57 protein-coding genes and 1 tRNA gene (1 of these 58 cut by a window edge) are annotated in these 55265 nt (G+C 62.1%); 19 read left to right on the top strand and 39 right to left on the bottom strand.

Annotation, left to right across the window (positions count from 1 at the left end):
- A protein-coding gene (locus ATY75_RS35430; RefSeq protein ID WP_065092179.1) for a methyl-accepting chemotaxis protein crosses the window boundary here: on the bottom strand, positions 1-67 show its beginning. The gene continues 1040 nt to the left of window position 1, outside the view; only the first 67 of its 1107 coding nucleotides appear in the window; the start codon lies at positions 65-67; its stop codon lies beyond the left edge, outside the window.
- Positions 68-148: 81 nt separating this feature from the next.
- Positions 149-340, bottom strand: coding sequence for a hypothetical protein (locus tag ATY75_RS05675; RefSeq protein WP_088936771.1), 192 nt, complete (start codon positions 338-340; stop codon positions 149-151).
- Between the two features lie 65 nt (positions 341-405).
- Between ATY75_RS05675 and ATY75_RS05670 the strand changes: the two genes are divergently transcribed.
- Both ATY75_RS05670 and ATY75_RS05665 read left to right on the top strand, forming a co-directional pair.
- Entirely contained in the window at positions 406-1344 is a 939-nt protein-coding gene (locus tag ATY75_RS05670) for a DMT family transporter (protein WP_088936770.1), read from the top strand.
- 244 nt (positions 1345-1588) lie between these two features.
- Positions 1589-2461, top strand: coding sequence for a hypothetical protein (locus tag ATY75_RS05665; protein WP_088936769.1), 873 nt, complete (start codon positions 1589-1591; stop codon positions 2459-2461).
- Here ATY75_RS05665 and ATY75_RS34505 read toward each other — a convergent pair whose 3' ends face one another.
- The 6 genes from ATY75_RS34505 to ATY75_RS05640 all read right to left on the bottom strand — a co-directional run bounded on the left by ATY75_RS34505 (position 2462) and on the right by ATY75_RS05640 (position 9881).
- A complete protein-coding gene (locus tag ATY75_RS34505) occupies positions 2462-2614 on the bottom strand; it encodes a hypothetical protein (RefSeq protein ID WP_190241316.1) in 153 nt (50 codons plus the stop codon). It abuts the gene before it with no gap.
- 36 nt (positions 2615-2650) lie between these two features.
- Entirely contained in the window at positions 2651-2842 is a 192-nt protein-coding gene (locus tag ATY75_RS05660; RefSeq protein WP_003569328.1) for a hypothetical protein, read from the bottom strand.
- Between the two features lie 132 nt (positions 2843-2974).
- On the bottom strand, positions 2975-3874 hold the full coding sequence (locus ATY75_RS05655; RefSeq protein WP_088936768.1) for a uracil-DNA glycosylase: 900 nt from the start codon (positions 3872-3874) through the stop codon (positions 2975-2977).
- A 69-nt stretch (positions 3875-3943) separates the two neighbouring features.
- A complete protein-coding gene (locus ATY75_RS05650) occupies positions 3944-5236 on the bottom strand; it encodes an Hsp70 family protein (RefSeq protein ID WP_088936767.1) in 1293 nt (430 codons plus the stop codon).
- 221 nt (positions 5237-5457) lie between these two features.
- On the bottom strand, positions 5458-8577 hold the full coding sequence (locus tag ATY75_RS05645) for an efflux RND transporter permease subunit (RefSeq protein ID WP_088936766.1): 3120 nt from the start codon (positions 8575-8577) through the stop codon (positions 5458-5460).
- Entirely contained in the window at positions 8574-9881 is a 1308-nt protein-coding gene (locus tag ATY75_RS05640) for an efflux RND transporter periplasmic adaptor subunit (RefSeq protein ID WP_088936765.1), read from the bottom strand. The genes ATY75_RS05645 and ATY75_RS05640 overlap by 4 nt, the downstream gene beginning before the upstream one ends.
- Positions 9882-10172: 291 nt before the next feature.
- Between ATY75_RS05640 and ATY75_RS05635 the strand changes: the two genes are divergently transcribed.
- Positions 10173-11045: an aminoglycoside phosphotransferase family protein gene (locus ATY75_RS05635; RefSeq protein WP_088936764.1), complete on the top strand. Its 873-nt coding sequence runs from the start codon at positions 10173-10175 to the stop codon at positions 11043-11045.
- An 8-nt stretch (positions 11046-11053) separates the two neighbouring features.
- Here ATY75_RS05635 and ATY75_RS05630 read toward each other — a convergent pair whose 3' ends face one another.
- Entirely contained in the window at positions 11054-11842 is a 789-nt protein-coding gene (locus ATY75_RS05630) for an SDR family oxidoreductase (protein ID WP_088936763.1), read from the bottom strand.
- Between the two features lie 248 nt (positions 11843-12090).
- On the opposite strand from ATY75_RS05630, the gene ATY75_RS05625 reads away from it, so the two are divergent.
- The 3 genes from ATY75_RS05625 to ATY75_RS05615 all read left to right on the top strand — a co-directional run bounded on the left by ATY75_RS05625 (position 12091) and on the right by ATY75_RS05615 (position 15151).
- Positions 12091-13755 (top strand): electron transfer flavoprotein-ubiquinone oxidoreductase, encoded by a 1665-nt coding sequence (locus tag ATY75_RS05625; protein WP_088936762.1) that lies wholly within the window; start codon positions 12091-12093, stop codon positions 13753-13755.
- 160 nt (positions 13756-13915) lie between these two features.
- Complete coding sequence (locus tag ATY75_RS05620) at positions 13916-14419, top strand: hypothetical protein (protein ID WP_143535266.1); 504 nt, start codon at positions 13916-13918, stop codon at positions 14417-14419.
- Between the two features lie 117 nt (positions 14420-14536).
- Positions 14537-15151: a L,D-transpeptidase gene (locus ATY75_RS05615; protein WP_064837781.1), complete on the top strand. Its 615-nt coding sequence runs from the start codon at positions 14537-14539 to the stop codon at positions 15149-15151.
- Between the two features lie 83 nt (positions 15152-15234).
- On the opposite strand, the gene ATY75_RS05610 is transcribed toward ATY75_RS05615, so the two are convergent.
- Positions 15235-16140: a DMT family transporter gene (locus tag ATY75_RS05610; RefSeq protein ID WP_088936760.1), complete on the bottom strand. Its 906-nt coding sequence runs from the start codon at positions 16138-16140 to the stop codon at positions 15235-15237.
- Positions 16141-16235: 95 nt separating this feature from the next.
- Between ATY75_RS05610 and ATY75_RS05605 the strand changes: the two genes are divergently transcribed.
- Positions 16236-16757 (top strand): Lrp/AsnC family transcriptional regulator, encoded by a 522-nt coding sequence (locus tag ATY75_RS05605; protein ID WP_172599144.1) that lies wholly within the window; start codon positions 16236-16238, stop codon positions 16755-16757.
- A 216-nt stretch (positions 16758-16973) separates the two neighbouring features.
- Here the strand turns inward: ATY75_RS05605 and mgtE are convergent, their stop codons facing one another.
- Positions 16974-18347, bottom strand: coding sequence for a magnesium transporter (gene mgtE, locus ATY75_RS05600; RefSeq protein WP_088936758.1), 1374 nt, complete (start codon positions 18345-18347; stop codon positions 16974-16976).
- 260 nt (positions 18348-18607) lie between these two features.
- A complete protein-coding gene (locus tag ATY75_RS05595; protein ID WP_088936757.1) occupies positions 18608-19834 on the bottom strand; it encodes an MFS transporter in 1227 nt (408 codons plus the stop codon).
- A gap of 300 nt (positions 19835-20134) precedes the next feature.
- On the opposite strand from ATY75_RS05595, the gene ATY75_RS05590 reads away from it, so the two are divergent.
- Positions 20135-21079: a diacylglycerol kinase family protein gene (locus ATY75_RS05590; protein WP_088936756.1), complete on the top strand. Its 945-nt coding sequence runs from the start codon at positions 20135-20137 to the stop codon at positions 21077-21079.
- 11 nt (positions 21080-21090) lie between these two features.
- Here the strand turns inward: ATY75_RS05590 and ATY75_RS05585 are convergent, their stop codons facing one another.
- Positions 21091-22443, bottom strand: a complete 1353-nt coding sequence (locus ATY75_RS05585; RefSeq protein WP_088936755.1) for a glutamine synthetase family protein — start codon at positions 22441-22443, stop codon at positions 21091-21093.
- 80 nt (positions 22444-22523) lie between these two features.
- Here ATY75_RS05585 and ATY75_RS05580 point away from each other — a divergent pair, with 80 nt between their 5' ends.
- Complete coding sequence (locus ATY75_RS05580; protein WP_088936754.1) at positions 22524-23891, top strand: aspartate aminotransferase family protein; 1368 nt, start codon at positions 22524-22526, stop codon at positions 23889-23891.
- Between the two features lie 95 nt (positions 23892-23986).
- On the opposite strand, the gene ATY75_RS05575 is transcribed toward ATY75_RS05580, so the two are convergent.
- The 6 genes from ATY75_RS05575 to ATY75_RS05550 all read right to left on the bottom strand — a co-directional run bounded on the left by ATY75_RS05575 (position 23987) and on the right by ATY75_RS05550 (position 30293).
- Positions 23987-24268, bottom strand: a complete 282-nt coding sequence (locus ATY75_RS05575; RefSeq protein WP_280950580.1) for a type II toxin-antitoxin system RelE/ParE family toxin — start codon at positions 24266-24268, stop codon at positions 23987-23989.
- 25 nt (positions 24269-24293) lie between these two features.
- Positions 24294-24545, bottom strand: coding sequence for a type II toxin-antitoxin system ParD family antitoxin (locus ATY75_RS05570; RefSeq protein WP_088936752.1), 252 nt, complete (start codon positions 24543-24545; stop codon positions 24294-24296).
- 107 nt (positions 24546-24652) lie between these two features.
- The gene (locus ATY75_RS05565) at positions 24653-26134 is read right to left on the bottom strand and encodes a glycosyltransferase family 39 protein (RefSeq protein WP_088936751.1); all 1482 of its coding nucleotides are present in this window, start codon (positions 26132-26134) and stop codon (positions 24653-24655) included.
- A complete protein-coding gene (locus ATY75_RS05560) occupies positions 26135-27631 on the bottom strand; it encodes a glycosyltransferase family 39 protein (protein WP_088936750.1) in 1497 nt (498 codons plus the stop codon).
- Between the two features lie 13 nt (positions 27632-27644).
- Positions 27645-28661, bottom strand: coding sequence for a glycosyltransferase family 2 protein (locus tag ATY75_RS05555; protein WP_064837802.1), 1017 nt, complete (start codon positions 28659-28661; stop codon positions 27645-27647).
- Between the two features lie 138 nt (positions 28662-28799).
- Entirely contained in the window at positions 28800-30293 is a 1494-nt protein-coding gene (locus ATY75_RS05550) for a glycosyltransferase family 39 protein (RefSeq protein WP_088936749.1), read from the bottom strand.
- 180 nt (positions 30294-30473) lie between these two features.
- On the opposite strand from ATY75_RS05550, the gene ATY75_RS05545 reads away from it, so the two are divergent.
- A complete protein-coding gene (locus ATY75_RS05545; RefSeq protein WP_088936748.1) occupies positions 30474-31436 on the top strand; it encodes a lysylphosphatidylglycerol synthase domain-containing protein in 963 nt (320 codons plus the stop codon).
- Here the strand turns inward: ATY75_RS05545 and ATY75_RS05540 are convergent.
- The 4 genes from ATY75_RS05540 to ATY75_RS05525 are packed head-to-tail and all read right to left on the bottom strand — an operon-like array spanning position 31404 to position 33743.
- Positions 31404-32645 (bottom strand): RNA polymerase sigma factor, encoded by a 1242-nt coding sequence (locus ATY75_RS05540; RefSeq protein WP_088936747.1) that lies wholly within the window; start codon positions 32643-32645, stop codon positions 31404-31406. The genes ATY75_RS05545 and ATY75_RS05540 overlap by 33 nt on opposite strands.
- A gap of 9 nt (positions 32646-32654) precedes the next feature.
- Positions 32655-33014, bottom strand: coding sequence for a YciI family protein (locus ATY75_RS05535; protein ID WP_088936746.1), 360 nt, complete (start codon positions 33012-33014; stop codon positions 32655-32657).
- Between the two features lie 2 nt (positions 33015-33016).
- A complete protein-coding gene (locus ATY75_RS05530; RefSeq protein WP_088936745.1) occupies positions 33017-33376 on the bottom strand; it encodes a YciI family protein in 360 nt (119 codons plus the stop codon).
- Positions 33377-33389: 13 nt separating this feature from the next.
- Positions 33390-33743, bottom strand: a complete 354-nt coding sequence (locus tag ATY75_RS05525; protein WP_064837818.1) for a YciI family protein — start codon at positions 33741-33743, stop codon at positions 33390-33392.
- Between the two features lie 156 nt (positions 33744-33899).
- Between ATY75_RS05525 and ATY75_RS05520 the strand changes: the two genes are divergently transcribed.
- Positions 33900-34115, top strand: coding sequence for a hypothetical protein (locus ATY75_RS05520; RefSeq protein WP_064837820.1), 216 nt, complete (start codon positions 33900-33902; stop codon positions 34113-34115).
- 9 nt (positions 34116-34124) lie between these two features.
- Here the strand turns inward: ATY75_RS05520 and ATY75_RS05515 are convergent, their stop codons facing one another.
- The 4 genes from ATY75_RS05515 to ATY75_RS33775 form a co-directional block, all read right to left on the bottom strand.
- Entirely contained in the window at positions 34125-35627 is a 1503-nt protein-coding gene (locus ATY75_RS05515) for an AMP nucleosidase (RefSeq protein WP_088936744.1), read from the bottom strand.
- 88 nt (positions 35628-35715) lie between these two features.
- Positions 35716-35895 carry a hypothetical protein gene (locus ATY75_RS05510; protein WP_049733843.1) on the bottom strand — a complete coding sequence of 60 codons (180 nt, stop codon included), beginning with the start codon at positions 35893-35895 and terminating at the stop codon, positions 35716-35718.
- 268 nt (positions 35896-36163) lie between these two features.
- A complete protein-coding gene (locus ATY75_RS05505; RefSeq protein ID WP_088936743.1) occupies positions 36164-36502 on the bottom strand; it encodes a DUF2147 domain-containing protein in 339 nt (112 codons plus the stop codon).
- A gap of 35 nt (positions 36503-36537) precedes the next feature.
- Positions 36538-36720, bottom strand: coding sequence for a hypothetical protein (locus tag ATY75_RS33775; RefSeq protein ID WP_143535265.1), 183 nt, complete (start codon positions 36718-36720; stop codon positions 36538-36540).
- Between the two features lie 294 nt (positions 36721-37014).
- On the opposite strand from ATY75_RS33775, the gene ATY75_RS05500 reads away from it, so the two are divergent.
- Complete coding sequence (locus tag ATY75_RS05500; RefSeq protein ID WP_003569238.1) at positions 37015-37281, top strand: sel1 repeat family protein; 267 nt, start codon at positions 37015-37017, stop codon at positions 37279-37281.
- Between the two features lie 170 nt (positions 37282-37451).
- On the opposite strand, the gene ATY75_RS05495 is transcribed toward ATY75_RS05500, so the two are convergent.
- Both ATY75_RS05495 and ATY75_RS05490 read right to left on the bottom strand, forming a co-directional pair.
- Positions 37452-38564 (bottom strand): pyridoxal phosphate-dependent aminotransferase, encoded by a 1113-nt coding sequence (locus tag ATY75_RS05495; protein ID WP_088936742.1) that lies wholly within the window; start codon positions 38562-38564, stop codon positions 37452-37454.
- Positions 38565-38667: 103 nt separating this feature from the next.
- Complete coding sequence (locus tag ATY75_RS05490) at positions 38668-39069, bottom strand: hypothetical protein (protein WP_064837827.1); 402 nt, start codon at positions 39067-39069, stop codon at positions 38668-38670.
- A 304-nt stretch (positions 39070-39373) separates the two neighbouring features.
- On the opposite strand from ATY75_RS05490, the gene ATY75_RS05485 reads away from it, so the two are divergent.
- Positions 39374-39820, top strand: coding sequence for a host attachment family protein (locus ATY75_RS05485; protein ID WP_064837830.1), 447 nt, complete (start codon positions 39374-39376; stop codon positions 39818-39820).
- A gap of 120 nt (positions 39821-39940) precedes the next feature.
- Here the strand turns inward: ATY75_RS05485 and ATY75_RS05480 are convergent, their stop codons facing one another.
- Positions 39941-40807 carry a LysR family transcriptional regulator gene (locus ATY75_RS05480; RefSeq protein WP_088936741.1) on the bottom strand — a complete coding sequence of 289 codons (867 nt, stop codon included), beginning with the start codon at positions 40805-40807 and terminating at the stop codon, positions 39941-39943.
- Between the two features lie 91 nt (positions 40808-40898).
- On the opposite strand from ATY75_RS05480, the gene ATY75_RS34990 reads away from it, so the two are divergent.
- Positions 40899-41150 carry a hypothetical protein gene (locus ATY75_RS34990; protein WP_088936785.1) on the top strand — a complete coding sequence of 84 codons (252 nt, stop codon included), beginning with the start codon at positions 40899-40901 and terminating at the stop codon, positions 41148-41150.
- Here ATY75_RS34990 and ATY75_RS05470 read toward each other — a convergent pair.
- Positions 41101-41433, bottom strand: a complete 333-nt coding sequence (locus ATY75_RS05470; RefSeq protein WP_064837834.1) for a hypothetical protein — start codon at positions 41431-41433, stop codon at positions 41101-41103. The two genes, ATY75_RS34990 and ATY75_RS05470, sit on opposite strands and share 50 nt — an antisense overlap.
- A gap of 344 nt (positions 41434-41777) precedes the next feature.
- On the opposite strand from ATY75_RS05470, the gene ATY75_RS05465 reads away from it, so the two are divergent.
- Both ATY75_RS05465 and ATY75_RS05460 read left to right on the top strand, forming a co-directional pair.
- Positions 41778-42218 (top strand): glyoxalase superfamily protein, encoded by a 441-nt coding sequence (locus ATY75_RS05465; RefSeq protein ID WP_088936740.1) that lies wholly within the window; start codon positions 41778-41780, stop codon positions 42216-42218.
- 83 nt (positions 42219-42301) lie between these two features.
- Positions 42302-43666: an MATE family efflux transporter gene (locus tag ATY75_RS05460; protein WP_088936739.1), complete on the top strand. Its 1365-nt coding sequence runs from the start codon at positions 42302-42304 to the stop codon at positions 43664-43666.
- 84 nt (positions 43667-43750) lie between these two features.
- Here the strand turns inward: ATY75_RS05460 and ATY75_RS34500 are convergent, their stop codons facing one another.
- The 8 genes from ATY75_RS34500 to ATY75_RS05425 all read right to left on the bottom strand — a co-directional run bounded on the left by ATY75_RS34500 (position 43751) and on the right by ATY75_RS05425 (position 52169).
- The gene (locus ATY75_RS34500) at positions 43751-43912 is read right to left on the bottom strand and encodes a hypothetical protein (protein ID WP_003587616.1); all 162 of its coding nucleotides are present in this window, start codon (positions 43910-43912) and stop codon (positions 43751-43753) included.
- Between the two features lie 101 nt (positions 43913-44013).
- Positions 44014-44850: a helix-turn-helix domain-containing protein gene (locus ATY75_RS05455; RefSeq protein ID WP_064837841.1), complete on the bottom strand. Its 837-nt coding sequence runs from the start codon at positions 44848-44850 to the stop codon at positions 44014-44016.
- A 68-nt stretch (positions 44851-44918) separates the two neighbouring features.
- A complete protein-coding gene (locus tag ATY75_RS05450; RefSeq protein WP_088936738.1) occupies positions 44919-45143 on the bottom strand; it encodes a DUF1127 domain-containing protein in 225 nt (74 codons plus the stop codon).
- 88 nt (positions 45144-45231) lie between these two features.
- A complete protein-coding gene (gene iolB, locus ATY75_RS05445) occupies positions 45232-46029 on the bottom strand; it encodes a 5-deoxy-glucuronate isomerase (RefSeq protein ID WP_088936737.1) in 798 nt (265 codons plus the stop codon).
- A gap of 196 nt (positions 46030-46225) precedes the next feature.
- Positions 46226-47143, bottom strand: coding sequence for a myo-inosose-2 dehydratase (iolE, locus tag ATY75_RS05440; RefSeq protein WP_088936736.1), 918 nt, complete (start codon positions 47141-47143; stop codon positions 46226-46228).
- Between the two features lie 66 nt (positions 47144-47209).
- A complete protein-coding gene (gene iolD / locus ATY75_RS05435; protein ID WP_088936735.1) occupies positions 47210-49060 on the bottom strand; it encodes a 3D-(3,5/4)-trihydroxycyclohexane-1,2-dione acylhydrolase (decyclizing) in 1851 nt (616 codons plus the stop codon).
- A 205-nt stretch (positions 49061-49265) separates the two neighbouring features.
- Entirely contained in the window at positions 49266-51200 is a 1935-nt protein-coding gene (gene iolC, locus ATY75_RS05430) for a 5-dehydro-2-deoxygluconokinase (protein WP_088936734.1), read from the bottom strand.
- Between the two features lie 93 nt (positions 51201-51293).
- Entirely contained in the window at positions 51294-52169 is an 876-nt protein-coding gene (locus ATY75_RS05425) for a MurR/RpiR family transcriptional regulator (RefSeq protein WP_064837855.1), read from the bottom strand.
- Positions 52170-52375: 206 nt separating this feature from the next.
- Between ATY75_RS05425 and ATY75_RS05420 the strand changes: the two genes are divergently transcribed.
- The 3 genes from ATY75_RS05420 (at position 52376) to ATY75_RS05410 (ending at position 55134) form a co-directional block, all read left to right on the top strand.
- The gene (locus ATY75_RS05420; protein WP_088936733.1) at positions 52376-53491 is read left to right on the top strand and encodes a Gfo/Idh/MocA family oxidoreductase; all 1116 of its coding nucleotides are present in this window, start codon (positions 52376-52378) and stop codon (positions 53489-53491) included.
- 86 nt (positions 53492-53577) lie between these two features.
- A complete protein-coding gene (locus ATY75_RS05415; protein WP_088936732.1) occupies positions 53578-54795 on the top strand; it encodes an FAD-dependent oxidoreductase in 1218 nt (405 codons plus the stop codon).
- A gap of 248 nt (positions 54796-55043) precedes the next feature.
- A tRNA-Ser gene (locus ATY75_RS05410) sits at positions 55044-55134 on the top strand.
- Positions 55135-55265 lie beyond the last annotated feature (131 nt).

Below are 55265 nucleotides of genomic sequence, written 5' to 3'. Positions count from 1 at the left end.
CGACGCGCATCGAGCGCGGTGTCGCATTCTGCGACTGGGCAATGGTTTCGGCGCTAAGCGGCTTCATCAAATGATCCTGGAAGGGGCGGGCAATCGTTTGCAGGTCGAATAATTCGAGATCTGCAAAAACGATGCGTGCCTATGGTTTTCAATTGGTTAACACCGACCGGTCGGAGGTGAACATTTTGGTGCGAAAGGGCTGAAGAGAGGAAAAATTCGATGCGTGGGCGCGTATCGCCTCTCCGTCGGCCTGCGGTCGAAGGTGATTTTGCGATTCTGCCTCGCTGCTTGCGAATTTTTCGCCAATCCGGATTTTCTTCGCTACGATGCCGAACGTCATCCTTTGCGTTCCCGAGTCGAACGCGTCTTCCCGTTCCCGTTAAGTCGGTACCAAGAGCCAGGATCATGCACGCGGTTCTCAAAAACCCGATGAGAGGCATTGCGCTGAAGGTCTCGTCGGTCGTGGTCTTCCTGGCCATGCAGACCTTCATCAAGCTGGCGGGATCGGACATCCCGCCGGGGCAGGTCACTTTCTGCAGGTCCTTCTTCGCGCTCTTTCCGATCATGGCCTATCTCGCCTATATCGGGCAGCTGCGTGCCGCCTTCTACACCGCCAATCCGGTCGGCCATCTGAAGCGCGGCACGATCGGCATCATGTCGATGGCGTTCGGTTTCTACGGCCTGCTGCATCTGCCGCTGCCGGAGGCGATCGCGCTCGGCTATGCGCTGCCGCTCGTCGCCGTTATCTTCGCCGCGGTTTTTCTCGGCGAGACCGTGCGCATCTATCGCTGGAGCGCCGTCCTGGTCGGCATCGTCGGCGTCGCCATCGTCTCCTGGCCGAAACTCACTCTGTTCCGCAACGGCGGCATGGAAGCCGAACAGGCCGTCGGCGCGCTCGCAGTGCTCATCTCGGCCGTTCTCGGCGGCATGGCGATGATCCAGGTGCGCCGTCTCGTCGAGGAGGAGAAGACGGCGACGATCGTGCTCTATTTCTCGCTCACCGCTTCGGTCTTCTCGCTGGTTTCCCTGCCGTTCGGCTGGCTCGCCCTTGCATGGCCGTCGGCGCTTTATCTGGTCGCGGCCGGCTTTTGCGGCGGCGTCGCGCAGATCCTGCTGACGGAAAGCTACCGCCATGCCGACGTCTCCACCATCGCGCCGTTCGAATATACCTCGATCCTGCTCGGCGGCATCGTCGCCTATTTAGTCTTCGGCGACGTGCCGAGCGCGACCATGCTGATCGGCACCCTCATCGTCATCTCCGCCGGCATCTTCATCATCTATCGCGAGCATCAGCTGGGCATCGAGCAGCGGGAGGCGCGCAAAGCCACGACGCCGCCAGCCTGATACCGGCAAGCTGCTGATATGAAAGGCTTTAAGGCGATGGCTGCAGTAATTCGAAAATTGCGCGCGGAGGACGAAAAGAATGGTGAATTCTTGGGATACCGTTGCTTCTTGGAATATGTTTGTTGAAGGTGAGAGACTATCATTTATTCGAAGCTGTGCATGTCTGAATGGCGCTGATGCCGGAAGAAGCGCTCGGTGACGCTGCTCCGATCGTCGGCCGGCGAGGGAGGTGGAGAAAAGCGCAATGGCATTGACGGCGGAGCAATTGGCGGGGAACTGTTCCTTTCTGCTGAGCGTCCGCTTTTTAGCTGGGCAGATGCGCGGCATGTTCGATGCCGGCCCGCGCCTGGCGCGATTGCTCGCCTCGCATCAACGCTGGCTTCTGACCCAGACTGCCTATGCCCTCAACCTGGAATTTGATCCGCGCGACCCGACCTCGGGTTTCACCGCCGTCCGGCTGACCGGGCGCATCACCGCGCATAAGGTGGCGAGCCGCAACACCGTGCTCGCCTTCATCGAAGAACTATATACCTACCGTTTCATCATCCACACCCCCGGCGACGAGCGGCGGCGGCCGCGTCATTTCGAGCCGGCCGACGTCAGCCATCAGGCGATGTTTGCCTGGATTCATTCCAATCTCGGCGCGCTCGATCTGCTTGACGGCGGTCAAAGGGCGGCGTTTTTCCTGGCAAATCCATCGATGATGCGGCTCGTTCAGCCGCGCATTGCCCGCCATTGCCTTGAGGATGCCGCCTGGCGGGAACCGCCGGAACAGGTGGCGATGTTCCTCTGGACGGAAGCCGGTGGCCTCGTCGTCGACAATTTCATCGCCCGCATGGATATAGAAAGCAGCGAAGCGGATCGGTTTTCCGTCGGCCGGGTCGAAACCCGCGCGCTCGCTGCCGATTTCATGATGTCGCGCACCCATCTGCAGCGGCTGTTGGCAAAGGCGGCGCAGCGCGGCTGCGTCGGCTGGGACGACGAACCACGCAAGGCGAATCTTTGGATATCGCGGGATTTCGTCGAGCAATATTGTGCCTGGCAGGCGGTCAAGTTCGCCTATGTCGACGAAGCCTTCGAATGGGCGAAAGCCCGGTTCGAGGCAATGGCCGTCTGATCAGAGAACGATTGCCGCAGCACTTGAGCCGCCATTGCCGGCATCGGCCGGCTTTACCGAAAGCTCGCGCTCATATTCCCGCGCGGCTGAGACTGCGACGCGGATATGTTCGAAGGTCTCGATGTTGCGCAGAAGCGATATCAGGGTCGTCATCGTCTTACTCTTAAAGGCAGGCGAAACGCCTGCCGCTCAATATTGCTGGAAGTCCGAGAAAATCGCGTCGGGGCGCGCCGTGCGGCCGTTGATGCCGGTGCCGCGGGCGGTCATCTGTTCGTTGGCGGCAAAACCGAAACGGCTGTAGCCGTGGGTGGAACGAACTTGGTCGCCGGCGAGGCGGAGGGTTTCAAACCCGCTATGGATAGGACGAAAATGCTTGTTCATGGCCTTGGTTCCTGTGGTTCCTCCCAAGACACCCCTTCATATTGCGGTGCAGCATCGATTCCGCAATGCGTCACGGCGGGATGCAGCTATGCGTAAGGCGCATAGGCCAATTCACAAATTATTCAACTTTGGCTAATTTCTAAGCAAAGAGAGAGACTTAAGCTTTGCTTGAAAGGCGAGCAGGTCGTTCCAGGCCAGCCGTTTGTTGACCGGCGCGGTCAGCAGATCCTGCGGATGCAGGCTGGCTATGGCAGAAATGACACAGTCCGCAGCGGCAATCTCCTTCCAACGGCCGCGCAGGCCGTGAATCGTGTCGTTTTCGCCGAAGAAGAAGCGAGCCGCAAAATTGCCGAGCAGCAGAATCGCCTTGGGTTCGGCCAGCGCGATCTGCCGCTCGATGAAGGGCCGGCAGATGTCCATTTCTGCCGCCGAGGGCGCACGATTGCCGGGCGGCCGCCAGGGAATGACCTGCGTCAGCAGAACGCTCGAGCGCGTCAGCCCGATCGCCGCCAGCATCTTGTCGAACAACTGGCCGGATTTCCCCGAGAAGGGTATGCCTTCGCGATCGTCTTCGGCGCCGGGCGCCGAGCCGATCACCATGATACCGCTCTCGGCATCGCCGCTGGCAAAGATGGTCGAGCGGGCACTGTGCTTGAGGTTGCAGCCGTTGAAAGCCTCGATCGCGGTTTTAAGTTCTGCCAGCGACCGCGCGGATTCGGCGACGAAACGCGCCTGCTGCACTGCCTCGCCGTCCGGGATGGCCGGTTGCGGCCCGGAAGCGGCGCGTTCGGCCGGGGCAGGGCGTGCCGCTGCATTCGGGCGCGGCGATGCCCGGCCTTCGCCGGGCACGGCTCGTTCACCGGCGGCGGCAGGTTGCGCCTGCGTCGCCGGGCGCCGGGCGGCCTTCATCGCTTCGAACTCGGCGAAGCGGTCGATCGCCTCTTCCTCCAGCAGCCATTCCACGCCGGCATCCGCATGGAAATGCAGAAGCGCTGCAAGCTCGGCGGGGGAAAGGTCGTTGGCGGAGATCATAGGGACAGGTTTAGCGGAGAGACTGCGGCATTGAAAGGGCAGGCGACGGATTGCCCGTCCTTGCCTGATCTATTGCACAGTCCATTGCGCGATGTCGTCGCGTTCGCCGATCAGTGCCAAGCCGTGGGCGATCGACAACAGCTCGCCGCCGCTTTCGATCCGGTCGCGGTCGAAGCGCTCGGTGAAGATGCGGCGTACCGCTGGCACGAAGGAGGTGCCGCCGGTCAGGAACACCTTGTCGATCTCTGACGCCTTTGTCTCGGTCTTGTCGAGCACGTCGTCGAGCGCGCCTTCGATACGGGCGAGATCCTCTGAAATCCAGCCTTCGAAGTCGCGGCGCTTGATGCTGCGGTGTCCGCCGCTGCCGAGCGGCGCGAAATCGAAAGGCGCCTCCTCGGCGGCCGACAGCGCCATCTTCGTCGCCGACACCGCCTGATAGAGCGGGTAACCCTCGTCATGGTCGATGAGGTCGATGAAGATTTCGAGCTTTTCCGGTTCCAGGCTGGTGCGCACCAGCTTCTTCAGATCCTCGAATTCGCGTGTGGTCTTGAAGATCGACAGCTGGTTCCAGCGGCCGAAGCTGGAATAGTAGTTGGACGGGACTTCAAGGATCTTGTCGAAGCTTTTGAAATGGCTGCCCTTGCCGATCTGCGGCGCGACGATGTTGTCGATCATCCTGTAGTCGAAATGGTCGCCGGCGACGCCGACGCCGGAATGGCCGATCGGCGTTGCCGTCAGCTTGCCGGCGACGATCTCGAAGCGGATCAGCGAATAGTCGGTCGTGCCGCCGCCGAAATCGGCAACCAGCACGGTCGCATCCTGCTTCAGATTCTGCGCGAAGTAGAAGGCGGCGGCGACCGGCTCGTAGACATAGTGGATTTCGGGAAAGCCGAAGCGCGACAGCGCCTCGTTGTAGCGTTCGGTCGCGAGATCAGGATCGGGGCTGGCGCCGGCAAAATGCACCGGCCGGCCGGTGACGATGCGGCTGACGTCGGACGGCCAGTTGTCGCCGGCATAGTTGCGCAGCCGCCTGACGAAAACCTCCATCAGATCCTCGAAATTATGCCGCTTGGCGAAGATCAGCGTGCCCTGGAACAGCGCGCTGGCCGCAAAGGTCTTGATCGACTGCAGAAAGCGGCATTCGCCGGGATTGTCGATGAACTGGCGGATCGCCGCATGGCCGGCCTCCACCTTCAGCGCCGAGGCGCCAAGCTGCGCATCCTTCATGAAGGAAAGCGCCGTGCGCATGCTGTCGGCCGTGCCTGCCGTGCTGGTGAACGCCATCGAGCGCGTCGCCCCGCCATCCGCCATGGCGAGAACCGTATTGGTCGTGCCGAAGTCCAAACCCAGCGCCTGAGCCATGCCCGCACCTCTTTCATGCCGATTGTTATTGGAGACGGAGCGTTGCTCCGCGAAAGGGCGTGTCAACGCCCGGATCAAGGAGGGCGGGTGATGCCACAGAGGCGTGACACATTCAAGAGGATCGAAAGCGGATGTGATCGCAGGCGCACTTCTTCTCCCGGGCAGGGAAAAGAAGTGCGCCGCAAGGGCTGATGGGTGATGCCGAACTCAGAGGGCCGTCATCATTCGGCTGCCATTGCCCTTGCCTCCCTTACCACCGGTTCCTCCACCTTTTTTCCGCCCATCAGGCGGCCGAGGAAGTTTCCGAAGCGGTCCATCTCGACGAAGATGACCGGGGTGATGAACAGCGTCAGCATCTGCGAGACGATCAGGCCGCCGACGACGGCGATGCCGAGCGGCTGGCGCAGCTCCGAGCTTGCGCCGGTGCCGAGCGCGATCGGCAGGGCGCCGAGCAGGGCGCAGAAGGTCGTCATCATGATTGGCCGGAAGCGCCGCACGCAGGCCTCGTGGATCGCCGCCGTCGCCTTTTCGCCGGTCGTGCGCATGGTCTCCACCGCTACGTCGATCATCATGATCGCGTTCTTCTTGACGATGCCGATCAGCATCAGCAGGCCGATCAGGGCGATGATCGACAGATCGAAGCCCATGATCTTCAGCGCCAGCAGCGCGCCGAAGGCGGCGGCCGGCAGGCCGGAGAGAATGGTCAGCGGATGGATGAAGCTCTCATAGAGCACGCCGAGCACGACATAGATGGTCAGCACCGCCGCCAGGATCAGGTAGGGCGTATTGCCCTGCGACTGCTGGAAAATTTCAGCCGTGCCGCCATAGGAAGTGAAGACATCTGCCGGCACGCTGATGTCCTTCTTGATCTGTTCGACCGCCGCCGTCGCATCGCTGAGCGACACGCCTTCCGGCAGGTTGAAGGAAACCGTGGTCGAGACCAGCTGGCCCGTCTGGTTGATGGTCACCGGGCCGGTGGTGCGTTGCACATGCGCGAAGTTCGACAGCGGCACCAGGCTTCCATTGGCGGAGGCGACCCGGATTTCCGACAGTTTCTGGTCGTCCCAGGGTTTGCTGGTGTCGTATTCGACGATGACGTCGTAGCTGTCGCCGGTCGACTGGATTTCGGCGGCCGCATAGCCGCTGAAGGATTCCTGCAGCGTCGTGCGCAGCGTGTCATTGTCGATGCCGTAGGCGGCCGCCCGTTCGGTGTCGATGACGATATTGGCCTGCAGGGCGTTGTTCTGGGCGTCCGAGGTCACGTCGGTGAACAGGCCGCGGTCGCCACGCATTGCCGCCTGGATCTTGCCCGCCCACAGGTTGGTCTGGTCGGCGCTGAGCGCCTGCACCACCAACTGATACTGGCTGGCAGTCTGGCGGCCGCCGAAGCGCAGGCTCTGGTTCGGCGTCACGAAGGCCTGCAATCCGGGGATCTTGTTGATCGCAGCGCGCAGCTCGCGCAGCGTCTGGTCAAGCGGCGGCCGCTCCTTCTTGTCCTTGAGTTCGACGAACATCGAGCCGTTGTTCTGCGGCTTGTTCGGGTTGCCGCCGATCGTCGACATCACGTGGTTGACCGCCGGATTTGCCTTGACGGCGGCTGCCGCCTGCTGCTGCAGCGCTTCCATGGCGGTATAGGAAATGTCCTGCCGCGCTTGCGTGCTGATCGTCAGGCGGCCGATATCTTCCTGCGGGAAGAAGCTCGTCGGCAGCGTCATGAAGAAATAGATCGTCAACGCCACCGAGCCGAGGAAAACCCCGAGGATGGTCAGGCGGTGCTGAAGGCACCAGCCGACCGCATTGTCATAGCCGTTGAGCGTCCGCTCGAAACCGGCATCGAAGATGCGGATGAGCAGCGGCGGGCGACTGTGGTTGTTGGACAGGCGCGAGCCGAGCATCGGCGTCACGGTCAGCGAGACGATCGCCGACGAGATGATGGCGATGGCGACCACCATGCCGAATTCGTTGAACACCCGGCCGACGACGCCGCCCATCAGCAGGATCGGGATGAACACCGCAATCAGCGAAACCGACATGGAGATGATGGTGTAACTGACTTCGCCCGCCCCCTTGATCGCCGCTTCCCGCACCGGCATGCCTTCTTCGACATGGCGCAGGATGTTTTCGAGCATGACGATCGCGTCGTCGACCACCAGCCCCACCGCGAGCGTCAACCCCAATAGCGAGATGTTGTCGATGCTGTAGCCGAGCACATACATCATGCCGAAGGTCGAGATCAGCGACAGCGGAACGGCAAGTCCCGGAATGATCGTTGCCGTGGCATGGCCGGTAAAGAGATAGATGACGAGAACGACGAGACCGATCGTCAGGAACAGCGTGAACTTCACGTCGGCGATCGCGGCGCGAATGGGTTTTGCCGCGTCGTTCATCACGACCGTATTGACTGAGGGCGGGATTTCGGCGTGAAGCTGCGGCAGCTTGGCGTTGATCGCGTCGACGACATCGACCGTGTTGGCATCCGGCTGACGCTGGATGGCGAGGATGATGCCGCGCTGGCCGTCATACCAGCTGCCGGTATATTGGTTCTCGACGCTGTCCTGCACATCGGCGATATCGCCGAGATGGATCGGCGCGCCGTTCGGATTGGCGATGACCAGCGAGCGGAATTGTTCGGCGTTGGTGCGCTGGGTGTTTGCCGTGATGGTCATGCTCTGCGAGTTGTTCTGCAGCGTTCCCACCGGCTGCTGGCTGTTGGCGGCAGCAAGCGCCTTGTTGACGGTATCGATGCCGATACCGCGGGTGAGCAACTTGTTGGGATCGACCTCGACGCGCACGGCATAGGTTTGCGCACCGTAGACGCTGACCTGGGCAACGCCGGGCAACGTCGAAAGCGACGGCGAGATAATATCCTCCGCGATCTCGTCGAGCTTGCTGCGCGGCATGGTGTTGCTCTGTACCGAAAGCAGCATGACCGGCGCATCGGCCGGGTTGGTTTTGCGGTAGCTCGGCGGCGTCGTCAGATTGTCGGGCAGCTGACGTGTCGCATGCGAGATTGCCGCCTGCACATCGGCTGCAGCGGCGTCGATATCGCGATTGAGGTCGAACTGCAGCACGATGCTGCTGCTGCCGAGCGAACTCGAGGCGCTGATTTCGCTGATCCCGGGAATGGTTTCGAACTGCTTGATCAGCGGCGTGGCGACCGAGGTCGCCATCGTCTGCGGTGAGGCGCCGCTCAACTGCGCCGAAACGTTGATCGTCGGGAAATCGACCTGCGGCAGGGCCGCGACCGGCACGAGCCGATAACCGGCAAGACCGGCCAGAATGACGCCGATGGCGAGCAGCGTCGTGGCGACGGGGCGCTGGATACAGAAATTGGGGATCATTGCTGAGCTCCCACCGCGATCGTCTCGGACTGATGCTGTTGCCGAGGCTCTTCGGCGGAGGCGACATCAAGCGCCTTTTCATCGAATTGCTCGTTGATCGCCTGCTGGTCGCTGAGCTGGCCCTGGCCCTCGATGACGACATGGTCGCCTTCCGAAAGACCGGACTCGATGGCGGTGAAGCCGCCATTGGCGCGGGCAACGGTGACCGGCGTCAGATGCGATTTGCCGTCCTTGGCGACGAAGGCGAAGAAACCGTCGGGACCGGGGCTGACGGCAACCGTCGGCACCACCACCTGCTGGTCGTCATTGTTGAAATGCACCACGATATTGACCGACTGGCCGGGCCAGAGCGCGCCGGAGGCGTTTTCGAATTTCGCCTTGGCGAGGATCGTGCCCGAGGCGGTGTCGACCGTGTTGTCGTAGAAGCTGATCTCGCCCTTCCTGATCTGGCCCTTGGTGGAACTGGGAACGGTGCTGACCTCGACCGGACCGGCTGCCAGGGCACTTTTCAAGGTGCGCAGGTAACGCTCCTGCAGATGGAATTTAACATAGATCGGATCGTATTTGGCGATGGTGACGACGGCCGAGCCGGCATTGAGGAAGGCGCCCTTGCTGATGGCGATATCGCCGAGCCGGCCGTCGAAGGGAGCGCGGATATCAGTGTTTTCGAGGATGATCTGATCGGAGGCAAGCGAGGCCTTGTCGGCGTCGACGGTGGCGGCGGCGGTATCGCGGGCAGCGACCGCTTGGTCGAGGCTCTGCTGGGTGCCGGCCTTCTGGTTGAAGAGATCCTGCGCGCGCGTCAATTCGGTCTCGGATTCCGAAAGCGTCGCCGTGTCACGCACGATCATCGCTTTGTCTTTGTCGACCGCCGCCTTGGCCGTCCGGTCGTCCAGCTTGGCGATCAAGTCGCCGGCTTTGACAGTTGCCCCATCCTGCGCATCGATGCTGACGATCAGGCCCTGTTCCTGTGCGGCAATGGTCGTGTTGTCATCGGCATCGGCCCAGCCGGTCGCGGTCACATCCGTCGGCAGCGTCGTTTTCACCGCCGCGACGGTTTTGACGACGGTTGGGCCGCCGCCGCCGTGTCTGCGCCCGCCGCCCTGATGCTGGCCACCGTTCTGCGCTTGATCGGCCTGCGCCTGATCGCCCTGTGCCGGCTGCCCGCCATTGCCGCTAACCGGCGGTTTGATGAACTGCGAGAGGTAGGGAATGCGGGAGGCATAAGGAATCTGATTCCCGAATTGCCAGACTCCGACGGCGGCAACTACGATAACGCTGACAGTGATCGAAAATTTCTTCATGGGCGAGACCGGGGGTTGAACGGGGTTTGCGAATTTATGCTCTGATTGAGCCGCTTATATTGCGGCGCAAAAAAGACATAATTCCCCGGTCGCCATCACTAAGTGGTTATAACGGCTTAAATTTTTGTAATGAATATTCCGTAATATTCAAACTATACTAATATAGACCCAGTGTAACCCGGTGCCGTTTGACGGCGGAGGGGCAGGCGGCGCGAAACAAGACGCTGTCGGCCCGCGTGCCATTCGTTGCCCGGCGAAAAACACGGGAAAAACCCGAGAAAGCAGGTCATCATGACCGAGTTGAACGCCAGCGAATTTCGCTCTCTCATCATAAGCGTATTTCCTGAACTCACGGCCTCCGCCTTCAAGCTGGCGGCGAAGGGCTGGGATTCCCTTGCCGTCGATGTCGATGACACGCTGATCTTCAAATTTCCCCGTCATTCAGGCGCGGAAAGAGCGCTTGTGAAGGAAGCCGCCTTGCTCGACATCATCAGGCCGGCGCTGTCGATGGCGGTTCCCGACATGCGCATTCACGACGGGCCCCCGATCTTTTCCAGCCATGCCAAGATCGACGGCGAACATCTCATTGCCGACGATTACGCTGCGCTTGGCGAAGGCGATCGTCAGCACCTCGCCGACGATCTGGCGCGCTTTTACGCCGAGCTGCATGTGCTCGATGCCGATCGGATACGCTCGGCCGGCGCCGGGCCGATCCAGCCCTGGCAATCGCCCGAGACAGTGCGAACAGAGGCTTTACCGCTGCTGCCGCCCGAGATCAGGCCCTTTGCCGAGGCTGTTATTTCGGATTTCGAAAGCTTGCCGCCCGATCCCCACGGCAATATCTACGGCTTCTTCGACGGTCATGGCTGGAATATGGCCTTCAATCATGCGCAAGGCAGGCTCAACGGCATTTACGATTTCGCCGATTCGGGCTTCGGGCCGTTGCACCAGGAGTTCATCTATTCGAACTTCATCTCGCCCGATCTGACCGCCCGCATCATATCGGCCTATGAAATGCTGACCGGACGCCGGCTCGACCGGCGGCGCATTTCAATCCTGACCGGCTTCCACCGTCTGTCCGAGCTTGCCGACGATCCGGCCCATGTCGGATCGATGGTCCAAAGTGCGGCGAGTTGGGCCGCTGTTGCGGCCCATGCCGGCTGAGGCAGAGGTCAGACGGATCGGGCCGCGCCGCCGTCGCAGCGGATCAGCGAACCGGTGATGTAGCTTGCCGGCTGGCTGCACAGGAAGGCCGCGGTTGCGGCAAATTCCTCCACGCGGCCGTAGCGGCCGACCGGGATGCGCGCTTCCTTGTCGGTGCGGATCTCTTCGAGGCTCTTGCCTGTCCGCTTTGCCGCCGCCCCGTCGAGATCGTCGAGCCGTGCGGTCAGGATGCTGCCCGGCAGGAGCAGGTTGGTGGTCACGCCGAAGCCCGCCACTTCGGTGGCAAGCGTCTTGCTCCAGCCGGCCAGTGCCGGGCGCAGCGTATTGGACAGCGCCAGATTGGCGATCGGTTCGATCACCCCTGAGGAGGCCACCGTCAGGATCCGGCCCCAGCCCTGCGCCTTCATGCCGGGTAGCAGCGCATTGGTCAGCGTGATGACGCGGGCGACCATGGAAAGGAAATAGGTCTCGAGCTTTTCACCCGTCATCTCCTCGGTCGTGCCGGGCGTCGGCCCGCCGGTATTGTTGACGAGGATATCGAGTCCGCCGAACTTCTCCTTCACCGCCGCTGTCGCCGTCTCGACGAAGCGTTCATCCCCGAGGTCGGCCCAGATCCAGTCGGCCCGGCCTTTGCCTTCGCTGTTGATCGCCTTGCAATTGGCCTCCAACTGCTCGCCGCTGCGCCCGCAAAGCAGCACGTTGGCGCCTTCGCGGGCCAGTGCTGTGGCGATGCCGAGGCCGAGCCCACGTGAGGAGGCGAGGACGAGCGCCCGTTTGCCTTCGATGCCGAGATCCATGATTGTCCTCCTATATCTTAGAGCGATGTATAAGGCGCACGCGGCGGAAAAGGAAAGGGCGTGTCACCGGTTCGGCGGCGTTTGCTAATTGACGTTGACGTAAACGTTATATAATTCTGGCGCGCAGGGCCTATCATTGTGCGAATTGAAGATTGGCTGTCGTATCCCGGCTCGACAATGCTTTCTCGTTTTGACAGAAAGTGCCTGAGAGGGATGACGGCTGCGCGCCGCCAAGCGGAGACGAGTGAATGACCGAGACGACTGAGTTGCCTGAACGCGAGAGCATGGAATTCGACGTGGTGATCGTCGGCGCCGGTCCGGCCGGTCTTTCGGCGGCAATCCGGCTGAAGCAGGTCAACCCGGAACTGTCGGTCGTCGTCCTGGAGAAGGGCGCCGAGGTCGGCGCCCATATCCTCTCGGGCGCTGTGGTCGATCCGATCGGCATCGACCGGCTGCTGCCCGGCTGGCGCGACGAGGCCGATCATCCCTTCAAGACCGAAGTCACATCAGACCACTTCCTGCTGCTCGGCCCGGCCGGCTCGATCCGCCTGCCGAACATCCTGATGCCGCCGTTGATGAACAATCACGGCAATTACATCGTCTCGCTCGGCAACGTCTGTCGGTGGCTGGCGGTCAAGGCCGAAGAGCTCGGGGTCGAGATCTATCCGGGCTTTGCCGCGGCCGAAGTGCTCTATGACGACAAGGGCGCGGTCATCGGCGTTGCCACCGGCGACATGGGCATCGAGAAGAATGGCGAGCCCGGCCCGAACTATACCCGCGGCATGGAGCTGCGCGGCAAGTACACGCTGATCGGCGAAGGCGTGCGCGGCTCGCTCGCCAAGCAGCTGATCGCCAAGTTCGATCTGCAGAAGGACCGCGAACCCCAAAAATTCGGCATCGGCATCAAGGAACTCTGGCAGGTCAAGCCGGAGAACCACAAGCAGGGCCTGGTGCAGCATTCCTTCGGCTGGCCATTGGGGATGAAGACCGGCGGCGGTTCCTTCCTCTATCACCTCGAAGACAATCTGGTCGCCGTCGGCTTCGTCGTTCATCTCAATTACAAGAACCCTTACCTTTATCCCTTCGAGGAATTCCAGCGCTTCAAGACCCATCCGGCGATCCGCGGCACCTTCGAGGGCGGCAAGCGGCTCTCCTATGGGGCGCGTGCCATCACAGAGGGCGGTTATCAGTCGGTGCCGAAGCTGTCTTTCCCCGGCGGAGCGCTGATCGGTTGTTCGGCGGGTCTCGTCAACGTTCCCCGCATCAAGGGCAGCCACAATGCGGTGCTGTCGGGCATGCTCGCGGCCGAGAAGCTGGCCGCTGCCATCGAAGCTGGCCGCAGCCATGACGAGGTGGCCGAGATCGAGAACGACTGGCGCAAGGGCGACATCGGCAAGGATCTCAAGCGGGTGCGCAACGTCAAGCCGCTGTGGTCGAAGTTCGGCACGGCACTCGGTGTGGCGCTTGGCGGCCTCGACATGTGGACCAATACCTTGTTCGGCTTTTCTTTCTTCGGCACGCTTGGCCACGGCAAGACCGATGCGCAGTCGCTGGAGCCGGCAGCACAGCACAAGCCGATCGCCTATCCGAAGCCGGACGGCGTTTTGACCTTCGACCGCCTGTCCTCGGTGTTCCTGTCGAACACCAATCACGAGGAGGACCAGCCGGTGCATCTGCAGGTCAAGGACATCGGGCTGCAGAAGCGGTCGGAACACGACATCTATGCCGGCCCGTCGACGCGCTACTGTCCGGCCGGCGTCTATGAGTGGGTGGAGAAGGACGGCGAGGACACCTTCGTCATCAACGCCCAGAACTGCGTGCACTGCAAGACCTGCGACATCAAGGATCCCAACCAGAACATCAACTGGGTGCCGCCGCAGGGCGGCGAGGGGCCGGTCTATCCGAACATGTAGATCGGATGGTCGTCCGCCATCCCAGATCTGCTACGCTTTCCCTGCTCTCCTTTCTTCGAACAGGAGCGCTCGGGCCGCTTACGCGTGGCGCGACGATGCGCGAGGTCTCGAAATTTCTGGGACCGCCCGACTGTGGATGGATGGCGGAAGCGAGGCGCCCGTGCCTCTACTCTGGGGCTACCGGCCCTTTCTCGAAATCCGCTTCGAGTCGGAGCCGCCCTATCTGCTGCAGACCATCAAGGTGCCGCAGCTTCCGCCGCCGGATAAGAAATATATTCGCATTGCACGCCTTCGCATCGCAACAGATGGGTTCCACGATCAAATGCGACTGTCGGATTTCTTGCGCCGGGACATCTGGGGGGATGACGAAATCGTCGTAGGCAGTTGTGCCGGCTGGAATCCTGTTGTCGACATTTGCACTGCGAACACCCGGTTGGTCTGGTCAATGTCGGCAGGGAACGAAGAAATCCTGAGTCGGGAAAGCGAGGGCGGCCTATCGAAGGCGGCTTACATGGCCCGGCGCGACCAACTCTCCGATGGATTCTTCGGTATCTATTCCGCTCTTTCGCCACAACTCAATCGTGCGCCGCAAGACGGATGGGAAAACTTTTCGGCTGATCAATATCTCGCGCTGGCGGGCAATATTGAAACTGTCGTGAAATAGCGGTGGGCTATACATGATAACGCAGTCGTTATCTCTGTCTGCTGTGCTCCTTTAGCGTTTCATTAACCATAATCTCCTTAGCTTGCGACATCATGTTGACGCACTAAGGACACATTCATGACGATCTCCCGCCGGGGCTTCCTGATCGCTCTGCCGCTTTTTGTCGCCGGCTGCTCTGCGACCGGCCTGAACAGTCAGACGAATTACGCCGCACTTCCGGATGAAAAATTCCCGTTGAAGCAGGTGCCGATCGACAAGATCAAGCCGGAGCTCCGCCGTCAGGAAGTGGCCTATGAAACCACTCATGCAGCGGGCACGATCGTCGTCGATACCCCGGCACGGCGCGCTTACTATGTCCTCGGTGACAACAGGGCAGTGCGCTACGGCGTCGGCGTCGGCCGCGAGGGGCTGGCCTTTGCCGGCAACGCCTATATCGGCCGCAAGGCCGAGTGGCCGAGCTGGACGCCGACCGAAAACATGCAAGCCCGCGAAGAGCGTTATCGCAAGCTTGCCGGCGGCATGCCGGGCGGCCCGAACAACCCGCTCGGTGCACGGGCGATGTATCTCTATCGTGGCGGCGGCGACACGCATTTCCGTATTCACGGCACCAACCAGCCGCAATCGATCGGTCTCGCCATGTCGAGCGGCTGCATCCGCATGATGAACCACGACGTGATCGATCTCTACAGCCGCGTCGAAGTCGGCGCCAGGGTCGTCGTCATCCAGGCTTGAGCTGGTAAAATCACCTTCATTGAAAAAGCCGCCGCAGCGATGGCTGTCGGCGGCTTTCGACCTTTGTTGGCCCTAGCTGGCGGTCAGCGGCGCTGGGCGGCGATGCCGGTGGAAAGCGCAACGCCGATGCCGGTGATCACGGCGGCGCTGATTTCCGCCAGGCCGATCGCCTCGCCAAGCAACAAGCCGCCGCCGAGCGTTGCCAATACCGGGGTCAGCGCCGTGAAGGCGGCGGCCTGTGTTCCGCCGAGGGTCCTGACGGCGGTGCCGTAGGCGACCATGGCGACGAGACCGGAAAGCATGCCCTGGCTCAGCACCTGCAGGCCGATTTCCGGGAGAGGCGCCTGCGGCAGCGAGATGCCGAAGATAAGCGCCAGCACGCCCATGATCAGGAAGGACCAGACGGCGATCAGCGCGCTTGCCTGCACGGCCGTCAGGCCCGAGCGGCGGAAGGCATGCGTATAGCTCGCCCACAGAACGGCGCCGGCCGGCAGCAGCACGAAGCTCGTCCATGCCAGCGAGGCGTCCGCAAGGCTCCGCGTCAGCAGGATCAGCACGCCGGCGACGATCGCGACGAGCCCGGCGATGCGGGTGGTATCAGGTCTTTCGCCAAACAGCACGATGCCGATCAGCGCCGCAGCGAGCGGCATCGAGCCGCCGAGCAGAATGCCTGAGGAGGCAGCCGGCGTCGAATGGATTGCCAGCGTGGTCAGCAGGAAGAAGACGGCGCCCGAGCCGGACACCATGATCGCCAGCAGATGCAGCGGCAGGCCCTTCGGCAGCAGCCCGGTCCTCAGCCAGACCGGCGACAGGACCAGGGCGGGAATGCCGAAGCGGATCAGCCCGATGTCGATCGAGCCGAGCGGCGTTGCGGCGCTGTGGCGGGTGACAAGAAACCATGTCGCCCAGATCAGCACGGTAACAGTGCCGCCGGCATAACCCAGTGCCTGCGATGGCGACTTGTCGTTGGTAAATGCAATGGTGGTCATCGTCCTGTCCCTTCCTTCATCCGGAGCCTTCCGGTCGAGGAAAAGATTAGATCAGGAGGGTGGGGCATGTCCTTGCTATCTATGGCTCAAAAATCATGCTATGCGCAATCTTCTGCCAAATGGTGCCAACAGGAATCGCGAAAATGCCAAATCTCGATAAATTCGATATCGCCATCCTGAAGTGCCTGCAGGAGGATGCGCGGGCCACCAATGTCGAAATCGCCGAGAAGGTGAACCTCTCGCCGTCGCCCTGCCTGCGCCGCATCCGCAATCTCGAACGCTCCGGCGTCATTCGCGGTTACACCGCCGATATCGACCGCAAGGAAGTCGGTCTCGGGCTGACCGTCTTCGTCGAATTCAAGGTCGTCCATCACAGCCGCGAGAATTCCGAGGCGCAGCAGAAGGCGCTGCTCGCCATCCCCGAGATCGTCTCCTGCTTCCTGATTTCGGGCACGGCCGATTTCCTGGCCGAAGTGGTGGTGGAGGACCTCGCCGCCTATGAACGGCTGCTGACGGAGACGCTGCTGACCCTGCCGAATGTCAGCGACATCCGCTCCAACTTCGCCATCCGCAGCATCAAAACGCATGGGCCGCTGAAGCTGCCTGAGGGAAGATGATTTCCTTCGGGCTTGCTGGCCGTTGGTTGACGAACAATACTTTTTTCTCGGCTGGCGCCCGGAGCCTGCCCCTCATCCGGCTGCCGCCACCTTCTCCCCGTTTTAACGGGGCGAAGGGACCAAGCCGTAACGTCTCGGTCCCTCGGAAACGCCTCGCATGGCACGTCCCCTCTCCCCGTTTTACGGGGAGAGGGTTAGGGTGAGGGGCCTTTTGCTCTACAGCAGTGTCCCGCTGAGGATGAGTAGCGCCACCGAGAAGTAGATGACGAGCCCGGTGACGTCGACCAGCGTGGCGACGAAGGGGGCCGAGGCGCTGGCCGGATCGAGCCGCAGCTTCTGCAGCAGGAAGGGCAGCATCGAGCCGCAGATCGAGCCGAAGGTGACGATCCCGATCAGGGCGGCAAACACCGTGACGGCGACCATCTGCCAGTGCGGGCCGTAGTCGTAGAGGCCGGCCGACTGCCAGAAGACGATGCGGATAAAGCCGACGAGGCCGAGGATCGCGCCGAGCACGATGCCCGTCGGCAGTTCGCGCAGGAGCACTTTCCACCAGTCCGACAGCTTCAGCTCGCCGAGCGCCAAAGCCCGGATGATCAGCGACGTCGCCTGCGAGCCGGAATTGCCGCCCGAGCTCATGATCAGCGGGATGAACAGCGTCAGCACCACGGCCTTCTCAAGCTCACCTTCGAAATGCTGCATGGCGCTTGCCGTCAGCATTTCGCCGAGGAACAGGGCGGCGAGCCAGCCGGCGCGCTTGCGGATCATGCCGGCAAAGCCGATCTTCATATAGGGCTGGCCGAGCGCCTCCATGCCGCCGAACCTCTGGGCGGCTTCCGTCGTGTCCGAGATCATCGTGTCGATCACGTCGTCGACGGTGACGATGCCGAGCACCTGCCCATGGTCGTCGGTGACCGGCAAGGCGAGCAGGTCGTGCTTGCGGATCAGCCGGGCGACATCCTCCTGCTTCATCAGCGGATCGGCCGAAACTGGCGTGCCCTTCTGCGCCACCGAAAGGATGGAAGCCTCAGGCTCGCCTGTGATGAGGCGGCGCAGCGTCACCACATGCATGAGCGCATGGCTGGCCTCGTCGAGCACATAGATGGCGTAGACGGTTTCCCGCGAGCGTTCGACCTGGCGCACATGATCGAGCGTCTGGGCAACAGTCCAACTGACCGGCACGCTGACGAATTCCGTCGTCATGATGCCGCCGGCCGTGCGCGGCGGATAGCCCATCAGGTGCTGGATCGCGATGCGCACCGGCTCGTCGAGGCTGGCGAACAGCCGGCCGCGGGTCTCGCCGTCGAGTTCGAGCAGCACGTCGGCGACACGGTCGTTGGACATGCCGTGCAGCAGCCGTGCGGCATCCTCGGCGCTGATCAGCGCCAGGATCTGTGCGGCGTTGCGCAGCTCCGGCCGATCGAGAATGTTGACGGCATAGTCGAGCGGCATGCCGGTCAGCACACGCCCGGCATCCTGGACGGTCAGCGCGTTCAACGCATCGACGCGTTCGGCGATCGTTGCGCCGCGGCTGTTGTTGATGAAGGCACGGGCGGCATGGCCTGCCCGAAGTGGGAAGCGATTGATGTTCATTAAGGCTCGCCTTTCCGTCGATCCGCCGTAGCGTCCCGAACGGGCGAGCCGACAGGAGTCGGTCAGCGCACGAGGGCCGCGTACGGCAAAGGCAATCGACTTCTACTGTCGCTTGGCATCGTGAAGATGGCTCCGTTGAAATCCGCGGACGAGTGCCGTCCGCGTGAGGTTCTAGGTGGTCCCGAACGCAAAAAAAGTCAAGCGGGGTAAATGCTTAACGCCAGAATGTCGCACCCCCGCCCATTGCGAGCGGAGATGCTTTACGCAGCCTGCATGCTCCGGCTGCGGCGCTCCAGCCGCACGGAGGCTGCAAAGACGAAGAGGCCGAGGAAAGAGAGTGCGGCGCCGACATAACCGGTTGCCGCAAAACCGTAGCCCCAGGCGATGACGAGGCCGCCGAGCCAGGCGCCGATCGCATTGGCGATGTTGAAGGCGGAATGGTTGGAAGCGGCGGCAAGCGTCTGCGCATCGGCGGCGACATCCATCAGCCGAGTCTGCAGCGCCGGGCCGGCGGCAAAACCGCAGCCGACCAGGAAGACCGAGAGGCCGAGCATATAGGGATTGGCGGCGGTCAGCGAGAAGGTGGTCAGCACGACGATATTATAGACGAGCGAGCCGCCGATCGTGCCGAGCAGCGATTTGTCGGCAAGCCAGGAGCCAATGAAATTGCCGGCATTCATGCCGACGCCGAAAAGCACCAGCATGATCGGGACGGCCGTTTCCGGCAGCATCGCCACCTCAGTGGTCGTCGAGGCGATATAGCTGAACATTGCAAACATGCCGCCGTAACCAACGGCGGCGATGCCGAGCGTCAGCCATACCTGCGACCGGCGGAAGGCGCCGAGTTCGCGCAGGAAGCTTGCCTCCTCGGAAACCCTGTCCTTGGGAACGTAGAACCAGATCAGCGCCACCGTCAGCAGACCGACAATGCCGACCGACCAGAACGCCACCTGCCAGTCGAGCGACTGGCCGAAAAACGTCGTCAGCGGCGTGCCGAGAAGAGTAGCGACGGTGAGGCCGAGCATGACGCGGCCGACGGCACGGGCGCGGCGATGTATCGGCACCATCGAGGCGGCGACCAGGGCGGCGACGCCGAAATAGGCGCCGTGCGGCAGTCCGGTAACGAAGCGCAGGAAGGTGAAGGATTCGAAAGTCGGCGCCATGGCGCTGAGGATATTTCCGACGGCAAAAACCAGCATCAGTGTCAGGAGCAGCGTGCGGCGCGCCATCTTGGCGGCGAGCACAGCGATAACGGGCGCGCCGACGACGACGCCGAGCGCATAGGCGCTGATGACGTAGCCGGCCTGCGGCGTCGTCACCGAGAAAGTATCGGCGACATTCGGCAGCAGCCCCATGATCGCAAATTCACCGGTGCCGATGCCGAAGCCGCCGCAGGCGAGCGCCAACTGGACCAGCGCCACTGTCGTTGCCGACGGCAGTCCTTCATCCTGGCTGTCGATGGAATCATTGATGGCGATCTCACTCATGAGAGCTCCTCGGGACGGTTTTTGCTTGGCAACGGCCTCCGGCGCAAGCGCGGCCGCGAGGCGATCGTGGTCTATGGCGGGAGGTGGAGACGATCTCTCCGATATGTGATCTATCCGTGATATACCGGCAGGCGTCGAGTGCATTTTTCGCAGTGCAGCGTCCTGCTATGTGCATATGTCCGTTGCAATATTTGCATTTCTGATATTCTTGCGGAAAGGCTGATGCGCTTGAAATCGCCAATGCCGCAACCATCTCAGGGCAAAGGCAGGAGCATTTCCGCGCCAGGGACGGGAGCCCTCATGAAGCTTGTAGGCTTTTTCAATCGCGACGGCGGCACCTTCAGGACCACCGACATGCTGGCCTACGAAAAGAGGGCGGAGGAGGCGTTCCGCGACGCGGGGCACGATTTCGACGCTATCGTCTTCTCCGGAAAAGAGATCATTCCTGCCATGGAGCGGGCGGCCAAGCGCGACGATATCGACGGCATCGTCGCCGGCGGCGGCGACGGCACGATTTCGGCAGCGGCATCGATCGCCTGGAAAAACGGCATTGCCCTCGGCGTCGTGCCGGCCGGCACGATGAACCTCTTTGCCCGCTCGCTGCGCGTGCCGCTCGATATCTGGCAGGCGCTCGATGTGCTGGCGACCGGCGAGATCGACAATGTCGATATCGCCAGCGCCAACGGCCGCCCGTTCATCCACCAGTTTTCCGCCGGCCTGCATGCCCGCATGGTGCGCTACCGCAACGCCTACAGCTATCGTTCGCGGCTCGGCAAGATCCGGGCGAGCACGAAGGCCGCCCTCGGCGTGGTCTTCAACCCGCCGGAATTCGAAGTGGAATTCGAGGCAGCCGGCATGCGCGAGCGCCGCAGGGTGTCGGCAATCTCGGTCTCCAACAATCCCTTCGGCGAGAATGCGCTGCTTTACGCCGACAATCTGAGAAGCGGCGAGCTCGGCTTCTATACGGCAAATCCACTGAAGCCTCTCGGCGTCGCCCGTCTCGCCATCGACATGCTGCGCGGCAAGGTCCGCGAGAACGCCGATGTCATGGTGATGCATCCGGCCGAGGTGCAACTGCATTTCCCGAAACTGCGCTCCAAGGCCAATTGCGTGATGGACGGCGAGCTGCTGCCGCTTGCACGCGACGTTTCCATCCGGCTGCATCCGGGCGAGTTGAAGGTCCTCGTCAAGCAGGGGCTCGCCGCCCAGGTGAATGCCCATGAACGCCGCGAGCCCGCAGCCTGAGGCCGGATGCTTCAGAGCCGCGGCAGATAGGTGCGATAGTCGAAATCCGAAACGCTGCGCAGATGCGCCAGCGCTTCCTTGCGCTTGGTGTCGCCGTAAAGCGCCTGATAACGTGCGCCGAAGATGTCGGCGATGAAGGGCGAGGCACGGAAAGTCTCGACTGCGCTGAGGAAATCATGCGTCAGCCGCGCCGTATTCGCCGGTATGTGTGAAGGCGTCGTCTCCTCGCCGGGGTCGAGATCGCCATCGAGACCCAGGAGCATGCCGCCGAGGATCGCCGCCAGCAGTAGATGGGGATTGGCATCGGCGCCGGCGACGCGATGCTCGATGCGGGCGGCCGGCCCGTCCTGATCGGGTATGCGGATCGCGGTGCCGCGATGGCCGCTGCCCCAGGTCAAGTCGACCGGCGCGAACGAGCCCGGCTGGAAGCGGCGGTAAGAGTTGGCGAAGGGGGCGAAGATCAACTGCGCCGCGCGCATGCTGTCGAGCAGGCCTGCCGTGACCGATTTCAGGAGCTTCGGCTCGCCGCCCTTAGCATCGAGGATATTGCGGCCCTGGCTGTCGATGATGCTGGCATGCACATGCAGGCCGGAGCCGGCATGATCGGAATAGGGCTTGGCCATGCAGGTCGATTTCAGCCCGTGGCGGCGCGCCGCCTGCTCGGCGATGCGCTTGAGGCAGAGGCAATCGTCGGCGGCGGCGAGCGCATCGGGGCGGTGCAGCAGGTTGACCTCGAACTGGCCCGGCCCGAACTCCGCCGTCGTCGCATCCGCCGGCAGTCCTTGCGCCTTCGCATAGGCCCTCAGCGTCCCGAGATAGCCGTCGAGCGCGTCGACGGCGCTCATGTCGTAGAGCTGAAAGCCGTTCGGTTCGCCACGATAGGTCAGGCTTTCGGGCGGGGAGGGGCGGCCGGTCGCGCGCCAGTCCCCCGACATCACGTAGAATTCCAGCTCGGTGGCCACCACAGGCGTCAGGCCGCGCGCCGCATAGCGCTCGACCACCGAAGCGAGGATGGCGCGCGGATCCATGAAGCTCGGGCTGCCGTCGAATTCATGCATGGTGGCAAGCACCTGCATCGAGCCTTCGGGCGCCCAAGGCATCGGCGCGAGGCTGCGCCGGTCGGGGATGACCTTGCCGTCCGGATCGCCGATCGTCAGCGACAGGCCGGTGATGTCGTCATTGTCGTCGCCCCAGATGTCGAGCGACTGCGTCGATGTCGGTAGGCGAATGTCGCCGGCCCAGATCTTGCCTTCGGCGCCTGAAGGAAGCTGCTTGCCGCGCAGTTCGCCGTTCATGCCGACGATCAGGATTTCGAAACGCGGGTCGCTGCCCTCGGTCTTGCCGTCCATCCTGTCGCTCGCCATGACCTTGAAAATCCTCCGGGACAAGGCCAAGCTCCTATCCCATCGATAGCAGCCTTTCAATCCGCGAGGGTCCTCACCTTATGCCCGATACTTCCCCACCCTCGAACCTTGCGGCGATCGATGCCGCGCATCATCTGCATCCCTTCGCCGACATGAAGAAGCTGAATGCCGATGGCACGCGTATCATCCAGCGCGGCGAGGGCGTCCATATCTTCGACAACCATGGCCGGAAATATCTCGATGGCTTCGCCGGCCTCTGGTGCGTCAATATCGGTTATGGCCGCCGGGAGATCACCGAGGCCGTCGCACGGCAGATGACCGAACTGCCCTATTACAACACCTTCTTCGGCACGAGTTCGGCGCCCGCGACGCTGCTGGCCCAGAAGGTCACCGCCCATGCCGGCGAGCGGTTCAATCATATCTTCTTCACCGGCTCCGGCTCGGAGGCGAACGACACCTGGTTCCGCATGGCCCGTGTCTACTGGAGCGCCGTCGGCAAGCCGTCGAAGAAGATCGTCATCGCGAGAAAGAACGGCTATCACGGCTCGACCGTCGCCGGCGCCAGCCTCGGCGGCATGAAATATATGCATGAGCAGGGCGACCTGCCGATACCCGGCATTGTCCATATCGGCCAGCCTTACTGGTACGGCGAGGGCGGCGATCTCTCGCCTGATGAATTCGGGCTCAAGGTCGCCCGCGAGCTCGAAGCGAAGATCGATGAGTTGGGCGAGGAAAATGTCGCCGCCTTTGTCGCCGAGCCGGTGCAAGGCGCTGCCGGCGTCATCATCCCGCCCGAGACCTATTGGCCGGAGATCGACCGCATCTGCAAGGCGCGCAATATCCTGTTGGTGACCGACGAGGTGATCTGCGGTTTCGGCCGGCTGGGCGCCTGGTTCGGCTACCAGCATTTCGGCGTCGAGCCGGATCTGGCGCCGATCGCCAAGGGGCTGTCCTCCGGTTACTTGCCGATTGGCGGCGTGCTCGTCAGCGACCGCATCGCCGATGTGCTGATCGACGAGGTCGGCGAGTTCAATCACGGCTTCACCTATTCCGGCCATCCGGTCTGCGCCGCCGCCGCGCTCGAAAACCTGCGCATCATCGAGGAGGAGCGATTGGTCGAACGGGTGCGCGACGATATCGGCCCCTATTTCGGCAGGGCTTGGGCGGCGCTCGCTGATCATGATCTCGTCGGCGAGGCCGTCAGCATCGGCCTGATGGGCGCCCTGCAGCTTGCCGCCGACAAGAGCACGCGCACCCGTTATGAGAAGCCCGACCAGGTCGGGGCGCTGGTGCGCAACCATGCGCTCGCCAACGGCCTCGTGCTGCGCGCCACCGCCGACCGCATGCTGGCCTCGCCGCCCCTCGTCATCAGCCACGCGGAGGTGGACGAGATGGCCAGGATTACGAGGCTGGCGCTGGATTTGGCCTGGACGGAGCTGAGATCCTGATTGCGTCGTCCCGGCTGCTCGACCCGGGCGTAGGCAGAGCCAGTTCCGACGACGGAATGATCGTGACGGCTTGTTGTCCAGTAAATCCCTCAGGCCTAAAGATCGAAATCCTGTGGCTTGATATCCTCCGCGCCGTGTTTCACGCGTAGGATTACGACGCGGTCGTGATAGGAGCGATAGTAGATACAGCGGTTCCGGTATGGCAGGCCGCGCAGGCCTTCCGCGATGTGGTCACGGGGAGATCCGGTGAAGTCCACTTCGGCGATCCACGCGATCTTTGCGGTCAGGTCGTCCAGAAATTCCCGCGCGTAGTGGGGGCTGCTCTCGGCGATATAGCGCCGGATATTGCGTAGATCCTTGATGGCGGATGGCGCGATAATCAGACGCTTCGGTTTAATGGCCTTAGCTTTCGTTCATGACGTCATTGAGGATATCCGCGCCGGTTGTGTATTCCTTGCCAAGGCCGGCTTCAATTTCGGAATCGGCCGCCTGAATGTCCCTGCGCAGCGCTTCTATTTTTAGTTCGTGGTCGGCGAGCATACGGATGCCAGCCCGCACGGCTTCAGTTTCCGTGCCGAATCGGCCGTTGCGGACAAGATCCGACAGGATCCCGTCATAGGTGTCGCCAAGCGAAAAAGTCTTTGCGCGTGCCATGTGATGACTCCTTCCCTTTAATATGTGGCAAAATGCAATACTTTTGCAATACCGACTGCACGTCGGGGGAGGCTATCCTGCCGAGGGCAATGCGCCTGATGTTAAGCTCAAGGGTTGAGCCAAACATAGCCGAATCGGTAGCGGTCGTTGCCGCGCTGATAGAAATAGGGCACGTCGATCACCGAAGCCTGAGGTGCGGAGGCGCCGAGATTGGCCTGTAGCCATTCGGCCATGGCCGGCGGGAGCCCTTCGCTTCCCCCTTTCGGCGGGATCAGCCATACGAGAAGCAGCGGTTGCCGGCCGGCCAGATCCGGGTGGAAGCCGGGGTAATCGACGGAGAGAACCGGCACATCGGGAATATCCTGCCTGAGATTGCCGGCAAGCAGGCTGTCGCCGGCAAGGATCGCCGCCGGCTCGGCCTGTTTGCGCAGGTTTTCCAGCATCGTGGCATAGGGCCTGTTCAACCGTTCGTAATGGCCGGTGAAGCGTGCGGCGGCGACACTGCCGTAGAGGGCGGCCGGCACGCCGATCATGATGATGGCGACGACCGCCATGAAACGCCGGGACGCCCTGCCGGTCGCGACGCCGGCGGCCTCGATCTTCAGGCAGAAATAGAGCGGCAGGATGAAGAGCATCGGCACCAGCCAGCGATCCTTGATGCCGGCAGCACCGCCGAAGACGATCAGAAACAGAATGCCGATGAGGAAGACGAGCATCATCCGCTCGATGAGCTGCGTCCACTGCGAGCCGGCGGCGAGCGCCGGACGAAGGCTCTTGCCGAAGACGATCGCAAACACCGCCACGGTCAATCCGGCAAAGCTGATGGTGGCGAGAGCAAGCGAGCTGGTCCCCATGGCCACCTGCTTGAGATAGCTGGCATCGCCGCTCGCGGTCATCTTCTCCAGCGTGCGGGCGGTGGCGAAATCAAGATTGTCCTTCAGCCAGAAGAGATGCGGCAGGACGATGATAAGCGCCACGGCAGCCGTCAGCACCAGCCGCCAATCGAAGATCCGCTGCCGCAGGCGCGCATCCGCCAGCGCGGCAATCAGCGCTGCCGCCGGCAGGAGGGCGAAATTATATTTGGCGAGCAGGCCGAAACCGATGCCGATGCCGGCGAACAGATAGGAGGCAAAGCTCGGCTGCTTCAGGCTGCGGATGAAGCCGTAGAAGAAGATGCTGGCCGAGAAGAACACCGCGACCGTATGCGTCAGGTCGCGCTGCATCTCGAAAGCCATCTGCGGGATCGTCAGCAGCCCGAGCGTTGATATCGCCACCAGCGCCTTGTCGCGCAGGATAAGACGCGCGGTGAGGCCATAGAGCAGGTAGGAACTGAACAGCAGAAGGTTCTTTACGATAGAAAGCGCGGCAAGCGAGACGCCTGTAAATTGGAAAACCGCGTATTGCAGCCAGTTGTAGAAGGGCGGCTGCGGGCCGTAGCCGGCGGCAAGCCATTGCGAGCGGAAGGCCTGTTCGGCCTCGTCCAGATCGAGCGAATGCGACGTTGCCAGCCGCACGCCGATCTGAAGCACGAAATAGCCGGCCAGCAGGAGGAAAATCCGGCGGATGTCGCGGCTGTCGGTGTCGGTCATCTATCTCTCCGGCCGAACCCAGGCGTAGCCGAGCGCGAAATTGTCGCCCTGACGGCCGAAATAATAGGGAAGCGACAGCGAGCCGATCTCCTGCGGCGCGATGCCTGCCGTTGCCAGTGCCGATGAAAACCGCTCCGGCATGATCGCATCCGCGGCCGTCGCCGTCTTCTTGCCGCGCCAGACGATCAGCACCGGCCCCTTCGCCTCGGCAAAGGCGGGAATGCCCGGTGCCGGGAAATCCGGGATCACCACGGGCACATCTGGAAACTGCAGCCGTATGTTTCCGCCGACATAGGTATCCGAGGCGATCACCAGCGCCGGTTCCCCTTGTCGCGCCATCTCGCGGGAAAGCCCGGCCATCGGCACGTTCGGCCTCGCGTAGACGCCGACCAGCCCGGCGCCGACGACACGCAGGCCGAGCGCGATCAGCACGCAGGCCATCAGCACCGGCAGCACCGGCCTGAGGCGGCGCAGCCCGGCGGAAAGGTCGATGCCGGCAGCCTGCATCTTCGCCAGGAAATAGATCGGCAGCACCAGCAGGAACGGGTCTAGCCAGCGTTCACGCACCGTGGTGGAACCGGTGAACAGCACGATCAGAACGATCCCGGCAAGGCTCGCAAGCATCATCCGCTCCATCATCCCGGTCCAGCGGCTGCCGGCCGAAAGCATCAGGACAAAATCCCGGCGGAAGGCGGCGGCGAAAATGGCGACCGGCAGCGCCGCAAAGGCGACGATGGCGACGAGAAAGGCGAAGAGACCTTTGCCGATCCGCACGACGCCGGCCGGCTCGTTGCCGGCGGCCATCTTGACCAGAGTATCGGAGGAAGCGAAGGCGAGATTGCCCTGCAGCCAGATCGCGTGCGGCAGGACGATGACGAGGGCAACGGCGATCGCCGCCAGCATACGCCAGTCGAGCGCCCTGCGCCGCCATTCGGCATCGGGCAGGATGGCGATCAAGGCGGCGGCTGGCATCAGCGCGAAATTATATTTCGAGATCAGCCCGATGCCTGTGGCAAGCCCGAGCAGCAGATAGCTGCCGATATCCGGTCGATCGAGGGTTCGGAAAAAGCCGTAGAGAAACAGCGAACTGGCAAAGAGCAGTGCGGTCGTGTGGGTCAGATCCTGCTGAGCCATATAGGAGACCTGGGGCAGGGTGATCAGCGACAGCATGGCGACGGCGGCAAGCGCCTCGTCCTTCAGCACGCGCCGACCGGCAAGGGCATAGAAGAGATAGGATAGGAACAGCAGGATGTTCTTCGGCACGATAAGCGCGCCGATCGACATGCCGGTTACCGACACGACGGCATATTGCATCCAGTTGTAGAAAGGCGGCTGCGGGCCGTAGCCCGCCAGCAGATATTGCGAGAAGAAGGATTGCTCGGCCTCGTCGAGCTCAAGCGAATGCGGAAGCGCAGTGCGCAGCACGATGTTGAGCACGAAATAGGCCGCAAGCAGCAGGCCCGCGGTTCTGATCGTCCTCGTCGCGCGCTCCAGCATCGTGCTGCCGGGCTTAGGCTTGGCTTCGATCGTCGAAGATCTGCCGCACGATATAGTTCGGCGAGGCATCGTCGCGGTAGTAAGTGCGCGCGATCATCTCCGCCAGGATGCCGGTGGTGATCATCTGCACCGACGACAGCAGCAGCACGACGCCGACCATCAGCATCGGGCGCGTGCCGATATCGTTGCCCATGATGAACTTGTCGAAACCGAGATAGAGCAGGATCAGCATGGCGACGGCGCCGAGGCCGAGACCGAGCGAGCCGAAAAAATGCCCGGGCCGCGCCTTGTAGCGCATGAAGAACATCACCGACAGCAGGTCGAGGATGACGCGGAAGGTGCGAGAAATCCCGTATTTCGAAACGCCGTGCTCGCGGGCATGGTGGGTAACGGCCATCTCGCCGATGCGCGAGCTCGGGACGACGCCGGCCACCCAGGCCGGGATGAAGCGGTGCATTTCGCCCATCAGCTTCACCTGCTTGATGATCGAGGCCCGATAGATCTTCAGGCTGCAGCCGTAATCGTGCAGCTTGACGCCGGTGATACGGCCGATCAGGTAGTTGGCGCACCATGAGGGGATCTTGCGCAGGAACAGACCGTCCTTGCGGTTCTTTCGCCATCCCACAAGGAGGTCGAGTTCGCGCCGTTCCAATTCGGCGACCATCGAAGGAATGTCCTTCGGATCGTTCTGCAGGTCGCCGTCCATCGTCGCGATCAGGCGGCCCTGGGCGGTGTCGATACCGGCCTGCATGGCGGCGGTCTGGCCGAAATTGCGCTGCAATTCGACGATCCTCAGCGTCAGCCCGTCGCGTCCGACGAACTTGCGGGCGTTGACGAGCGTCGCATCCGTACTGCCGTCGTCGACGAGGATCAGCTCCCAGCGATGGGGATAGGCGGCCATCGCGGCCACGACACGCTCGACGAGCGGGCCGACGCTTTCCTCTTCGTTGAAAATCGGCACGACCAGCGACAGCTCGAGCGATTGTACCGGATCATTCGTACCGCGCATGGGCTCAACGGTTGTCTGCAACTCTCATCTCCAAAAGGCCGGACGGCCTGGCAATCTTTACTGCTGCCGGCGCGCTTGCGGAAGGCTAGTACATGAACTGTCCACCGGTTGCCAGCGGGCAATGCCGGTTTCCCCGCAATCGGCTGTCCTGCCGGAACGCTATTTCGAGCCGCCTTCCACCCAGGAATAACCGATAGAAAAACTGCGTTTGCCGTCACCGAAGAGATAGGGCAGCGTTAGCGTCTTCAACTCCTGCAGATGAATGCCCGATCTCACCAGATCACCCGCAAAACCAGGGGAAATGGTTGGGTCATCTGCGGTTTCGCCGCGCCAGATCACCAGCACCGGCCCCTTCGCCGCCGCATATTCGGGAACGCCGGAATCCGGGAAAAACGGTATCACCACCGGAACATCGGGGAATGCAAGCCTCAGATTGCCGGCCACGAACTTGGTCGCCGCCACGACGAGAACCGGTTTGCGGGTCGCGGTCAGTTCGGCGACGTAGCCGGCAAAGGGCACGTTCGTTCTCGTATAGGCGCCGATATATTGAATGCCGACGATCCGGAAGAGGAGGATCGACAGGATAACGACCATGAAGACCGGCACCACGGGCCGGAAGCGCGCAAGGCCGGCGGAAAGATCGACATCTGCGGTTTTCAGTTTCAGGAACAGATAGATCGGCAGGACGAGCAGGCAGGGGTCGAGCCAGCGCTCGTGGATGTCGCTTGCGCCGGCAAAGACGACAATGCCGACGAAGGCGAGCAGGCTGACGAGCATCATACGCTCGATCACCCGGATCATCGGGCTGGAGGAGGAGAGCGCGCGAAAGAAATCCCGCCGGAAGGCGGCTGCGAGGAGAACGATCGGCAATGCGACGAAGCCGAGAACGGCGATGACGAGGGATAACAGTCCCTGCCCGATGCGGGCAATGCCGGCAGGCGCCAGATCTTCGGCGGTCATCCGCTCCAGTGTCGGCTGAGAGGCGCTGGCGAGATTGTCAGGCAGCCAGAGCGCATGCGGCAACACGATCAGAATGGCGATGAGGATCGCCGGCAGCAAACGCCAGTCGATAAGACGGCTGCGCCATTCCCGCTCCGGCAGCACGGCGAAGAATGCTGCAGCCGGCAGGATGGCGAAATTATATTTCGAGATCAGCCCGATGCCGGTGGCGATGCCGATGACCAGGAAGCTTGTGATCGTCGGCTGGCGCAGCGTGCGGAAAAAGCCGAAGAGGAAGAGCGAGGTCGCAAACAGCAGCGCGACGGTATGGGTCAATTCGCGCTGCGCCATCAAACCCACCTGCGGCAGGGTGATCAGGCTCAGCATGGCGACGGCCGCGAGCGAACGGTTCTTCAGTACCTCGCGGGCGGCAAGCCCGTAGAAAATATAACAGCCGAAGAGAATGATGTTCTTGGGGACCGAGAGCACCCACATCGATATGCCGGTCACCGAAACGATGGCATATTGGATCCAGTTGTAGAACGGCGGCTGCGGGCCGTAGCCGGCAAGCAGGTATTGCGAATAGAAAGATTGCTCCGCCTCGTCGAGATCGAGCGTATGGGGCAAGGCGATGCGCAGCGCGATATTGAGCAGGAAATAGACCGCCAGAAAAAGGCTTGCGCTCGTAATGCTTCTGGTAATCCGCTCCAACATCGATCTCCACGTCAAGCCGGCAGGGCGTGTGATTTATCGGGTCAGCGCTCGGATCGCCGGCGGGCAAGCGGGTTCGCCCGCCATCGCCCATCAACTCCGCCGTTGTGCGCTACCTTCATTTCTCCTAAAAGGCCTGGCAGACGGGGCCAATGCCGACGCCAAGCGAGGAATGCCTACTACATGAAGAGTTCGATCGTTGAAAGCCGGCAATCCTGGTTTATGCGCAATCGCATGACGGTTCTGACGGTCGTTATCGTCGCAGCCTATGCCCTCTTCATCCAATGGTTCTGGGGTTGGCCCGTCATTATCCGCCAGTGGGCCGAGGTCGGCGCCGGGCCTGTGATCGGCGCGCTGGTGCTGTTGACGAGCACCTATTTCCTGCGCACCTGGCGCATCTATGACTATTTTCCGAAGGAGACGGCCGGCCGCTTCGCCGTCCTCTTTCGTGTCACGCAGATCCACAATCTATTGAACATCATGCTGCCCTTCCGCACCGGCGAGACCAGCTTTCCCCTGCTGATGCGCACGGAGTTCGGCATCCCGCTGACGCGCGGAACCTCGGCACTCCTCGTTATGCGGCTGCTCGACCTGCACGCGCTCATTGCCGCTGCCGGCATCGGTTTTGCGGTCGCGGCCGCCGATCCGATTGTTGCCTGGTCACTCTGGGCAGGCTTTCTGCTGCTGCCGGTCGCAGCTTTCGCCGCCCGCAAGCCGCTGCTGCGCCTCGCCGCCAGGCTGCTGCCGGAAAAGGCGCAGAAATTCGTCGTCGAGATCGAAAACGGGTTGCCGCTTAATGCCATCGCCTTTGCCCGCGCCTGGGCGATGACTATCGTCAACTGGCTGGTGAAGGTGATGGTGCTAGCCTGGGCGCTCGGCCTGATGGGCGTGCTGCCGATGGCGGCAAGCTTCGGCGGTGCGCTCGGCGGCGAGCTCTCTTCCGTGCTGCCGGTCCATGCGCCGGGCGGCGTCGGCACCTATCCGGCCGGCATCACCGCCGGCGCCATTGCTCTCGGGGCTTCGAGCGAGCGGCTGGCGCTGGCCGCGCTGGCGCAGGCGAGCGTCAATGCCCACCTGCTGATCATCGTCTCGGCGCTGACCGGCACGGCGATCTCACTGCCGCTCGGGCGTCGCGGCAAGCTCTGAAATCCGTTTTCTCAAGAATGCCTGCTCCGGCTCCTGCCGGCAGAGCGACAGCGCCGTTTCATAGGCGGCGATCGCCTCATGCTTCCGGCCGAGACGGCGCAGCAAATCGGCGCGCGCCGAATGGGCAAGGTGATAGGCCGTGAGCTCCCCGCGTCCGAGAATGGCATCGATCAGTTCCAGCCCCTTCGCCGGCCCTTCCGCCATCGCGACCGCCACGGCGCGGTTGAGTTCGACGATTGGCGAGGGCTGGGCCGCCAGAAGCAGGTCGTAATAGAAAGTAATCCGCCTCCAGTCGGTTTCCTCGGCGGTCGACACGTTCGCATGTTCGGCGGCGATCGCCGCCTGCACCGTATAGGTGCCGATCTCTCCTGTCCGCATCGCCTCGGCAAGCAGTGCCAGGCCCTCCGAAATCTTGGCGCTGTCCCAGAGCGAGCGGTTCTGATCGGCAAGCAGCACCAGCGCTCCCTCCTTGCCGCTGCGGGCGCTGCGGCGGGAATCCTGCCGCAGCATCAGTGCCAGCAGGCCTGAGACGTCGGGATGCGGCAGCAGCGCCAGGAGCAGCCGCGCCAGACGTATCGCCTCCGCGCTCAGGTCGGCGCGGACCACGTCCTCCCCCGAAGAGGCCGAATAACCTTCATTGAAGACGAGGTAGATCACCTGCAGCACACGGTCGAGCCGCTGAGGCAGCGCCTCGCGGTCGGGCACCTCGTAGGGGATTTTTTCCGCCCGGATCCGGCCTTTGGCACGCACGATCCGCTGGGCGACCGTCGGTGCCGGCACGAGGAAGGCATGGGCGATTTCTTCGGTGGTCAGCCCGCAGATTTCCCGAAGCGCCATCGCCATCTGCGCATCTGCTGCAATGGCGGGATGGCAGCAGGTGAAGATCAGCCGCAGCATGTCGTCTTCGATCGGTTCCATCTCGCTGATGTCAGTTGCATCGGGCGTGTAGAGGCTGTCTTCGATGTGCTGCTGCGAGGCATCGAAACGCGCCCGCCGCCGGATCGTGTCGATCGCCTTGAAACGGCCCGCCGAGACCAGCCAGGCGAAAGGGTTGCCGGGAACGCCGTCCGCCGGCCATGTCCGCGCGGCCGCGGCAAAGGCGTCGTGGAGCGCTTCCTCGGCCCGGTCGAAATCGCCGAGCAAGCGGATCAGCGTCGCCAGCACCCGGCGCGACTGTGTCCGGTAGATGTCCTCGATCATTTTTTCCAAAGGGGCACCTCAATCCGGCAGGGTCAGCATCCGCACCGGCCGGAGCTCCACCGCGCCGAAACGCGCCGAAGGGTTCCGGCCGGCAATCTCCTTTGCCATCGCCATGTCAGGCGCCTCGATGACGTAGAAGCCGGCCAGATGCTCCTTGGTCTCGACATAGGGACCATCGGTGACCGACAGGATATTGTCTCGAACCCGCAGTACCGTCGCCTTGTCGGGCATCTCAAGCGCATCGGCATGGACCAAGATGGCGTCGCGGCGCAGCTCCTCATCGAAGGCGAAATGCGCTTTGATAAGGTCGTCGGTCTCATCAGGTGTCAGCCTGCCGTCGGTGTCGGCGCTGTTATAGATCAGGCAGATGTAGCGCATGACTATTTCCCATCCTGGATGGCATAAGTCGGGCGCACTTCGATCGAGCAATATCTGAGGATTGGAAAACTGGAGACGATGGTCTTCGCCTCGTCGATATTCGCGGCTTCGATCAGCACGAAACCACCGAGATGTTCTTTTATTTCGGCAAACGGACCATCCGTCGTGGAGGCCTCGCCGTTGCGCAGGCGGACGGTGATCGCGGTGGATGGTTCATGCAAGGCGAGCGCCACCAGCAGATGGCCGCTCTCGCGCCAGCGATTGTCGCTGACAATGCACTCCTGCGTGAGCGCATCCCATTCGGTCTGAGGGACCAGCTTGCTTTTCTCCGTGTCGAACCAGATTTGGCATAGAAACTTCATCGGTACCTCCTCATCAAGCTGTGAATTCGTGTATGGGCCGCACCTCGATTGCGCCGAGCTTGGCAAGCGGGATGCCGGCGGCGATGCGGATCGCATCGTTGAGGTCCTTGGCCTCGACCAGGATGAAGCCGCCGAGCGCCTCCTTGGTCTCGATGAAGGGACCATCCGTTACCGACAGCTCGCCGCTACGCACCCGGACCGTCACCGCCGATGTCGGCGGCTGTAACGCCTCGGCGACGATCATATTCCCGCTTTCGGCGAGGTCCTTGTCGTAATTCAGCGAATTCGCACCGAGTTCGGTCTTTTGCTCTTTCGTCATGGCGCTGAGCATCGCGCCGTCGAACCACACCTGACAGAGATATTTCATCGCGAACGCTCTCCTTGCCTCTTTCCATAACCCTGGACGATCGAGCTTCGCGCATTTCGACATCGCGCCCCAAAAAAACTTTTTGGCGGGTCGGCTGTCGAAACGGCAAGGCAGCACTCAACAAGGCTTCACTGAAACCTGTCGAGGAGAACTGAAATGAGCATTCTTGAAATCGCGCTGGCAAGCCAGATTTGGGCACGCCGTCATGAGAAGCGCGCGCCGGCGTTCCTCGAAAGCGATGGGCTGAAGATTCTTCAGCGCACCGCCTTCGCTTTCCTCGCCTTCACCCTGCTGATAGCAGGGCTGAATCTTGCCGCCGGCACGCCGCAAACGCTTGCGGATGGCTCGGCGTCTGCCGTGACAAGCAGATGAGGAAACGGCCTATTGGAAGGCCGTTTCGAAGAAGCTGCGCAGTTTGCGCGAATGCAGCGCTTCCTTCGGCATGGCGGCCAGCTTCTGCACGGCGCGAATGCCGATCTGAAGATGCTGGTTGACCTGCGTGCGGTAGAAGGCCGTCGCCATGCCCGGCAGTTTCAATTCGCCGTGCAGCGGCTTGTCGGAGACGCAGAGCAGCGTGCCGTAGGGCACGCGGAAGCGGAAGCCGTTGGCGGCGATCGTCGCCGATTCCATGTCGAGCGCGATGGCGCGCGCCTGGGAGAGCCGCTTTACCGGTCCGCGCTGATCGCGCAGTTCCCAGTTGCGGTTGTCGATCGTGCCGACCGTGCCGGTGCGCATGATGCGCTTCAGCTCGAAACCCTCGTAGCCGGTGATTTCGGCAACGGCTGCCTCCAGCGCCACCTGCACTTCGGCGAGCGCCGGGATCGGCACCCAGACCGGCAGGTCGTCGTCAAGCACATGATCCTCGCGCATATAGGCATGGGCGAGCACATAATCGCCGAGCCGCTGGCTGTTGCGCAGACCGGCGCAGTGGCCGAGCATCAGCCAGGCATGCGGGCGTAGCACCGCGACGTGGTCGGTGATCGTCTTGGCGTTGGAGGGACCGACGCCGATATTGATCATGGTGATCCCGGCATGGCCCTTCTTCTTCAGATGGTAGGCCGGCATCTGCGGCAGGCGGGTGAGCGCCGCATCGGTTTCCGGCACGGTCGAGCCGGGCAGGGTGACGATATTGCCGGGCTCGACGAAAGCGGTATAGCCGTCGCCGCCCTCCGCCATCAGCTTGCGCGCCCAGTTGCAGAATTCGTCGATATAGAACTGATAGTTCGTAAACAGCACGAAATTCTGGAAATGCTCGGCATGTGTCGCCGTATAATGCGACAGGCGGGCGAGCGAATAGTCGATGCGCTGCGCGGTGAATGGCGCAAGCGGCGAGGGCTCGCCCGGCGGCGGGATATATTCGCCGTTGGCGATCTCGTCATCGGTGGTGTTGAGGTCGGGCGTGTCGAAAATATCGCGCATCGGAATGTCGATGAAGGCATTGGTCGACGCTTCTACATGCGCACCCTCGCCGAAGGCGAAGTGCAAGGGGATCGGCGTCGTCGATTCCGAGACGATGACCGGCACATTGTGGCTCTTCACCAACAGCGCCAGTTGCTCCTTCAAGTAATGCTTGAAAAGCTTCGGCCGGGTGACCGTCGTCGTATAGATGCCCGGCGCCGTCACGTGACCGTAGGAAAGCCGTGAATCGACATGGCCGAAGCTTGTCGTCTCGATGCTGACCTGCGGATAGAAAGCCCGGTAGCGCGACGAGATCGGAGCGCCCTGCGCAAGCTCGGTAAAGCTCTTGATCAGGAACGCCGTATTGCGCTCGTAAAGCGCCGTCAGCGCTTCCACGGCCTTGGCCGGATCATCAAAGCTCTGAGGCTGGAAAGGGGGCGGCGAGGAAATGTCGAGCGGCGGCAAAGGGGAGATTCGTTTGTTCATGACGCATTATAGAGAGTTGTTTTTGACAAGCAAACGACGCGCGCCGGCGAATTCCGATTATTTTATCCACTTTAGTGTCGGATGCCGCTCACTGCACCGATGGCGCGCAGAAGGTGCCGTTTCGCTCCAGGCAGGTATAGCTCGCGCCGAAATGCGACTGTGCGCCACCGCCGCCATTATGCACCACCACCGCCGAAAACGTGATCGCGAAGATCGCCGCAAACAGCGTGATGATGCTGAACCGTTTTGCCAGAATGTACATGTCCATCGCCGTTCCCCCGATACGCAACTCTATCGTGACAAGAGTTTTGCCATGGCGCGGCTGAATGAGTGCTGAGATACCGGTTCATCCAGCGTTCAGCTTGTGAGGCAGGCTCGGGCAGGGAGTGGGAGAGAGTTTACAGGGGGGCGCCAGGCCGCGCTCAACGCGTTCGGCTTTGTCCGATCGTCCAGGCGAAGGGGCAGAAAGGCCGCGGGGATGCCGGTGCATCGGCATGTCCCGCGTTTGATGATCGTTGTCCGGCTGCCCTGCGGGCTCAGAGCCGCGTCCAGGTCTGTGACTTGCAGAGCACTTTCATCACGCAGCCCTGCATCCTCAGCGAATTGCCGGAAATCTTGCCCGAGCCGCTATAAGTCTTGTCGGCGGCCGGGTCGGTGATCTCGCCGGCATAGCTGCCGCCGGTTCCCGCAAGCATGCCGATCTTCCGGCCCGCATATTTGCCGGTCTTCAGCGTCACGCAATAACTGCCGCCACAGGAGACGATCACTGCCGTATCGCCGGCCGCCGTCTTCCAACTGCCGACGATCGGCTCCTCAGCGTGGGCGATGCCTGCGATCATTGCGATGGCGCTGGCGAGAACGAAGCTGCGGATCATCTTTTCCTCCATGATGTCCTTGATCGGGCGCGAAATTAACTGACGCGAACGTAAAGGTAAATATGCGTGGTCATTTTCAGTGCTGGTGCATGTCGCCCGGAAGTGTGCAGCGGCTCCGGGATAACGACATGCATAAAAACAACAAGCTTTAGCGGCGGAAAAACTGCTGAGAAAAAACGCATGCGGCAGCCTTTGAAAATATCGGCTGCTGATTTCATGATGAACGATCCCTTTATTTCCAGATCTGAATCTTTCGTAAAATTCGAGCGAAAGTCCCTAAGCCGCAAGGCATCTGATGTTTAACAAAAACCCAAATTTACCAAGCATTTGCACTTTGTTTGTCTAGAATTAATCATGCATTTTAGGCGTTTTTTGAAAGCCGTTCGGCATAGTGAAGCCATCAAACGAGCGGGGCAAACCCGCCGGACCGCAAGGGCCGCAAGCCGCGATAGACGGCAAGGCCCGGAGGTAAAACAGGGTAAGTCATAAACAGGCTAACAGGGATAAAACCGATGGCACGCTTTGAAATGCACAATGCTGAAACGGCCACCATGGGTGGCGACAACAGCGCCGATGTCTTCTGTGAAATGGGTCTGATGTATGCGACCGGCCGCGGCTGCGAAGTCGATCTGGTCGCAGCCCACAAATGGCTGAACATCGCCGCAATCAAGGGCAACGACCGCGCCGCCGAGCTTCGTGCGGATGTGGCCGCCGCCATGGACAAGATGCAGATCGTGGCAGCGCTGCGCGCCGCCCGCGAGTGGATGACGGTCCACTGAGACCGTCTCCGAGCGATCGACACAAGCAGCAATAACAACCTCGGAAAGAGGGACTGGCGGGCACTTTGACAGGCCCGACGCCAGGAGAAGGGAACCGCGGCCGGATACCTCCACCGGGCGCGGTTCTTGCTGTTTTATATGAAAGAGTGAGAGCATGCCGTCATGCTCGTTCAGCCGATCTGCTTCAGCACCTGCGGCAGTGCGTTTTCGAAAAGCGCCATATCCGCCTCCGGCGCGACGCTGACCCGAATGCAGCGATTGAGCGGCGCCACGCCGGGCATGCGGATGAAGACCCCGCGTTCCATCAACCCGTCGACGATCGCCCGCGCATGGGTGCCGTCGCGGCCGGTATCGATCGCCACGAAATTCGTCGCGGAGGGCAGGGGCTCAAGGCCGTTTGCCCGCGCGATACCGCCGATGCGCTCCCGGGCTGAATGGATGTTGCCCACCACTTCGGCGAGATAGGCCTGATCTTTGAGGGCGGCGAGCGCTGCCGCCGTCGCCAGCCGGTTCATGCCGAAATGATTGCGGATCTTGTCGAAAGCTTCAGCAGTGCCGGCCGTCGAGATCACGTAGCCGGTGCGAGAGCCGGCCAGTCCGTAGGCCTTGGAGAAGGTGCGGGTGCGAACGATATTCGGCATATCGATCAGCGAGGCGATCGACGGCAGCGACCCCGCCGGTCCGGTTTCACTATAGGCCTCGTCGAGCACCATCATCGTCGTCTCGGGCAGCGCCCGGGCGAAAGCGACGATCCTGTCGGCATCCCACCAGCTTCCCATCGGATTGTCGGGATTGGCGAAATAGACGAGCGGCGCATTCTCGCGCTTCACGGCATCGAGCAACCCGTCGAGATCCTCGCGGTCGTTGGCGTAGGGAACGGTCACCAGCCGGCCGCCGAAGCCGGCGACATGGAAATTAAAGGTCGGATAGGCGCCGAGCGAGGTCACGACCGGCGCGCCGGGCTCGATCACCAGCCGAACGATCTGGCCGAGCAATTCGTCGATGCCGCTGCCGATGGCGATGTTGGCGGGGGAAATGCCGAGATGGGCGGCAAGCGCTTGCCGGAGCGCGAAATTCTCCGGGTCATTGTATTTCCAGATATTGCCGGCCTCCTCGCGCATCGCTGCAAACACCGAAGGGGCGGGGCCGAAGCCGTTCTCATTGGCGCCGATGCGTGCCGTAACGACTAACCCGCGTTGGCGCTCGATCGCCTCGGGACCGACGAAAGGAACTGTGGAGGGCAAGGCGCCGGCAAGAGGCGTGAAGCGCGAAAAGGCGGACATGCGAAGGCGGTTTCCCGGATATATTGACGATCGGCGCAACAATAGGCCCGGGCACCGCCGACGCAAGCAAGATATTTCTGCAACCAGATGGCTGTCGGGCTATTCACGCACGGAAGATCGGTCCCCGCCGGGCGGCGATTGCTTCCATGTTGCCGACAAGGAAATCGGTGCGGACGACGCGGCGCAGAACCTCGGGGTCCATGATGTTGATGAACCGCACCCCGATACGTTCCTTGTGCCGGTAGACCTCGGCACAGCCGATCCGGTAGGCGAGGCCCAGAATGTTGAGATAATAATGTTTCGGCAGGCCGGCGGTGGTCGACACGATGAACGTGGCGCCGCCCTGGGAAATATCGATGATCTCGGCGCTGCGCATCGAGACGCCGGTGAGGCACGGCCGGACGGCGACGATACGAGCTGGCCGCTTGACGCTGAATTCTTCCCAGCGCAGGTCATAGACGGCGGACTTGACCGTGGCAAGGTGTGTGGCGCGGAGCATAGACATTCACATTCTCCGTCAGTCAGGACGCATTGGGGGTTGATCTCGAGCAACCTGATCTTGATTTTGAGCAAGCGTGGCTTGATCCCAACCAAGGTCACATGAATGTTTTGCGCATTCGTCAAACATAAAAGTACAATTCTAACGAGTTCGAACTTTGTTCCCAAGCGGGACGCCTCCATGTTCCTTATCGGGACGCAGGCGGCATGGGCGGTCAGCGCAATTTTTCCCGAACTCTTTCAATTGCCGGGCGTTCTGCCTTGATCGATGACGCACGGCGCGCTTCGAACGACGACGCGAGGAGTTGAAAATGACCGACGTTAAAATCCCTTGGGAATCATGGGTCGTAGTCTGCGATGGAGCCAAGGCTCTGATCATGCAGAACGCCGGCGATGCCCAGCTGATGAACCTGAAGGTGCAGGAAACCTTGACGCAGCCGAGCACGCCGGACCGCGAGATTGGTGCCGATAAACCCGGCCGGACACATGCGGCAGACGGCTTCAGCCGCAGCGCCGTCGAGGAGACCAGCTGGCAGGATCAGGCCGAAGCCGAGTTTCTGAAACAGGTGGCGGAAAAGCTCGACGAACTGGTGCAGGAAAAGAGTGCCCGTCGCATCGTCATCGTTGCACCGCCAAAGGCCCTCGGCACGTTGCGGCCGGCACTTCGCGCCGACACGCAGGCCGCGATCACCGCTGAGGTGGCGAAGGACTATACCAATATGCCCGTCGACGAAATCCAACGGCATCTCGCCGCCTGAACCATGGTTGGCGAAATGGCGAGGCCCCGGCGGGCAGGTGAGGGCCGTTTTCGCCGATCTCCACCTCTGTAAAACAATGGGATAGCGTGAAACGCGGGCCTTGCGGCCTGCGTTTTCATGTCACCCCGACGGCCTTTGCCCGGCAAACAGCGCTTCATGACCGGCAAACAGCGCCGCCAGGCGGTCGATGACGACCCTCACCTTGGGCCGCTGCCGCTCGTCGTCATGCGCAACGATCCACATCTCGTAGGTCAACTCGTCGATGAGAGGCCCGGCGCGGACGAGTTTGCGATCCTGATCGCCGATGAAACAGGGGAGGACGCCGCGGCCGGCGCCCCCGCGGATAAGGTGAAAAAGCATATGCGGCGTGTTCGTCCAGCTGGTGATCCAGTAATCCGGCTGTTCGAACGTCCATTTGTCCGCCGGCGTGACGGCGGTATCGGTGCCGAGCGAGATCCAGTTGCAGTTGGCCTCGTCATAGTCCGCCGCCTGGTAAGCCGCATGCGCCACCTTGACCGAGCGGCGGATTGCGACGTTGCCGCTGTCCGGCCGGCTGTGGCCAACGGCGATATGCGCCTCGCGGTAGGTGAAATCGACGCTGGCATCGCAGGTCTTGTAGCACATGCGAAAGCTGTCTTTCGGCGTCCAGACGCTGGCCAGATGATCTGCGATGAAGCGTGAGGTCCAGCTATCGGCGGCCGTGGAGACGATCGGCAGCGTCAACACCTCGCCGCGCCAGTCGGAGATCGCCCGCGCCGCATCCTGCATCAGTCGCACGCGGTCGAGCAGTTCCTGCCCATCCCTGGCGAGCAGATAACCGGTGGGGCCGCGGCTGAACAGCGATCGGCCCGTCACCCGTTCGAGCGCCAGCATGCGCCGGCCGATCGTCGGCGCGCTGAGCCCGGTGCGCGCCGCCGCTGCCGAAAGCCCGCCGCCGGTCGCGACATGGAAGAAAAGCTGCAGATCGTCCCAGCTCGCATCTTTCATGGATGAAAACCCCCTTTCCCCGGCGCCTCTACATCGCGGAGGCGTTAAGGCCTAGCTCAAGTGCTCCAGCCAATAGATGGAGGATGAAGCCATGCTTCTCAACTGGGTTGTTCTGTTCAGGGAACTTGAAAGCCGCAATCGCCGGATCCGCAACGATGCTTTTGCCGACCCGCTCGATCGGCCGGAGTGGCGCGGATTGCTCTGGATCGTTCCGATCCTTACGCGTCTGGCGGCAGGGTGGCACGTCGAGACAAGAGTGCCGCGCCGCGATGATTCACGGATCGCAAAAACCCTCAGCTTTCGAAGCTCAGCCGCAGCACGTGGTGCAGGAATTCCGGATTGAGCAGCATGTTGAAGCTGACCGTCACCGATTCGCCTGCGCGCTTGACCATGGTCGCGCCGATCTCGTCGTGGATGCCGAGGATTTCGAGGAAGAAATGGCTCGGCATTTCCAGGTTGGGGCTAACTTCGAGCAGTGCGCCGGCGAGCGTGATCGTGCGGATCAGGCAGCGCACTTGCGTTCCGGTGCTGAGGTGATGGCCGACGAAGATGATGTTGCCCGGCCTGTCGAGATTGAATTCCCTGTAAGCACGTTCCGGCTTGGGGTGTTCTGTGTCGAGGTGCATCTGAAAGGCCCTTTTAGCCTCCGCTTGTTCTACCACGGGATATTAGCTGAAGAATGCTGACGGTTGCTGAAGAACATCGCTAAGATTGAATATTTGGGGGAAAATCGCACCGATTTCATCCAGATTTGCCCCATATTTGCTCAATCCCCAGGGCGCATGCGTCATTCTTGACATGTCGGCGGCCTTCGCGCATACAAGGGCCGGTTCGAGGCACCGGCCGCTCGCGGATGAAAATCCATGGTGAAGTCCTCGCGAATCATGGTCACGGCCCTTGTGCATGCTGACTGGCGGCAATGCGAGCTCCCATCCACAGTCGAAGAGCATGCCTTGCGAAGGCTCACTCCATGACGACGACCTATCCTGCCATTGACGAATTGAAGGCCCAGGCCAGGCGCTTGCGCGAGGCAATGAACGATCGCGGTGCCCCGATGACCCACAGTGCGGCGCTCGAAATGATTGCCCGCCAGCACGGCGCACGCGACTGGAACACGCTGGCGGCGCTCGCGGCAAAAACTAGCGCGGCTGCGAAGACGCGGCTCTTCGTCGGCGCGCATGTTCGCGGCCGCTATCTCAATCAGCCGTTCACCGGCGAGATTCTGGCGCTGTCGGCCCTGCCGGGCGGCGATCTTCACCGGATCACCATCCATTTCGACGAGCCGGTGGATGTCGTGACCTTCGAGAGCTTTTCAGCCTTTCGCCGGCGTGTGAATGCACAGATCGATGCCGACGGCGTCTCGCCGAGGAAGACCTCGAACGGCGTCCCGCATCTGGTGCTCGATCTCTAGATTGCTTTGATCCCTTTTGAGGCTGCTCGGATCCGCATGATTTCAAGCGGATTGGGTTGCCCGCTAATCACACGGATCTCTCCATGACCGATCTTTCCGAAGGCAATGCCTTCCTCACCGGCTGGCTGCCGGCCGTCTTCATCAAGACGGCGGCGCCGATCGTCGCGATCACCACCGGCAATGGCCTGTTCACCGTCGTCGACGCTTTTTTCCTCGGCGCCTATGTCGGCCCCGACGCGCTCTCGGCAGTCAGTCTCATCTTCCCGGGGCTGATGCTGCTGATCGCTCTGCAATCGCTGGTCTCGAACGGCATGGCGAGCATCCTCGCCCGCCGGCTCGGCGCCGGCGATCGCCAGGACGCGGGCAGGGTATTCACAGGTGCCCATACACTGGCGCTGGCCGTCACTCTGATCCTCAACATCGTCTTCTGGTCCCTCGGCCGTCAGATCATCGACGCCGGTGCCGGCACGGCCGCCGTGGCCCGGGGCGCCATGCAGTTCATGGGCGCAATGATCGCCTTCGCGCCGGTGAGCTTCTTCCTGTCGCTGCATCTTGACGGTCTGCGCTGCGAGGGCAGGATCGGTTTCATGACGCTGGTGACGCTATCGGCCTCGCTGCTCAACATCCTCGCCAACTGGCTGTTCATGGCGGTGATGCATTGGGGCGTGCTCGGGTCGGCGGCCGGCTCCATCGCCTCGCAATTCGTCTGTCTGACCGCCGTGCTGACCTATCGCTTCCGCCGGCCGGCTGCACTCCGGCCTTATCGAGGATTCGCACCTGCCGAATGGCGCGGCATCGTCGCCTTCGGCGCGCCGATGAGCCTCGGCTTCATCGGCATATCGCTGGCATCCGCCGCCATTCTCGTCAACATCTCGCTCTGGAGCACCCATGATCGTGTCGCGACGGTCGCCGCCTACGGCATCATCACCCGGATCATGACCTTCGCCTATCTGCCGCTGCTTGGCCTCAGCATCGCCCTGCAGACCATTGCGGGCAACAATCACGGCGCCGGCCTCGGTCTTCGCGTCGGCCGCAGCCTGCAGATCGCCATGCTTTCGGCGCTCGTCTATTGCAGCCTGGTCGAGATCGCGGTCGAAGTTTTGGCAGGCCGCCTCGGCGCCGTCTTCGTCGCCGATCCCGCCATTGTCGCCGAGGTCAGGCGAATTCTGCCCTGGACGATCGCCGCCTATTTCCTCTTCGGGCAGATGCTGATCCTGTCGTCCTATTTCCAGTCGATTGGCGACGCGCCGCGCGCGGCGATCTTCGGCCTGTCGCGGCCTTATCTCTTCACCCTGCCGCTGACCTTTCTTCTGCCCCTCGTCTTCGGCGAGCGGGGGATTTGGATGGTGCCGGTCTTTGCCGAGGCAGGCATGTGCATCCTGGCTTTCCTGGTGTTGTCGCAAAACGCGAAGCGCCGCGGCTGGCATTACGGGCTTCTGCCCGCTTGAGATGGAAAGGCCGCGCTTCCTTGAACTGATCCCCGAAAGTTGGGTATCAGCCTTTGGCGGAGCGGGGCTTTTGCCGGGTTACGTCTATTCCTTGCCTGCCGAAGCGGCCGATGTCGCGGCTTCCGCTTCGTTCAGCGCCTCGGCGCATTCCTGGCAGCAGACCTCGACGGTCTTGCCGCCGAGCTTGACGGTGATGGTCTCCGCGCCGAGTTCACAGTCGCAGGCAGCGCATGTCGTCTTCTTCATAAGATGATCCTCCGGTTGATCGTCCCCGGATCGGGACAGGCTGATAAGATCATCGAAGGCCGCATCGCCGCTGTCGAAATCTTTAGCGATTCCTGTCGGTCTTACCTGCGCCGTAGTTGCGCCGCGCGCTGGAATTCCGCCGGCGTCTGCCCGAAGGCCTGCTTGAAGGAGGCGCTGAAATGGCTATGGCTGGAAAAGCCGAGGTCGAGGCCGAGCGCGGTCAGATCCTCATACTGGCCGAGCAGATCGAGCGCGCGGGCAAGCCTCAGCCGCAGCTGATAGCGGTAAAGCGGCGTCGCCTCGACCTGCTGGAAGACCTGGGTGAGATAAACAGGCGAGACGCCCACTTCGGAGGCGATCTCCGACAGTGTCCAGCGCCGTGCCAGATCGGAGGAAAGCACCAGCTTTGCCCGGTCGACGAGTTTCTGCCGGCCGGCGCTGGCGCCGGCCGCATGCGATGTGCGCTCGCCGAGCGAACGGCGCACCAGCGTCAGCGCCAAGGTTTCCGCCTCCAGCGTTTCGGCGACGTTGCGCCTGAGACCGTGACGTAGAAGAGCGACCAGCGCCTGCGCGCGCGGATCGATCCGCCGGCGCTGGCGGCGGAATGAAAGGGCCGGGCCTTGCTGCACCTGGTCCTTCGGCGCGAGCTCTTCGAGCAGAGATTCGTCGATCGCCAGATCGATGCAGGCGTCGCCACCCTCGATTGGATGACTGATCCGATAACCCTGACCGGCATTGAAGAACAGCATCTGATTGGCTTCGGCCACCGTATCGTTGCGGCCGACATGCCGCATGAAGACGCCGCGATAGGGATAGACGAGGCTCGTCTTGTGAGTGCATTCCTCATCGCTTCGGTGGCGGCACTCGCCATCGCAGATGATGTCGCGAATGGCGATGGTCTTCGTTTTCAGAAGCAATGCCGTTGAAACCTGCGACATCTCGATTTCCCGGTGGACAGGCCGCGGACGAGGCGACCCGGCCACAGTATCACAACTGATGCCTGTGTTCAGTAGCGACTATAGACGTGAACGTCACTTTCCGTCTGTCCCCTGGAAAGGCCGATATCCTTCAGCTGATCGTCGGAAAGTTCCATCAGCGCATTGCGGTTGCGCCGTTCGCCGATCTTGCGTGCCAGCCAGTGGACGGCCGTGATTGCCGCAGGCAACAGGCCGGGCCCGTGATGCGAAGGACGGCTGTTGCGGCTTGTTATGGTGATATTCGAGCTATGCATGGTGATCCTCCATCCTTGTTGGATGGAGGCAGTGAACCATCAGCGGCGGCTTGGCGCTGTCAGAATATTTAGCGATTCGGAGGTGCGCTTACTCTTTCAGCAGCCATTCGTGCTCGACGGCATTGTGGAATTTCCAGATCCGCTTCGGCCCGGCCATGACGTTGAGGTAATAGAGATCGTACCCGTGCGTTGCCGCGCAGGGATGGTAGCCCTTCGGCACCAGCGTCACGTCGCCGTCCTCGATCGCCATCGCTTCGTCGAGCGAGCGATCGTCGGTATAGACGCGCTGGAAACCAAAACCCTGCGGCGGGTTGAGGCGATGGTAATAGGTCTCTTCCAGGAAACTCTCGTTCGGCAAGTCGTCCCGGTCGTGTTTATGCGGCGGATAGGAGGAGGTATGGCCGCCGGGCGTGATCACCTCGACGACGAGCAGCGAATGTGCCGAGCTGTCGTCTTCAGGCATGATATTGTTGACGTAGCGGACATTCGTGCCCTTGCCGCGCGTGGCCTGTGGATGTGTGCCGGGGGGAATCGCCTTCGCCTCATAGGTGCCGCCGCCGGGCGCCGAGCAGACGGCGAGCTCGAGATCGGTCTCCGCCGTTACTGACCACGTCGATTCCATCGGGATATAGAGCGCATGTGGCGCGCCTTCGAACGGGCTCATACGGCCGCCGAGCATGCCGAAATCCCTGGTGCCGGCCGACGCCTGGCCCTTGCCGGTCACCCAGACGAGGCAGACTTCCCGATCGCCGGTCTCTCCCGAAACCGTCTCGCCCGGCTTCAAGCGATGCAGATCGAAGCCGACATAGGTCCAGCCGGCGCTTTCAGGCGTGACATGCGTGACGCGGCCATGCGTGCCGGATGGTTTGACCTTGAGGTTTGGCATTGGTGGTTCTCCTCGTACATTACAAAATCCCCGCCCCAAACCCCTCCCCACAAGGGGGAGGGGCTTAATCTGCGCCGCGGTCTCGCTCATGTTGCGACGTTCCTTTTGCAAGGTGGCGCTGTCTGGAGCAGGGCGGTGCCTCAAGTTAAGTCCCTCCCCCTTGTGGGGAGGGGTTGGGAAGGGGTTTTCTTTTCCGTTATCCCTTCGGGAAACCTTCGGTTTCCACCGTATAACCAGCCGCCGTCATCACGCGCATCAGTTCGGCATGTCCGATCTCGGCCATCTTCTGCGGCGGCGCCTTGCGCGGATCCTGCTCGGCTTCGACGACGAACCAGCCCTCATAGCCGTAGTCGGCGAACCGCTGGACGATGGCGCCGAAATCGAGCGAGCCGTCGCCCGGCACGGTGAAGGCGCCGAGTGCTACCGCATCGAGGAAGGACTGCCGGCTGCGATCGAGCCCGTCGACCACAGCTTTGCGGATGTCCTTGACGTGGACATGGTTGATGCGGGCATGATGATTATCGATGGCACGCAAGACGTCGCCGCCGGCAAAGGCAAGATGCCCGGCATCGAGCAGCAGCGGAATGCCTTCGCCCGAATTACGCATGAAGGCGTCGAGTTCCGGCTCGGTTTCGACCACGGCGGCCATATGGTGGTGATAGGAGAGCGGCATGCCCTGTTCGGCGCACCATTCCCCGAACTCGGTGACGCGCCGCGCATAGGCCTTCATCTCGTCGTCGGCAAGGCGCGGCTTGGTCGCGAGCGGCTTGGAGCGGTCGCCCTGGATCGAGCGGCCGACTTCGCCATAGACGATGCAGGGCGCATTGACCGCCTTGAACAGGTCGATCATCGGCGCGATGCGATCTTTATTGGCGGCAAGCTCCTCATTGACCAACGTGCCGGAGAACCAGCCGCCGCACAGCGTTACGTCGGCGGCGCGCAGAATGGGCAGCATCTCCTGCGGGTTGCTGGGGAAACGGCGGCCTTGCTCCATGCCGGTGAAACCGGCGCCGCGCGATTGCCGCAGGCATTCCTCCAGGGATACGTCGTCGCTGAGTTCGGGAAGGTCGTCGTTCCACCAGGCGATGGGCGACATGCCGAGTTTGGCCTTCATCAACATTCTCCTTAAAAGTAGTGCGGAGGAGCAGTTCCGCTCCTCCGAAAAATGACAGCAATCGAATCAGCCGATGCGCTGGGCCGCGCGCGCTTCGATATAGCCCTTGCGCGCCTGGTTGACTTCTTCGCGCGGGCTGACTTCGGGCACCGCGACATCCCACCAGTGGCCGCCGGCCTCCGTGGTAACAAGCGGGTCGGTGTCGATGAGGAAGACCGAGGTGCGGTCGTTTTTCTTCGAATCGGCGATTGCCTGCTCCAGCTCAGCAATGGACGAGACCTTGACGGCGATGGCGCCCATGCTTTCGGCATGTGCGCGGAAATCGATCTCCGGCATCACCTCGTGATAGGAGTCCTTGAGCAGATTGTTGAAGTTGGCGCCGCCGGTTCCCATCTGCAGCCGGTTGATGCAGCCATAACCGCGATTGTCGAGCACGACGATGTTGAGCTTGAGGCCGAGCATCACCGAGGTGGCGATCTCCGAATTCATCATCATGTACGAGCCGTCGCCGACCATGACGACGACCTCGCGTTCGGGATGCGCCATCTTGGCGCCGAGCCCGCCGGCGATCTCATAGCCCATGCAGGAAAAGCCGTATTCCATGTGATAGCTGCCCGGCGCCGTCGCCGGCCAGAGCTTGTGCAATTCGCCGGGCAGGCCGCCGGCGGCGCAAAGCACCGTCGTATTCTCGCCGCCGATCGTGCGCGCCACCGCGCCGATCACCTGGGCGTCGGAGGGCAGGGCGGCATTGGTCGTCGCCATGGCCTTTTCCGCGGCTTCCATCCAGACTTTCTTCTCGGCCGCGGCCTTGTCGGCGAGTGCTGCCGGCGCCGTCCAGCCGGAAAGCCCGGCTGAAAGCGCCTTCAGCCCTTCGCGGGCATCGGCCACAACAGGGTGGCTATCATGCTTCACCGCGTCATAGGCGGCGATATTGAGGCCGATCATCTTGAGGCTGTTGTTCTTGAACAGCGCCCAGGAGCCGGTGGTGAAATCCTGGCAGCGTGTGCCGACGGCGATGACGAGATCCGTCTCCTCAGCGATCGCATTCGCCGCGGACGTGCCGGTGACGCCGACCGAGCCGAGCGCCAGCGGATGGGTCTCGTTGATCGACGACTTGCCAGCCTGGGTGACGACGACGGGAATGGCGTGGGCCTCGGCAAAGGCGGCAAGCTCCTTCGTCGCCTGCGAATAAAGCACGCCGCCGCCGGCAACGATCACCGGCTTCTGCGAAGCTTTGATCAGTGCGATGGCATTGGCGAGTTCATCGGCATCCGGCTGCGGCCGGCGGATCGCCCAGACTTTTTCTTCAAACAGGCTTTCCGGATAATCATAGGCCTCAGCCTGAACGTCCTGGCAGAGCGACAAGGTCACCGGACCGCAATCCAAGGGATCGGTCAGCACCTGCATGGCGCGCTTCAGCGCCGAAATGATCTGTTCCGGCCGAGTGATGCGGTCGAAATAGCGCGAAACCGGACGGAAGGCGTCATTGGCCGATACCGTGCCGTCGCCGAAATCCTCGATCTGCTGCAGCACCGGATCGGGCGCGCGGTTGGCGAAGACGTCGCCCGGCAGGAAAAGAACGGGAATGCGGTTGACATGCGCCACGCCTGCGGCGGTCACCATGTTCAGCGCACCGGGGCCGATCGAGGTGGTGCAGGCCATGAAACGCGTGCGGAAATTCGCCTTGGCATAGGCGATCGCGGCATGCGCCATGCCCTGTTCGTTATGGGCGCGATAGGTCGTCAGTTCGCCACGCACCTGATAGAGCGCCTCGCCGATGCCGGCGACGTTGCCGTGACCGAAGATCGCCCAGACGCCGCCGAAGATCGGCACTTTCCTGCCGTCGACCATCGTCTTCTGCTTTTTGAGGAAATGTGCGACGGCCTGCGCCATCGTCAACCGAATCGTCTTGCCCATCGGGGCCTCCCGGAGTTTTGACTCTCTGTCTGTTTTCCCTCCCCAACCCCTCCCCACAAGGGGCAGGGGCTAACCCGTTCTGCTCTTTCCATTCACACCACGAGGTTTCATCCGCAGGACGCTTGCTCACGGCGTGAGGCGATGCCTCAGATTAAGTCCCTCCCCCTTGTGGGGAGGGGTTGGGGAGGGGTCTTCTTCTCAATTCTCAGTGAAGTCCGCGCGTCTTCAACCACGCCTCTGTCAGCTGCCGGAAGCGGCCAGCCATGTCGGCGATCGCCTCCTCGTCGTTCATGGCGCCCGAAAGCCAGGCGCGCGCCGCATCCGCAAAGATCGTCCGGCCGACGGCAAAGCCCTTCACTGAAGGGGCCGCCAGCGTCGCCTCGAAGCAGGAGATCAGCTCCTCGGCAGGCGCCTCGAGCCCGAGCAGCACGATACCGCGGCACCAAGGATCATTTTTGGCGATGACGGCGTCGATCTTCTTCCAGGCTTCGCCGGAAGCTTGCGGCTCCAGCTTCCACCAGTCCGGCTTGATGCCGAGTGCATACAGTTCTTCAAGCGCGGTCGCGATCGTATCGTCGGTCAGCGGCCCGTTCTTGCCGGCGATGATCTCCACCAGCAGCTCGCGGCCGACTTTGCGTGCGGCTTCGAACAGCGTGCGCAGCTTCTCCTGCTGCTCCGTTTTCAGGTCAGCCGGATCATCGGGATGATAGAAGCACAGGCACTTGATGCAATGGCCGAGCGGCCACTCCACCAGCTGCGAGCCGATATCCTGGCTGAATTCGAAGCGCAGCGGCTTTGAGCCCGGCAGCTCCACGGGCCGGCCGATCCAGGAGAAATTTTTCGTCGCCGCATCGAAAAAGGCATCGCGGCCGAAACGTTCGTCGATCAGCATGCCGTAGCCGTCGCGGCCATTCGAAACCCGCGCCGCTGCCGAGACCGCCAGCCGCTTGAAGGCGACGATCTTGTCATGGCCGATGCCGAGTTCGTCGGCAACGCTGACGAGCTGTGAACGGTGGTCGATCGCCAACGCCATCAGCAGCGGAACGTCGCCGCGCCGGGTCGATGCCCAATGGATATGGTTGATCGCCTCGTCCTTGCGCAACGCCCGATGCTGGCTGCCGGTCTTGAGGAAGAAATCGAGTTCCGCCCAGGTCGGATATTCCGGCGAGCAGAGCAGGCGGGAAACGGCAAAGGCGCCGCAGGCATTGGCCCAGGTGGCGCAGGTCTTCAGCGGCTCGTCGCGCAGGAAGCCGCGCAGGAAGCCGGACATGAAGGCATCGCCGGCGCCGAGCACGTTGAAGACTTCGATCGGGAAACCCTCGCCGACGATGCCGGCTTCAAGATCGTCGGCGATCGGCCCGTCATAGACGATGCAGCCCATGGCGCCGCGCTTCAGCACGATCGTTGCCGGCGACAGGCGGCGAATCTCCTTCAGCGCACCGAGCACGTCGTCAGCGCCGGAAGCGATCAGGATTTCTTCTTCGGTGCCGACGATCAGGTCGCAATCCGGCAGCGTCTCCTTCATCTTCGAGGAGACTCGGTCGGATTTCACATAACGCTCGAAACCTTCGGCATGGCCGGCAAGGCCCCAGAGATTCGGCCGGTAGTCGATGTCGAAGATCACCTTACGGCCATTCGCCTTGGCGATGCGGATCGCCTTGCGCTGCGCGGCCTCGGTATTCGGCCGGGAGAAATGCGTGCCGGACACCAGGACGGCGCGCGATGACTTAATGAAGTTTTCGTCGATATCGCCTTCGTCGAGCGCCATGTCGGCGCAGTCGGAGCGATAGAAGATCATCGGCGATACGCCTTCGGCCTCGACTGCAAGCAGCACCAGCGCCGTCAGCCGTTCCTTGTCGGTGACGATGCCATCTGTTGCCACGCCCTCGCGCGCCGACTGCTCGCGGATGAAGCGCCCCATCTGCTCGTCGCCGACGCGGGTGATGAGGCCGGATTTGAGGCCGAGCCGCGCCGTGCCGATGGCGATATTGGCCGGGCAGCCACCGACGGATTTGGCGAAGGAGGCGATATCCTCCAGCCGCGAACCAATCTGCTGGCCGTAAAGATCGACCGAGGAGCGGCCGATGGTGATTACATCAAGCGCCGGCTCCGGCCGTGAACCCGGATTCGATTGTACCATGATGTCCTCCCGCTAGATTTTGCGCGGCTTCCAGTGCCTGCGAATTTGTCAATAATGAAACATCGGTTCCGATATTTTGTCAATTCGGAATGTTTATTCCATTTTCGCTTTCCCAGCTTTTGCGTGCTGGCGCTTGCGGCGCCGCTCGGCGATGGCCACCGGCAGCGCCATGGTGAGCGCCATCGAGGCCGAAAGCGAACGAAAGCCGGCGAAATCGGCCTCGGCCACTTCGAACCAGTGTGTGGCGCAGGCGGCAAGTGGCGAGAAGGCCGAATCGGTAATGGCGATGACGGGGACGCCGCGGTCGGCAAGCTCCTGGCTCTGGTTGAGGCTGTCGGCCGCATAGGGCGAGAAGCTTGCGGCGATCGCCGCATCCTTCGGTGTCGCGAACTGAACCATCTCCGGATCGACGCCATTCGGCGAGGCGACGATCTGGTGGCGGATATTGAGCTTGGAAAAAGCGTAGGTCATGTGCGCCGTCAGCGGATAGGAGCGCCGTTTGGCGATCAGATAGATCGTCTCGGCGGCGGCAAGGATATCCACTGCTTTGGTGAATGTGTCGCTCTGCACCGTCGCCGCCAGTCGGTTGACCGACTGGCTGGCCGCGGCGATGAAGCCAGACAGCAGATTGGCGTCCTCGTCGTCGCCGCTCGCCTGCTCCAGCGTGACCAGCCGCTCTTCATAGCTCAGCGTGCGGTCGCGCAATCTTTCGCGGAAGATGCTCTGCAGGTCGGAAAAGCCTTCGTAACCGAGATGGTGCGCCAGGCGCACCAGCGTCGAAGGCTGGACCTCGGAGGCGGCCGCGATGCTCGCCGTCGTGCCGAAGGCGATCTCGTCGGGATTGCCGAGCGCAAAGGCGGCGACCTGCGCCAGCCGCTTCGGCATGCTCGCTTTGCGCTCGATGATGGTGCTGCGCAGACTTTCGAAATCGCGCGGCACACGCGCCTGCCTCTGGGGGTCGTTATCCATGCTTGCGGCTCACGAGATGAAACAAATATTCCATATCGCGGAGCATAGACGATTTCAAACTGCGCGCCTAATTGTTTTTAATCGCCTGTAATTCAAGGGATTTAAACAGCTCTCGTAAAAAATGGTGCCGATGCCCGTGAATGGGTCTCTTGTCAAAATGATCCAAATATTCCAAAAATCCGCGCACAGTTTTGGAGGAGACGGAAATGAAGCCACTCGGCATCGGTTTGATCGGCACCGGCTATATGGGCAAGTGCCATGCGCTGGCCTGGAATGCCGTGAAGACGGTATTCGGCGACGTCGAGCGTCCGCGTCTCGTTCATCTGGCCGAAGCCAATGCTGGGCTGGCTGAGGCGCGGGCCGGCGAATTCGGCTTCGAGAAGGCGACGGCCGACTGGCGGGCGCTGATCGCCGATCCCGAGGTCGATGTCGTCTCCGTCACCACACCCAACCAGTTCCACGCCGAAATGGCGATTGCAGCGCTTGAAGCCGGCAAGCATGTCTGGTGCGAAAAGCCGATGGCGCCGGCCTATGCCGATGCCGAGCGCATGCTGGAAACGGCGGAACGCTCCGGCAAGGTTGCCGCCCTTGGCTATAATTATATCCAGAATCCGGTCGTGCGGCACATCAAGACGCTTGTCGGCGAGGGCGCCATCGGCACGGTCAACCATATCCGCGTCGAGATGGATGAGGATTTCATGGCCGATCCCGATGTCTTCTTCTATTGGAAGAGCGAGCTTTCCGCTGGCTACGGCGCGCTCGACGATTTCGCCGTGCACCCGCTGTCGCTGCTTTGGTATCTCTTCGGCCATGTCGAGGCCGTCATAACGGATATGGTCAAACCCTATGCCGACCGCCCGCTGAGCGATGGTGGCCGCCGTGCCGTCGAAAACCACGACGCCGCCAACGTGCTGATGCGGCTTGGCGGCGGCATCTCCGCCGTGTTGATGGCCAATCGCGCCGCCTGGGGCCGCAAGGGCCGCATCGCCCTGCAGATTTTTGGCTCGAAGGGCTCGATCGTCTACGACCAGGAGCGGATGAACGAATTCGAACTCTATCAGGCCGAGGGTCGCGGCTGCGAACAAGGTTTCCGCAAGATACTGGCGGCACCGGCCCATCGGCCTTATGATCGCTTCATCCCGGCCCCCGGCCACGGCCTCGGCTTCAACGATCTGAAGATCATCGAATGCCGGGAGCTGATCCGGGCAATATCGGGTGAGCCGTCGTCGATCGTGACATTTAAAGACGGTCTCAGGATAGAGAAGTCGGTGCATGCCATGGCACAGTCCTTCCACGAGCGTCGCTGGATCGAGATCGGCTGAAGGTAAGAAGCCGCTTTCCGTTGACGGCGCATAGGGCAGGGGATAGGCCTTGGCATGAGTGTCGGCCTAGTTTCAGGAGTGAGATCGTGACGGATAGACTGGTGATCATCGGCGCGGGGCAGGCTGGTTTCGCATTGGCCGCTAAGCTGCGTGCCTTGAAGGACACGCGCCCGATCACCCTTATCGGCGCCGAGGACGTGGCGCCCTATCAGCGCCCGCCGCTTTCGAAGAAATATCTGCTCGGCGAAATGAGCTTCGACCGCCTGCTGTTCCGCGACCAGCACTGGTATGGCGACAATGACGTCGACCTTCGCCTTTCCACCTGGGCCGAGCAGATCAAGCCGGACAGCAAGCAGGTTCTGCTGCAGGACGGCTCCGTTCTCGACTACGGCACGCTGGCGCTCGCAACCGGCTCGACGCCGCGCCGGCTGCCGGCCGCAATCGGCGGCGATCTTGAAGGCGTCTATGTTGCCCGCGACAAGCGCGATGCCGATCTGCTCGCGGACGAAATGCGCCCTGGTCGCCGTGTCCTTATCATCGGCGGCGGTTATATCGGCCTCGAGGCGGCAGCCGTTGCCCGCCACCGCGGCCTTGAGGTCACCGTCATCGAGATGGCCGACCGCATCCTGCAGCGCGTCGCGGCGAAGGAAACCGCCGACATCATGCGCGGGATCCATGAGTCCCACGACGTGGCGATCCGCGAGAAAACCGGGCTCAAGCACCTGGTCGGCAAGGATGGCCGCGTTACCGGCGCCGCGCTTTCCGACGGATCGGTGATCGACATCGACTTTGTCGTCGTCGGTATCGGCGTCGTTCCGAATGACCAGCTCGCCAAGGAAGCCGGCCTCGAAGTCGCCAACGGCATCGTCGTCGACGAATTCGCCCGCACCTCCGATCCGGCGATCTTTGCCGCCGGCGATTGCGCGGCTCTTCCCTGGCAGGGTGGCCGTATCCGGCTCGAATCGGTGCAGAACGCCGTCGACCAGGCCGAAGCGGCGGCAGCCGTCATTGCCGGCGGCAGCGAGCCGTATGATCCGAAGCCGTGGTTCTGGTCCGACCAGTATGATGTCAAGCTGCAGATCGCCGGCTTCAATCTCGGCTATGACGAAACGCTGCTGCGTCCCGGCGCCCGCGAAGGCGCCCATTCTATCTGGTACTTCCGGGAAGGCCTGCTGATTGCCGTCGATGCCATCAACGACGCCAAGGCCTATGTGACCGGCAAAAAGCTGCTGGAATCCGGGATCAACCCCGACCGCTCGATTCTCGCCGACCCCTCCGCCGATCTCAAGCGCCTGCTCGGCTGACTCGGGCACCCGTCGCAAAGAATCACCGGCCACAACGCCGTTCTGCGCCCGGCAATCCTATCGGACGCCGGGCGGCAAAACTCCACTTCGCCGTCGAAGAGAACGAAGCGCGATCAAAATCCGCCGATCCCGCCAGGAAATGCCGTCTGTTTGCTCAACCGGCCGAAATGCCACCCACTGCATTTCTTCTGGTGAAAGCTCAAAAAACCCTTGCATTCACAGACCGGTCGCCATAGTTAGGCCGCACCGGAGAGGTGGCCGAGTGGTCGAAGGCGCTCCCCTGCTAAGGGAGTATACGTCAAAAGCGTATCGTGGGTTCGAATCCCATCTTCTCCGCCATCTTGATTTTTCCCAGCTCAGTTCAAATCACGCGGAAAACCATTTCCGCTTGGGCGGCCTATGTCTCGTGATCGCTGAGCGGTCATGATTCACGATCGCGCAATGAGAGGATCGCTCCGCCTCGAGCGTGA

It is taken from the genome of Rhizobium sp. N122, from assembly GCF_002211295.1.
Lineage (GTDB): Bacteria > Pseudomonadota > Alphaproteobacteria > Rhizobiales > Rhizobiaceae > Rhizobium.
This window is presented reverse-complemented; position numbering and strand designations above follow the sequence as displayed.

Excerpts from the sequence above, each read along its gene's own strand:
- ATY75_RS05470 (WP_064837834.1), bottom strand. The coding sequence starts at position 41,433 with ATGCACCTCGACACAGAACACCCCAAGCCGGAACGTGCTTACAGGGAA.
- ATY75_RS05665 (WP_088936769.1), top strand. The coding sequence starts at position 1,589 with ATGGCATTGACGGCGGAGCAATTGGCGGGGAACTGTTCCTTTCTGCTG.
- ATY75_RS05595 (WP_088936757.1), bottom strand. The coding sequence starts at position 19,834 with ATGAGTGAGATCGCCATCAATGATTCCATCGACAGCCAGGATGAAGGA.
- ATY75_RS05655 (WP_088936768.1), bottom strand. The coding sequence starts at position 3,874 with ATGATCTCCGCCAACGACCTTTCCCCCGCCGAGCTTGCAGCGCTTCTG.
- ATY75_RS05580 (WP_088936754.1), top strand. The coding sequence starts at position 22,524 with ATGCCCGATACTTCCCCACCCTCGAACCTTGCGGCGATCGATGCCGCG.
- ATY75_RS05605 (WP_172599144.1), top strand. The coding sequence starts at position 16,236 with ATGCTATGCGCAATCTTCTGCCAAATGGTGCCAACAGGAATCGCGAAA.
- ATY75_RS05560 (WP_088936750.1), bottom strand. The coding sequence starts at position 27,631 with ATGCTGGAGCGCGCGACGAGGACGATCAGAACCGCGGGCCTGCTGCTT.
- ATY75_RS05520 (WP_064837820.1), top strand. The coding sequence starts at position 33,900 with ATGAGCATTCTTGAAATCGCGCTGGCAAGCCAGATTTGGGCACGCCGT.
- iolB (WP_088936737.1), bottom strand. The coding sequence starts at position 46,029 with ATGCCAAACCTCAAGGTCAAACCATCCGGCACGCATGGCCGCGTCACG.
- ATY75_RS05535 (WP_088936746.1), bottom strand. The coding sequence starts at position 33,014 with ATGCGCTACATCTGCCTGATCTATAACAGCGCCGACACCGACGGCAGG.
- ATY75_RS05495 (WP_088936742.1), bottom strand. The coding sequence starts at position 38,564 with ATGTCCGCCTTTTCGCGCTTCACGCCTCTTGCCGGCGCCTTGCCCTCC.
- ATY75_RS05500 (WP_003569238.1), top strand. The coding sequence starts at position 37,015 with ATGGCACGCTTTGAAATGCACAATGCTGAAACGGCCACCATGGGTGGC.
- ATY75_RS05550 (WP_088936749.1), bottom strand. The coding sequence starts at position 30,293 with ATGTTGGAGCGGATTACCAGAAGCATTACGAGCGCAAGCCTTTTTCTG.
- iolD (WP_088936735.1), bottom strand. The coding sequence starts at position 49,060 with ATGGGCAAGACGATTCGGTTGACGATGGCGCAGGCCGTCGCACATTTC.
- ATY75_RS05525 (WP_064837818.1), bottom strand. The coding sequence starts at position 33,743 with ATGAAATATCTCTGTCAGGTGTGGTTCGACGGCGCGATGCTCAGCGCC.
- ATY75_RS05465 (WP_088936740.1), top strand. The coding sequence starts at position 41,778 with ATGACGACGACCTATCCTGCCATTGACGAATTGAAGGCCCAGGCCAGG.
- ATY75_RS05530 (WP_088936745.1), bottom strand. The coding sequence starts at position 33,376 with ATGAAGTTTCTATGCCAAATCTGGTTCGACACGGAGAAAAGCAAGCTG.
- ATY75_RS34500 (WP_003587616.1), bottom strand. The coding sequence starts at position 43,912 with ATGAAGAAGACGACATGCGCTGCCTGCGACTGTGAACTCGGCGCGGAG.
- ATY75_RS05670 (WP_088936770.1), top strand. The coding sequence starts at position 406 with ATGCACGCGGTTCTCAAAAACCCGATGAGAGGCATTGCGCTGAAGGTC.
- ATY75_RS05585 (WP_088936755.1), bottom strand. The coding sequence starts at position 22,443 with ATGGCGAGCGACAGGATGGACGGCAAGACCGAGGGCAGCGACCCGCGT.
- iolE (WP_088936736.1), bottom strand. The coding sequence starts at position 47,143 with ATGAAGGCCAAACTCGGCATGTCGCCCATCGCCTGGTGGAACGACGAC.
- ATY75_RS05625 (WP_088936762.1), top strand. The coding sequence starts at position 12,091 with ATGACCGAGACGACTGAGTTGCCTGAACGCGAGAGCATGGAATTCGAC.
- ATY75_RS33775 (WP_143535265.1), bottom strand. The coding sequence starts at position 36,720 with ATGAAATCAGCAGCCGATATTTTCAAAGGCTGCCGCATGCGTTTTTTC.
- ATY75_RS05460 (WP_088936739.1), top strand. The coding sequence starts at position 42,302 with ATGACCGATCTTTCCGAAGGCAATGCCTTCCTCACCGGCTGGCTGCCG.
- ATY75_RS05480 (WP_088936741.1), bottom strand. The coding sequence starts at position 40,807 with ATGAAAGATGCGAGCTGGGACGATCTGCAGCTTTTCTTCCATGTCGCG.
- ATY75_RS05610 (WP_088936760.1), bottom strand. The coding sequence starts at position 16,140 with ATGACCACCATTGCATTTACCAACGACAAGTCGCCATCGCAGGCACTG.
- ATY75_RS05545 (WP_088936748.1), top strand. The coding sequence starts at position 30,474 with ATGAAGAGTTCGATCGTTGAAAGCCGGCAATCCTGGTTTATGCGCAAT.
- ATY75_RS05450 (WP_088936738.1), bottom strand. The coding sequence starts at position 45,143 with ATGCATAGCTCGAATATCACCATAACAAGCCGCAACAGCCGTCCTTCG.
- ATY75_RS05650 (WP_088936767.1), bottom strand. The coding sequence starts at position 5,236 with ATGGCTCAGGCGCTGGGTTTGGACTTCGGCACGACCAATACGGTTCTC.
- ATY75_RS05420 (WP_088936733.1), top strand. The coding sequence starts at position 52,376 with ATGAAGCCACTCGGCATCGGTTTGATCGGCACCGGCTATATGGGCAAG.
- ATY75_RS05615 (WP_064837781.1), top strand. The coding sequence starts at position 14,537 with ATGACGATCTCCCGCCGGGGCTTCCTGATCGCTCTGCCGCTTTTTGTC.
- ATY75_RS05675 (WP_088936771.1), bottom strand. The coding sequence starts at position 340 with ATGACGTTCGGCATCGTAGCGAAGAAAATCCGGATTGGCGAAAAATTC.
- ATY75_RS05570 (WP_088936752.1), bottom strand. The coding sequence starts at position 24,545 with ATGGCACGCGCAAAGACTTTTTCGCTTGGCGACACCTATGACGGGATC.
- ATY75_RS05565 (WP_088936751.1), bottom strand. The coding sequence starts at position 26,134 with ATGACCGACACCGACAGCCGCGACATCCGCCGGATTTTCCTCCTGCTG.
- ATY75_RS05640 (WP_088936765.1), bottom strand. The coding sequence starts at position 9,881 with ATGAAGAAATTTTCGATCACTGTCAGCGTTATCGTAGTTGCCGCCGTC.
- mgtE (WP_088936758.1), bottom strand. The coding sequence starts at position 18,347 with ATGAACATCAATCGCTTCCCACTTCGGGCAGGCCATGCCGCCCGTGCC.
- ATY75_RS05490 (WP_064837827.1), bottom strand. The coding sequence starts at position 39,069 with ATGTCTATGCTCCGCGCCACACACCTTGCCACGGTCAAGTCCGCCGTC.
- ATY75_RS05425 (WP_064837855.1), bottom strand. The coding sequence starts at position 52,169 with ATGGATAACGACCCCCAGAGGCAGGCGCGTGTGCCGCGCGATTTCGAA.
- ATY75_RS34990 (WP_088936785.1), top strand. The coding sequence starts at position 40,899 with ATGCTTCTCAACTGGGTTGTTCTGTTCAGGGAACTTGAAAGCCGCAAT.
- ATY75_RS05515 (WP_088936744.1), bottom strand. The coding sequence starts at position 35,627 with ATGAACAAACGAATCTCCCCTTTGCCGCCGCTCGACATTTCCTCGCCG.
- ATY75_RS05645 (WP_088936766.1), bottom strand. The coding sequence starts at position 8,577 with ATGATCCCCAATTTCTGTATCCAGCGCCCCGTCGCCACGACGCTGCTC.
- ATY75_RS05630 (WP_088936763.1), bottom strand. The coding sequence starts at position 11,842 with ATGGATCTCGGCATCGAAGGCAAACGGGCGCTCGTCCTCGCCTCCTCA.
- ATY75_RS05635 (WP_088936764.1), top strand. The coding sequence starts at position 10,173 with ATGACCGAGTTGAACGCCAGCGAATTTCGCTCTCTCATCATAAGCGTA.
- ATY75_RS05590 (WP_088936756.1), top strand. The coding sequence starts at position 20,135 with ATGAAGCTTGTAGGCTTTTTCAATCGCGACGGCGGCACCTTCAGGACC.
- ATY75_RS05455 (WP_064837841.1), bottom strand. The coding sequence starts at position 44,850 with ATGTCGCAGGTTTCAACGGCATTGCTTCTGAAAACGAAGACCATCGCC.
- ATY75_RS05660 (WP_003569328.1), bottom strand. The coding sequence starts at position 2,842 with ATGAACAAGCATTTTCGTCCTATCCATAGCGGGTTTGAAACCCTCCGC.
- ATY75_RS05485 (WP_064837830.1), top strand. The coding sequence starts at position 39,374 with ATGACCGACGTTAAAATCCCTTGGGAATCATGGGTCGTAGTCTGCGAT.
- ATY75_RS05510 (WP_049733843.1), bottom strand. The coding sequence starts at position 35,895 with ATGGACATGTACATTCTGGCAAAACGGTTCAGCATCATCACGCTGTTT.
- ATY75_RS05505 (WP_088936743.1), bottom strand. The coding sequence starts at position 36,502 with ATGATCCGCAGCTTCGTTCTCGCCAGCGCCATCGCAATGATCGCAGGC.
- iolC (WP_088936734.1), bottom strand. The coding sequence starts at position 51,200 with ATGGTACAATCGAATCCGGGTTCACGGCCGGAGCCGGCGCTTGATGTA.
- ATY75_RS34505 (WP_190241316.1), bottom strand. The coding sequence starts at position 2,614 with ATGACGACCCTGATATCGCTTCTGCGCAACATCGAGACCTTCGAACAT.